Source organism: Mycobacterium noviomagense, assembly GCF_010731635.1.
Taxonomy (GTDB): domain Bacteria; phylum Actinomycetota; class Actinomycetes; order Mycobacteriales; family Mycobacteriaceae; genus Mycobacterium; species Mycobacterium noviomagense.
This window is the reverse complement of record NZ_AP022583.1, coordinates 1,650,112-1,707,782: the sequence shown is the minus strand read 5'-3', so window position 1 is coordinate 1,707,782 and position 57,671 is coordinate 1,650,112. Positions and strand designations below refer to the sequence as shown.

Annotated in this window: 20 protein-coding genes and 2 pseudogenes (2 of these 22 only partly in view); 7 read left to right on the top strand and 15 right to left on the bottom strand. The window is 66.4% G+C overall.

All coding sequences use genetic code 11. The features are described from left to right. Positions 1-506, top strand: the 3' portion of a protein-coding gene (locus G6N15_RS07910) for a GAP family protein (RefSeq protein WP_083089921.1). The gene continues 298 nt to the left of window position 1, outside the view; 506 of the gene's 804 nt are visible here — the last part of the coding sequence; the start codon falls outside the window, past its left edge; the stop codon is at positions 504-506. Positions 507-543: 37 nt separating this feature from the next. On the opposite strand, the gene G6N15_RS07905 is transcribed toward G6N15_RS07910, so the two are convergent. The 4 genes from G6N15_RS07905 to G6N15_RS07890 form a co-directional block, all read right to left on the bottom strand. Continuing rightward, a complete protein-coding gene (locus G6N15_RS07905) occupies positions 544-1,812 on the bottom strand; it encodes a glycosyltransferase (RefSeq protein ID WP_083089922.1) in 1,269 nt (422 codons plus the stop codon). A gap of 104 nt (positions 1,813-1,916) precedes the next feature. Further along, positions 1,917-3,104 (bottom strand): DegT/DnrJ/EryC1/StrS family aminotransferase, encoded by a 1,188-nt coding sequence (locus G6N15_RS07900; RefSeq protein ID WP_083089923.1) that lies wholly within the window; start codon positions 3,102-3,104, stop codon positions 1,917-1,919. Between the two features lie 465 nt (positions 3,105-3,569). After that, positions 3,570-4,511, bottom strand: a complete 942-nt coding sequence (locus G6N15_RS07895; RefSeq protein WP_083089924.1) for an FkbM family methyltransferase — start codon at positions 4,509-4,511, stop codon at positions 3,570-3,572. 235 nt (positions 4,512-4,746) lie between these two features. Next, entirely contained in the window at positions 4,747-6,015 is a 1,269-nt protein-coding gene (locus G6N15_RS07890) for a glycosyltransferase (protein WP_083089925.1), read from the bottom strand. Between the two features lie 271 nt (positions 6,016-6,286). Here G6N15_RS07890 and G6N15_RS07885 point away from each other — a divergent pair, with 271 nt between their 5' ends. After that, complete coding sequence (locus G6N15_RS07885) at positions 6,287-7,927, top strand: GMC oxidoreductase (RefSeq protein WP_232070373.1); 1,641 nt, start codon at positions 6,287-6,289, stop codon at positions 7,925-7,927. Positions 7,928-8,048: 121 nt separating this feature from the next. Next, the gene (locus G6N15_RS07880; RefSeq protein WP_163747988.1) at positions 8,049-9,299 is read left to right on the top strand and encodes a DUF222 domain-containing protein; all 1,251 of its coding nucleotides are present in this window, start codon (positions 8,049-8,051) and stop codon (positions 9,297-9,299) included. 241 nt (positions 9,300-9,540) lie between these two features. Here the strand turns inward: G6N15_RS07880 and G6N15_RS07875 are convergent, their stop codons facing one another. The 4 genes from G6N15_RS07875 to G6N15_RS23140 all read right to left on the bottom strand — a co-directional run bounded on the left by G6N15_RS07875 (position 9,541) and on the right by G6N15_RS23140 (position 13,915). Continuing rightward, entirely contained in the window at positions 9,541-10,539 is a 999-nt protein-coding gene (locus G6N15_RS07875) for a Gfo/Idh/MocA family protein (protein WP_083090123.1), read from the bottom strand. Positions 10,540-10,581: 42 nt separating this feature from the next. After that, positions 10,582-11,910 carry a condensation domain-containing protein gene (locus G6N15_RS07870; RefSeq protein ID WP_083090122.1) on the bottom strand — a complete coding sequence of 443 codons (1,329 nt, stop codon included), beginning with the start codon at positions 11,908-11,910 and terminating at the stop codon, positions 10,582-10,584. Positions 11,911-12,181: 271 nt separating this feature from the next. Beyond that, a complete protein-coding gene (locus tag G6N15_RS07865; protein WP_163747986.1) occupies positions 12,182-13,450 on the bottom strand; it encodes a glycosyltransferase in 1,269 nt (422 codons plus the stop codon). Positions 13,451-13,681: 231 nt separating this feature from the next. After that, on the bottom strand, positions 13,682-13,915 hold the full coding sequence (locus G6N15_RS23140; RefSeq protein WP_232070524.1) for a hypothetical protein: 234 nt from the start codon (positions 13,913-13,915) through the stop codon (positions 13,682-13,684). On the opposite strand from G6N15_RS23140, the gene G6N15_RS07860 reads away from it, so the two are divergent. Beyond that, a complete protein-coding gene (locus tag G6N15_RS07860) occupies positions 13,820-15,061 on the top strand; it encodes a wax ester/triacylglycerol synthase family O-acyltransferase (RefSeq protein ID WP_232070432.1) in 1,242 nt (413 codons plus the stop codon). The genes G6N15_RS23140 and G6N15_RS07860 overlap by 96 nt on opposite strands. 12 nt (positions 15,062-15,073) lie before the next feature. On the opposite strand, the gene G6N15_RS07855 is transcribed toward G6N15_RS07860, so the two are convergent. Together G6N15_RS07855 and G6N15_RS07850 are read right to left on the bottom strand one after the other, a co-directional pair. Next, entirely contained in the window at positions 15,074-19,045 is a 3,972-nt protein-coding gene (locus G6N15_RS07855) for a non-ribosomal peptide synthetase (protein ID WP_083089884.1), read from the bottom strand. A 2-nt stretch (positions 19,046-19,047) separates the two neighbouring features. Next, positions 19,048-19,236, bottom strand: a complete 189-nt coding sequence (locus G6N15_RS07850) for a hypothetical protein (RefSeq protein WP_139798037.1) — start codon at positions 19,234-19,236, stop codon at positions 19,048-19,050. Positions 19,237-19,461: 225 nt separating this feature from the next. On the opposite strand from G6N15_RS07850, the gene G6N15_RS07845 reads away from it, so the two are divergent. The 3 genes from G6N15_RS07845 to htpG all read left to right on the top strand — a co-directional run bounded on the left by G6N15_RS07845 (position 19,462) and on the right by htpG (position 23,292). Continuing rightward, a complete protein-coding gene (locus G6N15_RS07845) occupies positions 19,462-20,304 on the top strand; it encodes a class I SAM-dependent methyltransferase (protein WP_083089883.1) in 843 nt (280 codons plus the stop codon). Between the two features lie 141 nt (positions 20,305-20,445). Further along, positions 20,446-21,261: a GAP family protein gene (locus tag G6N15_RS07840; RefSeq protein ID WP_232070372.1), complete on the top strand. Its 816-nt coding sequence runs from the start codon at positions 20,446-20,448 to the stop codon at positions 21,259-21,261. Positions 21,262-21,366: 105 nt separating this feature from the next. After that, entirely contained in the window at positions 21,367-23,292 is a 1,926-nt protein-coding gene (gene htpG, locus G6N15_RS07835) for a molecular chaperone HtpG (protein WP_083089882.1), read from the top strand. A 56-nt stretch (positions 23,293-23,348) separates the two neighbouring features. On the opposite strand, the gene G6N15_RS07830 is transcribed toward htpG, so the two are convergent. From G6N15_RS07830 to G6N15_RS23750, 5 genes and pseudogenes are all read right to left on the bottom strand, one after another. Beyond that, on the bottom strand, positions 23,349-23,786 hold the full coding sequence (locus G6N15_RS07830; protein WP_083089881.1) for a type II toxin-antitoxin system VapC family toxin: 438 nt from the start codon (positions 23,784-23,786) through the stop codon (positions 23,349-23,351). A 7-nt stretch (positions 23,787-23,793) separates the two neighbouring features. After that, entirely contained in the window at positions 23,794-24,027 is a 234-nt protein-coding gene (locus G6N15_RS07825) for an antitoxin (protein WP_083089880.1), read from the bottom strand. A gap of 63 nt (positions 24,028-24,090) precedes the next feature. Then, positions 24,091-34,260 (bottom strand): non-ribosomal peptide synthetase, encoded by a 10,170-nt coding sequence (locus G6N15_RS23765; RefSeq protein ID WP_408632414.1) that lies wholly within the window; start codon positions 34,258-34,260, stop codon positions 24,091-24,093. A 47-nt stretch (positions 34,261-34,307) separates the two neighbouring features. Then, a pseudogene (locus G6N15_RS23760) lies at positions 34,308-35,594 on the bottom strand (condensation domain-containing protein); the annotation flags it as partial. Between the two features lie 147 nt (positions 35,595-35,741). Beyond that, positions 35,742-57,671 (bottom strand): annotated as a pseudogene (locus tag G6N15_RS23750) (non-ribosomal peptide synthase/polyketide synthase) (its annotated part continues 1,475 nt past the right edge of the window); the annotation flags it as partial.

Sequence of the window (57,671 nt, the reverse complement as noted above, 5' to 3'; positions counted from 1 at the left end):
TCGTGCGCTTCTTGGTGCGTCCGCGGGCGCAACTGCCGACATCGGGCGGCGATACGTCGACCATGGTGCTGGAATCGGATCAGCCGAGTGCAGTCGCGCGCCTGCTGGGCCGCGCACGGGATACGCAGACAGAGGGAGGATCTGCAATCCGGCGGCTGTTGCGCCGTGTCCACAAATCGTGGGAAAGCGGCTCACTGTGGCTCGCGTTTGTGATCGGCATAGGCTTTGGGCCACCGGCCCCCGAAGAGGTTCTCTACGTCCTGGCAATCGTCGTGGCCGCCGGGGTAGGGACTGGCACGCAGGTTAGCGCCGCAATCGTGTTTGTTGTCGGGATGCTTGCGGCTGTCGAAATCGCGCTCGCCAGCTATCTGGTCATACCGGCGAAAACCCAAGCGCTAGTGCAACGGCTGCACGACTGGGCGCGGACTCACCGTCGCAAGATCTTGGTAGCCATGTGCATAGTGGCTGGAGTCTCGCTGGTGGCAAACGGCATGGGCAGCGTCTGAATTCGTGGTAAGTCGTCTGTTTCCCAATGACTGCCAATCAGCCAACACGCCGGCGGCTGGCTAAACCTTCCACAAGATCAGCCGCCGCTGCGACGCTCTCGGCGGGTTTCGTCATCCGGCTGGCGATTTCGTGGGCCCGGGCATCGTATTGCGGGGCGAGGATGTTGCGGAGCTCGGCGGCCAGCGATTGCTGGGTAACGCTCGAAAAGCGCCGTGCGGCGCCCACCTTCAGCCGTTGGACCTGAGGTGCCAGGATCGCCTGAAGCAGGTCCATCCAGAGGATCAACTGGGGCACTCCCGCGCGAAGGGCCGCGGCCGTGGTGCCCGAGCCACCGTGGTGGACAACCGCGCGACAGGCGGGGAAGACGGCCGCGTAATTCATCGTGGTCACCACCTTGACATGCTCGAAGTGGGGGACATTGCTGAAATCGCTCCAACCGGAGCACACCAGGGCCCGCTCACCTAACTCTGTGCAGGCGGCGCTGATCATGGCAAGTGTGTCGGCGGGCGATTCGATCGGCATGCTGCCGAACCCGAAGAAAATCGGCGGTGTTCCCGCAGCGATCCACGACCCGACCTCCTCGTCGGCATCTGTTGGCAACTCCATCGTCAGTGCACCGACGAAGGGCCGCCTGTCATTGCATTTTGCCCATTCGCGCGCCAACCCGGGAAAGCACACCTCGTCGTAGGCTTGGATTTCCAGCGATCCTCGCTCGGTGACCCGTCGCCGCGTCGGGCCCGTCGCTTTCGGGAGGCGAAGTTCACGGCGCCGCGCGTCCTCCGGCTGCTTGGTCATCCGCCAAGACAACCACTCGTACAACGTCATTCCGGCGCGCCCCAGCGGCGCCGGCAGCATGGGAACGAAGTGGCCGTTGGGCCGTATCGGGAAGTAATGCAGCATGGCCAACGGCACGTCGTAGTACTCCGCGATGTTGGCAGCCGTCTGGTCGAACATCATGCTAGTGATCAGCAGGTCAGCCTCATCGGCTAGCGACATTAGGGTCGTGCTCATTTCTGCACAGCACCGGGTAATAAGCTCCCCGCCCTCGCGCCCCAACCTAATCAGGTCCGGGATTCGCCAGCAGTTACGGAAAAGACACGTCGAGAATTTGCGCTGGGCGCGCAGGAGGGCCTGCATCTCCACCCCACAGGCGACCGCCGCTAGTCCAGCCGACTCGACGAAGCCAATTAGGTCCGGCGGGACGGCCATGCGCACTTCGTGCCCACGGCGCAGAAGTTCACAACCGAGAGCGGCGCACGGCTCGATATCGCCACGAGTTCCATAACTTGCCAGCACAAATTTCATCGCGGAGAGCCCAGCCCTTCCTGTCTACGAACACGAGCAGAGTGGCTGGGGCCGCACCCTGGATCCGGCGATGTCGTTGCAGGCCATCAAAATCTACTTCTGGATCAGTTTGGGGCCAACGAGTTGCGTACATGGCGCGTGTGTCTCGGTCGCTGTGAGCCCGCTTGCTGTACGGCGGCAATGACGCGTGCGAGGTCGTCGGGGGCCATGTAGTCGTGGATGGGCAGCGAGACGATCCGCGAGCAGATGTCCTCTGTGACGGCGAGCTCGGATGACCTGACCAGTTCCGGATTTGCGACGAAGTACGGCTGCAGGTGTAGCGGTGGGTTGTAGTAGTCGTGGGCCCGGATCGCCTCTTGACGTAGGGCGGCCAGCACCGCGGCCTTATGACCAGCCGACTCGCAGCACACGCTCGCGAAGCAAAGCGATGACAGATCAGCGTTGGGCTGGAACCGCAATCCCACACCGCTAAGTTCGGTGCGGTAGCGGTCAAAGACGTCGCGGCGGCTCGCCAGGCGGCGATCGAGAGTGGCGAGCTGCCGCAGCCCGATGGCCGCGCTGATCTCAGGCATTTTCCCGTTCAGCCCTACCTGCGTGCACCCCGGCCCAGCGAAGCCAAAATTCTGTATCGCATGCGCCTGCGCGACGACCCGGGGTTGGCGAGAGGCGAGCGCGCCGCCCTCGCCGATCGCTAACAACTTCGTTGCGTGGAAGGAAAAGATCTCACAGCAGCCGCGCCCGCCGAGGTGCTCGCCGTCCGGGTACGTCGAGCCGAAGCCGCCCGCCGAGTCGAGCACAATAGGCAAGTCCCACTCGGCTGCGAGATCCTCCCACTGACCGATCTGCGGGTTGCCGACCCCGAACACGTTCGCAAGCAGAATGCCCGCGAGCCGGTCCCGGTAGGACTCTAGGACTGCGCGGGCAGAGAAAAGGCTCGGCTGCCACGTGTCGGCGTCAATGTCGATGAACCAGGGCCGGTACCCGGTCCATAGAGCAGCCTGCGCCACGGCAATGAATGTGAACGAAGGCATCAGCAAATAGCGATCCCGCGTTCCGAGGCCCACAGCGGAGTGGAGTGCGGTGATGAGCGCCAGGGTGCCGTTCGCGAAGGTGGCGACGTGCAGGTCACGCCCAAGGTACTCGCCCAAGGCCCCGGCGAACTGCCGCTCCTTCGGGCCGAAGTTCGTGTACCAGTTGGCATGGAGAATCTCGTCGAACTCCTCGGCGAGCTCGGCGGGCTTGAGAAAGCTCGGGCGGATAAAGGGAATTTCAGAAGGCATCGAGCCAACCATCGCGAACCTTCACCCCCTTCCAGAGAACGGCCACAACGACCGCTCGCCCACTACAAAGCCCGCTGCGAACTGCAGTGCACCAGTGATGTTGGGACCCACCCCGTCGGGCTAAGCGTGATCTCAGACCCCAGCTGCTTCGAGGTCCACATCGCTGAGATATTAAAACGGCCGCTGCTGGCCGAGCGCGATTATTCGCAAATTAGTATCGGAGACTTCGGCGGTAATTCGACGCTCGCTGAACCCATCATTGTACTGATGGTGAATAAGTTTCTTGTGATCAATTGCCGGCTCTCGCGTTCGGATGATTCATCGCAAAGAGTTCTCAATGTTCCAGCGGTGATATCTCGCGGCTCGAATCGTGCTTTCGGACCCATGAACCGCGTCAGCACGATCGTTGACTCATGGTCCGGGTCGCTTATGGCACCGCACTCGATGGTCGCAGCGCCGGCCGGAAGCGTCCCGCTCCTACGACAGCGCGAGCGGTTGGCGGCTCAGAAGTACGTACGCGGTGTGCTGGTTGTAGAAGTCGTCGTAGGCCGCCTCGGTGATAGCTGGTACCTTGCGCTCATAAAGCCAGCGGTAGTCGTTGTGCCGGTCGTAGACATGAAATCCCTGGTCTGCGAACGGTTTCAGCGTGTCGTGGATATGCGGCTCCTTGGCGAGCAAGGCGACGACGAGCCTGGGGTGGGGGAACGTATCGGGGATCTCGGGTGCCACGAGCGCCTCGGCGCCCTCGATGTGCAGCTTGATGAACGAGACCCGCGCCGTGTCGGCGCCGACCAGGGCGCCGAGCGTGTCGGCAGGCACGGTCACCGGAATCCAGGTGTGGCCCATGTAGAGGCGGTCGGCCTCGCCCTTGGTCGGGGGGCGCAGCCGGGCCCAGGCATCATTGCGCGGATGCACGTGTAACGTGATCTCGCCCTTGTGCTGGGCGCATGCCGCCATGACCACCTCGACGATGCCGGCGGCGTCGTTGAGCTCGAGGTTGGCGCGCAGCCGCCGCACGTTGTCCGGGACGGCCTCGATCGCGATGACCTTTCCCGACGGGCCCACCTGCTGCGCGAGCAGAAGAGAAAAGTATCCGCAGTTGGCGCCCGCGTCGACGCACACGTCACCGGGCTGCACGTGTCGGACAATGAACTGCGAAAGCGCCGGCTCCCACACCCCGCGATAGCGCAGAATCGAATTGAGCCAAGCGCCGCCCGGCCCGGCGACAAACTTTGTGCCGTACTCCGAAACCAGCGGAGTCTCATCAGAGTCGATGCCCAGCGCCGGCAGCAGCAGCCGGCATCCGCTCACGTAGAGGGCTTTAACAAGGTATGGGAGGCGATCACGCGCTACACAGGCGCGCATTGAGCGGACCACCAGGCCGCGCGAATCTTCCTTGACGGCGCCAAGACGGGTCATTCATGTTTCCCAAGATCGGTGCCACGGCAGCGCAAAGTGATTGCGTTGATCTCGACACCCTAACGGCCTAGCCGCAACGGTTTGGCCACATCGGTCTTTTTGTAGATTTCCGACCGTCGGTTCTGGCATGCCCGGACAACACGCTCACGATCACGACGGCGAGGCGTCCCACTGGGACGGGATGCCGCCTGAATGCTTGGCGCTCGGCATGAGAGCAACTCGCCGTGCAGGTCGATCACCCGACCCGCCGCAGAGATGCGAAGTCCTCCACCGTATCAGCGGCAGCCACGACGCTTTCGGCGGGTTTGCTCATGCGGGCGGCAATTTCACGGGCTCGGGTTTCATATTCGGGGCTCATGATGGTGCGAAGGTCGGCCACCAACGATTGCTGCGTAGTGTTCGAAAACAGCCGCGTAGTACCGACTTTCAATCGTTTGACACACGCTCCCCAGAGCTTCTGATCTCCCCAGGTCGGAAGAATCAACGTGGGGACTCCAGCGCGCAGTCCTGCAGCCGTGGTGCCCACGCCGCCGTGGTGCACAACCGCCCGGCAAGCGGGAAAGGCGGCCGCGTAATTCATCGTGGCTACCACCTTGACCTGCTCGCAATGCGGGGCATGGCTGAAATCGCTCCAGCCGGCGGACACCAACGCACGCTCCCCTAACTGCGCGCAGGCCGCGCTTATCATCGCGATGGTGTCGGCGGCAGATTCGACCGGCATGCTGCCAAATCCGAAGAAAATCGGCGGTGTTCCCGCGGCAATCCACGACGCGACCTCCTCGTCGGCATCGGTCGACAACTCCATCGTCAGCGCGCCGACAAAGGGCCGCAGCCCATTCCATTTCGCCCATTCGAGCCCGAGCCCCGGAAAGCAAACCTCGTCGTAGGCCTGAATTTCCAGCGATCCACGTTCGGTGAGCCGTCGCTGCGCGCGGCTCGTAGCCTTCGGCAGGCCCAGCTCGTAACGCTGTGCGTCCTCGATCTTTTTCGTGATCAGCCATTGCAGCCGTTCGCTAACGGTCATCAGGGAGCGGCTTAATGGCGACGGCAGATTCGGTAGCAGCTTGCCGTTCGCACGCATGGGGAACGTGTGCAGTGTGGCCAATGGAATGTCGTAGCACTCCGCGACGTTGGCAGCAGACTGCTCGGCGATCACTCCAGTGAGCAGCAGGTCGGCCCCGGCTGCAAGCGACGTCAGCGTCGCGTTGACCTCCTGCCAGCACTGGGTAAACAACTTCCAATCTTCGCGCCCCAATCTGATCAGATCACCGGTTCGCCAGGGGCTGCGGTATAAACGCGTCACAAAGGCGCGGTGCACTTCCTGCCACACCCGCGCATCCGCTCCGTAAGCGACCGCAGAAAGCTCAGCCGACTGGGCGAAGCCAACCATGTCGGGTGGGACGGCCACACGCACGTCGTGCCCGCGCCGCTGCAGCTCATGGCCCACAGCGATGCATGGCTCGACATCGCCGCGAGTCCCATAGCTTGCCAGCACAAACTTCATTCGCGGGTCCGAGCCTTTCGGTGGTCGTGCACGTGGGCGACGTCAGGCATCGGTGATTATTCCTGTTTCTGACACTCTCGGCTGGGCGTTCGCCCATGTATTCCGCTGATCTTTCTCCGTTGCCAACACTGCGCAGCCGCCGTGCGAAGACAGAAACGTCAGGGGAGACGTTGCGGAACATTTAGCGGCGGACCCTTCGGGTGACAGCGGGTGGTAGCTTCGTGGTTCGCCCAATCCGGGCAGATGCTGTACCACCGCTGAGGAGCTCGATTTGGCTGACGGCGAGCTGGATGCCCGCGAGGCCGAACGCGTTGTCTGGGACGTGATTGTCGTGGGCACGGGGATGGGTGGCGGCATGATGGGCTACTCGCTGGCCCGATCCGGCCGTCGGGTGCTGTTCGTCGAGAAAGGGCGATCGACACTGGCCGGGGTGCCGGGAACCATTCGCTCCCTGATGCCGGAAGTCGCCGAGCCGAGGGCCGCCCGTTCGGCAGAGGCGTACTACGACGCCTTGGCGCGGGCCGGGCGCTCGACCGACGAAATCGTTGACATCAGCAAGGGCTTTCCGCGGCGGTTCGTTCCGTTTATCGGCAGCGGAACGGGGGGCTCGTCGGCGCTCTACGGAATGGTCTGCGAGCGATTCTTCGTTCGCGACTTCACTCCCCGCGAAAACTTCTGCGATCCCGGCGATTCCACTGTGCCGGATGCCTGGCCGGTCACGTACGACCAGATGCGGCCCTGGTACGTCGCGGCCGAAAAGCTGCTGGGGGTCCGTGGTCAGCCCGATCCGCTTCGGCCTGAGGCGGCCGAGGTCGATCTGCTTCCGGCGCCGCCGTTTTCGGCAGACAACCAACCGCTGGTGGACTACTTGGCAGGTCGCGGATTGCATCCCTACCACCTGCCGATGGCCTGCGATTACACCGATGGCTGTGCTGTATGTCAAGGCTATCTCTGTCATCGGTCTTGCAAGAACGACGCCGCGCGCAATGGCGTGCTCCCCGCCGTTGCCGAGCACGGAGCGAGTCTGCTATCGCAATGTCGGGCGGTACGTCTAGATGCGGACCGCACCCACGTCCGGCAAGTGATCTGCGAGCACCATTCCGGCGTGCTGACGCTGAACGCGAAGGTGGTGGTGCTGGCCGCCGGTGCGTTGGTCACCCCGGTACTGTTGCTCAATTCCCGGTCCGGTGATTGGCCGCACGGGTTGGCCAACAGCTCAGACTTGGTGGGACGCAATCTGATGCGCCACCTCATCGACCTCGTCGAAATCTGGCCGCAACCCGACCACAAGATCACTGCCGAGAACAAAGAGATCGGCCTCAACGATTTCTATTTCTTCGAGGGCCAAAAATACGGCACCGTCCAGTCATTCGGTGCGATGGCACCAATGGAGATGTTGGTCAACCGCCCCGGCTTGCGGCCGAGGATGCTGCGGCTGATGAGCCCTGCTGCGCGTCGGATCTACGAGCGCTACTACACCGGTGGGCTGGTGCTGGCACTGATCATGGAAGACCTGCCGTATCTGGACAACCGTGTGCTGCCATCGGAGCGTCCAGGCTCGGATGGGCGCCAGCGGCTGCGAATTCAGTACCGCTTTCACGCCAGTGAGATCGAGCGCCGGGCAGTGTTTTTGCGGCAGTTGAAAGAGGTGTTGAAGCCTTTCCGTAAAATCGCCCTGCGGGCCGCTGACAACAACGAGGCTCTGGCCCACGTCTGCGGCACGTGCCGCTTCGGTCCCGATCCGAAAACCAGTGTGCTAGATGCGCATAACCGAGCACATGAAGTGGATAACCTCTATGTGGTGGACGCCTCGTTCTTCCCTTCGAGCGCCGGTTTGAATCCTGGCTTAACGGTCGCGGCCAACGCCTTGCGGGTCGCCGCCCACGTGAACCAAGTGCATTTTGCGACCTGACAACCGCAAAACCGGTCAAGCCCGCTTGCGGAGCGGGAGGCCGGTAGCGCGATACCTGCCGTGTTCTGGAGCCGGGATCGCGTAGCCCATTTTTGTCAGAGGTGGCTGCGATGATGTTGTCATGTCGTCGATCGCATCTGCTGACGCCGTGGCGGCCAGTCCTAAAGAGCGCCTTGAGGTGCTCTTTGAGGAGATGGCGGAACTGACGGGTCAGCGCAACGCGATTGATGGGCGCATCGTGGAGATCGTCGCCGAGATCGACCGCGACGAGTTGTGCGGAATGACCGGGGCGCGGTCGGTGCCGGCGTTGGTGGCCTGGAAGACCGGCTGCTCACCGGCCAACGCCCACACCATCACCACGATCGCGGGCCGGCTGGCGGAGTTCCCGCGCTGCGCAAAGGGGATGCGCGAGGGCCGGTTGTCGCTGGATCAGGTCGGGGTGATCGCGGAACGTGCCGGGCAGGGATCCGATGAGCATTATGCGCAGTTGGCCAGCGTGGCGACGGTGACTCAGTTGCGCACCGCGATCAAGCTGGAGCCGCGACCCGAACCCGACCGGCGCCCGGAGCCGGAGCGCTCGTTCAGCAAAACCAGTGACGAGCAGGGCAGTTGTTATCGGATCAGGCTGGGTCACCTGGACGCGGCGAAGTTCGATGCGGCGTTGGCGTCGCATCGTGATGCGCTGATCGCTGAATGGAAACGCGACCATGGCGATGGCGCGGGTGATGCAGATCAGCGGCCGCCGTTTCCGACCACGGTCGATGCGTTTATGCGTCTGGTCGATGCGGGATGGGATACCGAGGCGGCCCGGCGCCCCCACGGGCAGCACACCACCGTGGTGGTGCACCTCGACGTCGAGAAGCGCGTGGCCGGGCTGCATCTGGGTCCGCTACTGTCCGATGCCGAACGCCGCTACCTGACCTGTGATGCCACGTGTGAAGTCTGGTTCGAACGGCACGGCGAGGTTATTGGTGCCGGCCGGGCCACCCGGTTGATCAACCGGCGGCTGCGGCGCGCACTGGAGCATCGCGACCGCATGTGCGCGGTCCCCGGTTGTGGCGCCACCCGTGGTCTGCACGCCCATCACATCCGGCACTGGGAAGACGGCGGGCCCACCGAGCTGGCCAACATTGTGTTGCTCTGTCCTTACCACCATCGGTTGCACCATCGTGGCTTGATCACCATCACCGGCCCGGCCGACACGCTGCTCGTCACCGACCAGGACGAGCGGCCACTAAGCCCGGGCTCGCTGGCGCGCCCACCCACCCAACCCCTACCCGCGGTGCCGCCCTGTCCCGGACCGACCGGCGAGCGCGCCGACTGGTGGTGGTATGACCCCTTCCAACCCCAACCACCACCGACAAGCAACTAGCCTGCTTGGTCGAGGTCAAACACGTTGGTGCATCAAGGGATTCATTCATGCCACCCAGCTACCTACCGCGTCGCGGACACATCAGGGTTGACAACCAAACCCACACCGTCGTCGACCCGCGAGCTCAAGACCTCGACAACCACTAACCACCACCCGCGGTAACAGTGCGCACCAATTTGAGCCAAGTGGGGTGTCCAACGCGAATGCGGAGCGCGTTGTCAACTCCTCGAACGCATTACGTTCAACCCGGCTCGCGGAGGGGGAGGCCGGCAGCGCGATAGATCGCATCGATGACGGCCATGTTCTCGACCGCGTCTTCCGGCGCCGTCTTCACCGGCTCACCGCGCAACACCGCTGCGGCGAAAGCGTCAAGTTGATACGCATAGGAGGCCCTTCGCGGGAAGCGCTCTCTACGATTGCCGTGGCCTGATCGGATCGACAGCCGATGAAAAAACTGAGGTGTCGCCGGGTTGAGCACACGCAGCTCGCCGCGGTCGCCAATCACCTTGGCGCTCAACCGCAGCAGATCCGACGACCACATCGAGCAGCGGACCCGACCGGTGTGTCCGCCCGCAAAGCGCACCTCGGCGCTCATCGCCCGGTCCACCTCAGGATCACGCAGTTTAGCCTGTGCCGCAACGACTTCCGGCGTCGAACCACCGAACGTGCGCACCATGTGGACCGCATAGCACCCGGCATCCATTGTCGCGCCACCCCCAAGGGAGTAGTTGTAGCGGATGTCGGAGAACTTCGGGAGGGGAAAGCACAAGGCGGCCTCCACCCGTTCAAGCTTGCCCAGCTCTCCTGAAGCGATGATCTGCTCAATGCGCAATGTCAACGGATGGTAGCGGTAATGAAATGCCTCCATCACAACGAGATCTGATTTCCTAGCCAGGTCAGCGATCACGCGGGCCTCGGAGGCGTTGGCAGTAAACGGCTTTTCACACAAGACGTGCTTGCCCGCAGCAATCGCAGCCCGAGTCCACCGCCCGTGCAAGCTATTCGGCAGCGGGATGTACACAGCATCCAGGTTTGGATCGGCGATCAGCGCGTCGTAGCTGTCGTGCACCCGAGGAATCCCATGCTTTTCGGCAAAGGCTTGACCACGGGACGCATCTCGTGCGGCCACCGCGGACACCGTGACTTCGGTGCTGTCCCGCGCTGGCTTGACGAGGGCCAACGGTGCGATGCGCGCTGCCCCGAGGATGCCGATCCGCACCGGGGCCCCGCGTCCAGACACGGACGTGATGCTAGCAGCTGGCCGGATTCGGCATCGAATTGCTCAGAGAAATGCGCCGGGTAGCGAGAAGTCGTCCAAGGTGCTCGAAAGCTCTTGCCGTAGGTCGTCATCCGAGTTGGGACGGCCCGGCTGATACGCGGTGACCGAGACAAACACCTGTCGGTGCACTACTCCAGACAGCACCATCAGAAGGCCGCCGAACCGGTCCATCATCGTCGTGGTCACGCCAGGGTAGAGAAGCCGCCCGGCGACGCGGTCGGCGTCTGTGCCATCTGGTCGGGCGGCGGCCGGGTTGACCAGACCGAGAGTGGATGAGACGACGGTGGTCGCATTTCCGGCGGGCCTGAGGAGCCGCTTGGGCAAGAGGGGCAACAGCGGAAGGATGGCCATCATTGCCCGCTCTTCGTCGGGCTCCTGGCGGTGCTGAATCAGCGCTTGCTTGATGGCGGACCGGATCTCGCGCAAGTCCGTCGTGGCAGATTCAGGGTCGACTGTGATGCCTATATTGCCGGTGGCGTTGGCGCGAGTATCGCCGGGGGTGCGCTCGTCGACCGGGATTTGCACTGCGACTGAGCCGTCTGTCGTGACGCGTCCGAGTCTGTGGGCGAGGCGAGCTGCCAACCCCGCAAGCAGTGCGCTGCCGGTACCGCCGAGCGACTGTGCGCGTCCCTCCCACTCGTCGGCATCGACGAAAATCGTCGCCATTGGAAGCGTGATCGTTTCATCGGCGCCATCGCGCAACACAGGCGGCGTCGTGGGGCGCCGGGCGGCAGCTTCGGCACTATTGCGACGACGGCGGGCCGACCGTACCGCGGTGGCGACGGCGCGACCCATAGCTCGGGTATCGCGCGCGGTTTGTCGGGCGTCTTCACGCACGGCCTGCCACCGCCGGCGCGACCCGGCGGCAGGCCAGCTGATCGGGTCGTCGCGGCCAAGCGACGCATCCGCCAGCGCCTCGATAAGCCCCAGACCGTCGGTGAGGCAATGGGAAATGACCAAGCTAACCCCGCCGCCGCCGTCGCTGAAGGGGAGCGCGGCAAGGTGCCATCCGGGCCCATGCGCGGGATCCAACGGGGTGCGGGCCTGTTCGTTGAGCCAGGCGTCGAATTCCTCACGCGGCCGGGGCGACGCGACGAGCTCGATGTTGGGTGAGCCGTTGGGAGATATCCAGCGGTGTCGGCCGAACCGCAGTGGTGATGGTTCGATGCGGCGGGACAACCGTCCCCGCTGAAGATGGTCATGGAACTGCAGCAGACCATCGATATCGATCGGACGGTCGTACGCCCAGAAACATTGCAGCAGGATGGTTACTCCTGCCACTCGCCCGAGGTCGAACAAGAACTGATCGAGCGGATCGAGTACGGTGTCCATTTGCTCAACGTACTTCTTCCCACCTGCCTATAAGGCGGTTACCCCTCCAAGGGCGACGAAATCGCAGGACACCCGCAAGATTTCGGGTACAGCTCGAGGCCGCAGCCACCCCCGAAAATACGGTGCGTCGTTGCTTCTTCCACTGAACTCGTTTAACGGTCCAAAACCTAAGGAGGACAACGGGTTGCGTCACAAGCTCATGTCAGCACGAGGTTGCAAAAAATATCGACCCTGGCGAGTTTCATTCTCCACAACGGCCCGGTTTCGCCGGTCAGCTAACGCGTCGACGGCGGGCGAAATCTTCGAGAAGGTTGGCGGCGGTGGCCACGCTTTGGGCCGGTGGGGTCATTTGGGAGGCGATCTGGCGGGCTCGGGCGGCGTAGTCGGGGGTCAAAATGGTGCGCAGATCGGCGACGAGTGATTGCTCGGTGGTGGTGGAAAAGCGTCGGGCGGTGCCGACCTGCAGCCGTTTGACCCGAGTTCCCCACAGCGACTGATCCAGGTCGGTGGACAGGATCAGTTGGGGCACGCCGGCGCGCAGGCCCGCGGCGGTGGTGCCCGCCCCGCCGTGGTGTACCAGCGCGGCACACGACGGGAAGGCGGCGGCGAAGTTCATCGTGTCCACCACCTTGGCGTGCTCGAAACAGGGGGCCTGGCTGTAGTCGGTGCCGGCGGCGCACACCAAGGCGCGCCGGCCCAGCTCCGCGCACGCGGTGCTGATCATGGTCAGGGTGTCGGCGGCCGAGTCGACCGCGATGCTGCCGAACCCGAAGAACACCGGTGGTGTTCCCTCGCCGATCCAGGCGGCGACCTCCTCGTCGGCGTCGGTGGGCAACTGCAGCGTCAGCGCCCCGACGAAGGGCCGTTGGCCGTTGAATCTGGCCCATTCGGCCGCCAGCCCGGGAAAGCACACCTCGTCATAGGCCTGGATTTCCAACGATCCGCGTTCCGCGATCCGTCGCGGCGGTGGGACCGTCGTCTTCGGCAGGCCCAATTCACGGCGCTGCGCGTCGTCGAGTTTTTTCGCGATACGCCATTGCGCCCATTCATTCACCGTCATTGCGGAGCGGATCACCGGCGACGGCAGGAATGGAACGAGTTGACCGTTGGCCCGCACCGGGACGAAATGCAGGGTGGCCAGCGGAATGTCGTAGTACTCCGCAACGTTGACAGCGGCGTCGTCGAAAATGAGTCCGGTGAGAAGAAGGTCGGCACTCTCCGCCAGCGAAGCGAGATTCGTGATCACTTCCCTCCGCCACTGGGAGCCGAGCTCTCTTACTTCGCGGCCCAACCTGCGCAGCTCTTGGATCCTCCAGGGGCTGTGGCGGAAACACGTCAGGAGCTTGCGCTGCGCTTCCACGAATGACTGCAAAACTGGCCCATAGGCGGTTGCAGACAGCCCAGCCAACTCGGCGAAGCCAACCAGGTCGGGGGAGACGGCCACGCGCACGTCGTGTCCGCGGCGCAGGAGTTCACGGCCGACAGCGGCGCAAGGCTCGACATCGCCGCGAGTTCCATAGCATGCCAGCACAAATTTCATTGCGTGCCCTTGCCCATCGCTTCCTAGCCCCCAATGCTGGCGTCCGGCCCCCAGTGTCACATGTAGATAATGGTCGACATGATTGTGGGGCAGATATGTGGAAGCGGTGCGTTCGGGCAACGACCCGACGCGGTTTCATCGAATCAGACTCGAATTTCTGATTCGATGCGTCGCTTCGCCCCTGGCGTCGGAGCCTGATCAGTGCCTGTGCGGATACGTCCTGCGCGTTCATCATTCAAGAGCCGCGCATCCGACGGTGACGCGCGGCCGGACAACCGGCTCGCGTTGCTGGACCAGACCTTGTTTGATAGCCATCGCGCCGCCGGCCAGAAGGAAATCATGCAGGTCGTATGGGTTTATGAGCACGCTATCGATTTCGATGGGCTGCGTCGTTTTCACCACAATCTGGGTCATGGTTTGTTGGGACGGCGCATTGAGCGTTCGCCGCTGCCGTTCGGCAGGCATCGGTGGGTGTTAGACCGGGGGCCGTCCGACATCGATATCGCTGAGCACGCGCGCCCGCGGTCTGAACTCAGCGACTGGGCCGATGAACGCTCACAACTACCTGTTGACCCGGAATCGGGGCCAGGCTGGCATGTTGGCGTACTTCCACTGACAGACGGTTCGACCGCGGTCAGTCTAGTGGTTTCGCATTACGTGCTTGACGGCCTGGGACTTGTCGTCGCGCTGATCGATGCGGTCATGGGCAACACGCGTGAGCTTGGCTACCCGCCGCCGCGTTCACGCAGCCGGCTGCGCGCGGTGGTTGAGGATGTCCGCCAAACGGTCCAAGACGCACCGCAGGTTGCCCGAGCGGTCGGCGCGGCAGCAAAGCTGGCCAGGGAACAGGCTGGTCGGCGGCGCAACAGCGCCCGATTGCCCGCATCGAGCCCCGTCGCCGGCAGCGGCGACGACGGCGATGACGTGATCATCGTGCCAGGTATCACGATCTCTATTGACGTGGATGAGTGGGACGCCCGTGCCACCGCTCTTGGCGGAACCAGCAACACCTTGGTCGGCGGGTTGGCCGCGAAACTCGCGGAGCGCATGGGCCGTCGCCGTGCCGATGACGGCGCCGTTGTCTTGCAACTCCCGATAAGCGAACGCGCCGAGGGGGATACGCGCGCCGTCGCGGTGTCGTTTGCACGCGTCAGCGTCGACCCGACGAGGGTAACGACGGATCTGCGTGACGCCCGCACCGAGATCAACCAGGCGTTGACGAGTCTGCGGCAGAAGGGAAGCGAGCAGCAGCCCCTGTGGCTGACCCTGTTCATGCCGAAGCCGGTGTTGAAACGGCTGGCCGATGCGGCGCTCAGCGATCCCGAGCGCCCGGTGTTTTTCTCCAACCTCGGCGGCCTCGGCTCGGTGGTGTGCCGCCTCGACGGCACTGACGCCGAGTACGCATCGGCACGTGGGCCTAGGCAAGACGTAAGGCGACAGTGGATCGAGCGAATAGGCGGCCAATTGAACGTGCTGTCTATGCGCCTCGCCGGCAAGATCGTCATCACGGTCCTCGCCTACCAACCTGGCGGCGAGAACACGAAGCCGGCTTTACGTGAGCTTGCGGCGCACACACTTGCCGACTTCGGCCTGACCGGCAAGATTGAATAGCGGTCGCCGGGGTCAGTACCGCACGTCGAACGTTGTCCTTGCGTGGCGAATCGACTTGAGCATCCTCCGTGCAAGCTGCTCCACCGCGGGTTGATCGAGCAGGGCAAGGTGGTCTTCAGCAAAACGATCCACCGTTAACGTCCCTTTGTGAAATTCGTCCCAGCCCAATAACTTTGCCTCGGCATAGTCTGCAGAGACCTCGCTCACGAAGAGGTGCAGCGGCACCTCATGGCCCGCCTGCTGATAGCGGAATACGAGATTGACGGCACCGCCATAGTCAAAGTCGTCGCGGCTTCGCCACAGCGAACTCGGGCCGGCGCGCAGCACCTGCAGCGCGACTTCGGCGTATTTCGCCCAGCGCTCACGCGCGGGCTGTTGGCGTAACCGGCGACGCTGCCATCGCAACGTCAGCGTCTCCCGCAGCGGTGGTGCCACAGTGTCGACAATGCCCAGCCAGTTGACCTGCTGGCCGGTAGCGACGGCCTGACGAGCCACCTCATAGGCTATGAGGCCCCCCAGCGAATAACCGGCCAACGCAAGCGGACCTTCCGGCTGCCGCTTGCGGATCGTCGAAATGGCTTGGCTGGCATGCTGTTCGATGGTTACAGATCTATCGAAGCGTCCACCCGGCTGTTCGGGAATCAACGCGTGGATAGGCTGTGCACGCCCCCACTGCGCCGTGAAGTGTCTCAGACTCATGGCCGAGACGGCTTCGGAGGAGATGAAATGCAGCGGTGGCTCGAAGGTTAATGCTTCGTAAGCGCTGGGGTTTTCGGCACCGATTAACTCGGCGAGTTCTGCGACGGTCCTGCCGTTATCGAGGAAAGCCGTGAGGGGCAGTGCCACACCAAACACTCGCTGAACTTCGGAGATCAGGCGGGCGGCCAGCAGGGAATGACCGCCGATATCAAAGAAGTCCGAATGGACGTCGGCGACCGGCCTGCCCAGCAGATTGGCCCACAGCGCGGCGACGCGTTTTTCGGTGTCGTTACGCGGAGGCTCGGAATCGACGCGGGCTGTTGCCCACCGCGACGGTACGGGCAGCGCTGCTTTGTCGAGCTTGCCCCCTGCGGTGGTGGGGAACTCGCTCAGATGCACGAACACGCTGGGGACCATGTATTCAGGGAGGCGGCGACGCAGCCATTCGCGCGCCTCGGCGTCGCTTGGGTGGCCGGGCTCGCCCACGATATATGCGACCAACTGTTGTTCGCGGTTGAACGCCTCGCGAGCGACTAGCGCGCATGACCCCACGTCTGGGTGCTCACACAAGATGGACTCGATCTCGCCCGGCTCTATGCGAAAGCCGCGAATCTTGAGCTGCTCATCGTAGCGGCCCAAATGCTGGATTCGCCCATCGGGCAAGAACCTGCCACGATCACCTGTGCGGTAGAGCCGCCCGCCGCCATGGAACGGGTCGTCGCCGAATCGACGCGCATGCTCGTCAGGGCGATTGAAGTAGCCGCGGCCCACTCCCACACCGCCGATGGCGATCTCGCCGGGCACTCCGATCGGTTGGAGCCGCCCGCGGGAGTCGGTGATGTACGCGCGCACGTTCGGCAATGGTCTGCCTACGGTGACAGTGTCTCCCTGCGCCAGCCGCGCGACGTTTGTGACGACCGTGGTTTCGGTGGGGCCGTAGGCGTTCCAGACCGCTGCGCACCGTTGCAGCAGCGCCGCGGCCAGCCCGTCGCTGAGCGCTTCGCCGGCGCACACCACGGTGAGACGACGGCTGCCGGGCCAGCCGGCACCGAGCAGGGCTCCCCAGGTGGTCGGTGTCGCCATCATGTAGGTCGCATCGCTCTCGGCGATAAGCCGGCCAAGCGCAGAGGGATTCGTCGCCTGCGCCGCCGTGGCCAGCACTATGCGTGCGCCACACGCCAGGGCACAAAAGATGTCGCCCAGCGCCATGTCGAAGCTGATGGAAGCCACTGAGAGCACGGTGTCGGAGTCAGCCACACCGAACTCACGAAACATGGTGTGCATCAGGTTTGCGACGCCCCGATGCTCGATCATCACGCCCTTGGGCCGACCCGTGGAACCGGACGTGTAGATCATGTAGGCGACGTCGTCGTAAGACACTGCGCGGGAATCGGCATCCTGGCCATAGCTATGCGGCCCTAGATCGCCGAGCTTGATGGTGGTTGCCGTGACCGCGTCCGCGGTGGCGGGCAGTTGGTTGTCGGTGAGAACGATGTTCGCGCCGGCGTCGTTGATGCAGAAGGCGTTTCGGGTGGAGGGCTGACGAGGGTCCAGCGGGAGGACGGCGGCGCCGGATCGGAGGGCTGCCAGAATGGCCGCCACCAGGTCGGGCGTGCGGTCGAGGAGCACCGCCACCACCGTGTCGGGCCCTGCGCCCTCCTGCAGCAACCGTGCCGCAATGGCTGCCGCGCGGTCGTCCAGTTGTCGGTAGGTCAGTGTCGTGTCGCCGACCTGTACCGCCACCGCGTCGGGTGTCTGTTCGACCTGGGACCTGATGATCTGGTGCACGCATTGAGACGAAATACCTTGTTCGCTCGTACGATTCCAGCTGAGCTGACAGCGATGCTCATCTGGGCTGACCAGATCATGGTCGGACATCGGAATGCCAGGCGACGCGGCGACAGCGTCGAGCAGGCGACGCCAATGCAACGCCATCTCGCGCGCCGTCTCACGGTCGAACAAATCGGTGCTGAAGGCTAGTCCGCCGGCGATGTGTCCTTCAGGCCGCTCGTCCAGCTCGAAACTGATGTCGAACTTCGCCGAGCCCACGGCATCGCGAACATCGGCGTCCATCACGTGCAGTGACCATCCATCAGCCGCGGACGTGATCGCCGGCTCAAACAGCAACGCGGCTTGAAAAAGCGGATCGCTGCGCGGATCTCGTGGTACGCCCAGGCCGGCCACCAACGTATCGAACGGAACCACCTCGCTGAACGCTTCGGTGACCACGCGCCGAATTTGGTCCACCAAGGCGGTGAAGGTCTCTTCGCCCGACACATGACACCGCAGGACCACCGGGGTGACGCAGTGGCCGGCCACCGCCCGCAGGTCGTTACGTTCGCGCAGATCATGCATGCTGCCGAAGACGACGTCGGTGGAGTCGGCGTAAAGATGTAGCCACCACGCGTATGCAGCGGCCAACGCGTGGAACAGGGTGCCGCCGGCGGTCCGAGCCGCCTCACGCAGCCCTTCGACGGTGGTGTGTTCGATCGTCAGCGGGATCGTCCCGCCGGCAAAGCTCTGATGCGGTGGCCGGGGGTGATCGAGTGGCACCTGAATCGGCGTGCTGTCAGCAATCCGCTTGCGCCAGTTGGTGATTCGCCCAGCTACTTCAGGCGCGCGGACCCACTCGAGTTCCCACATCGTGTAGTCGGCGTACTGTGCCTGCGGGTCGGGCAACGACGACGGCGGGCCGCCGGCGTAGCTTCCGTACAGGGCTATCAGCTCTGGGAACAGCACGCGCTGCAACGTTGGCCCGTCGAAAACCAGCTGGTGTAGTCCTAGCTGGAGCCGGTGGTCAGCCTCGGTGATGCGAATCAGCCTCGGGCGAATCAGTGGCCCCTCGACAAGGTTGTACGGATGCAGCGCGTCGGCCGCTGCGATCTCGGCGGCCCGCTGAATAGCCTCTTCGCGCCCCAGGGTTGACAAATCGGTGAGCGGCAGGTCGAGATCCGCTGCGTCCCGGACAAATTGATGAGGCACGCCGTCAACGGTCCTGAACGTGGTGCGCCATGCTTCATGCCTCGCGACCACCTCGGTGAGCGCACGGCGTAGCGCTTCCACGTCGAGCGGGCCCGCCTTGCGGATCGTGATCAACTCGTTGTAGGCCGGTGAGTCCGGCGCCAGCTGGGTCAGATACCAGACCCGGGTTTGCGCAATCGACAGTGGCAGCAAGTCCGATTCTGGTCGCGCGGTGACCGAATGCGTCTCGGCCGTGGAGTGCCCACCGAGCGCTTGGACAGCCTTAGCAGCCGCCCCGTTCCGGCCCGATTCTGGCGATGCCACGGTTAACCCACTGCCTTAGGCCCAGCCCGAGCGATGGCGCGGGCGGCGTCGGCGATGCCGCCGCCGACCGTTTGCACCTTCGTGCCGGGCGCGTCGGCGTGCTCGCAGCTCATGTGCATGTGGCTGACTCCGTGACGAACTGCTTGCACGCCGTCGACTCGTCGCCACGCCAAAGCCGCCGCCGCAAACACATCACGAACGATAACCTCATGCCAGCCCGGACGCTATGACTCGCACGAACCGGCGCAAATATTGCGCATCAAGATCACCGATCTCTTATTACTACACTCGTGGGCAATCTCGAAGTTCTCGTCATCCGCGTAACCGGTTGCGCCTGTAGCTTCCTCCGTTAATCTGCTGGGAAGGCTTGGCTATCGGCCAAGACAAGACGGGCGCGCATCACGTGAGGCGGTTATATGCAGGCGACTAGCCTACCCAGACCAGCCAGGTGGCTTTTTCGCAGCATCGAGCTTGCTGCCCGTTTTGAGCCGATCCGTCGAGTGCTTTTTGACTACTACGATAAAAGGCTGATGCGTTTAGCTCCCGTCCACCCATTTGACAATCAATACGGAGTAAGAACGAGCGGAGCTCTGCCCGGATCCGTTCTTCGGCTCGGGTATTCTCTCAAAGACACCACGGCTTACGTCGGGTATCTCGGCGTGCAACCGAGTATCGTTCGCCGGGCGTTGAACATTCTCCCGCTCCACAATGACGCCACTTTCCTCGATCTGGGGTGCGGTAAAGGACGTGCTTTAGTAGTGGCCTCAGAATTTCCTTTTCGAGAAGTCGTAGGTGTGGAGATAACGCCAGAGCTGGCGAAAGTTGCTCAAGAGAATGCTCGTGTGATCGCTCAGAATTGGCCGCAGCGGCCGCCGATAACCGTTGTCAACGGGGATGCTCTCGATTACGAACTTCCCGGCGGCAAGCTTGTCATTTTTTTGTACAACCCTTTTGGCGAAGACCTGGTCACAAAGCTCTTGGCGCGCATTGAGTCCGCTCTACGAACGGGGCCTAGCAACATTTGGGTTGTCTACATCAACCCGGTGTGGGGCAACATATTCGACAGCTCTCCGACACTAAGCAGGATCTATGCCGAATCGATTCCGTACGATCCTGCGGAGATAGGGTTTGGTCCGGACTCTTCGGACCTGGTCGTCATATGGCAAGACGCAAAAAGCACGCCTGTGACTGATTCTGAAAGCGTCGACAGACAGATCGTGATGACGAACTTCGGCCTTCGCGCTGAACTCGCCGACTAGCTAGCCCCAGCAGGTCCTCTCCCGCTGGGCGACGGGTAGCCGACCTCATCCGTGCTCCGCCGTGCGCCAGCTGTCACGAAACAACCAGGGAAGCTTGAAAAGAAGCCAACCGACAACGACCAACCGGTAGGGTTTCCGACCGTGGGGAGCGCGCTGCTGATGTTCGGGTTAGGGCTCTTCACCGGGATCAATCCCATCCGTGTCGGGCTCACACTTCTGGTGATCTCCCGGCCGCGGCCCGTGCAAAACCTTCTGGTCTACGGGCTCGGCGGCCTGATGGTAAGTATTCCGTGCCTGGTGGTCCCGCTGCTGGTACTGCATGTCACACCACGGTTTAGAACTGTCGTGCATGATGTGGCCACTCCGGGAACGGGCGCGAGTTCCGTCGTCCGACATATTCAAGTCGGCTTGGGTGTGATCGTGCTGTCGGTTGCCGCAGTGACGGTCGTGCGGTCGCTGATGGGTCGGCGTCAGCGTACGCAGGTGCCGGCATCCGTGGGCGCCACGTCGACTCTGGTGCGCGACTCGGCCACGCCGCCCCCAATCGCGCGGTTGCTAACGCCCGCGCAGGACGAGCCGACCGAGGGCGGATCTGCCATCCGGCGACTGCTCGGCCGCGTCCGCAATGCGTGGGCGAACGGATCCCTGTGGGTCTCATGGGTGATCGGCTTTCTTTTCGGGGGGCCGGGAGCCGACGAGATGCTCTACGTCGTCGCTCTCATCGTCGCCACGGGAGCTGCGATCGGCACGCAGGTCAGCTCCGCCATCGCGTTTGTCGCCGGGGTGCTTGTCGTCGTCGAGATGGCGCTCGGCTGCTACCTGGCCCGGCCGGCGAAAACCCAAGCGCTAGTGGAACGGCTGCACGACTGGGCGCGCACACACCGCCGGAAGATCATGGTGACCATGTGCACAGTGGGCGGGGCCTGGCTCTTGGTCGTCGGACTGACCAGCGCCTGACCTGACGCTGTTCATCGCGTTGCTGCGGGCACTGGTGCGTGACGCGCTCGGTATGATCTTTCCTGAGTATCGGTAGTCGAACGCTATGTTGTCGAAGGGAATCGCATGACCGCCCATGCCGAGCAGTTGGAGTTTCAGGCCGAGGCGCGCCAACTGTTGGATTTGCTGGTCCACTCGGTGTACTCCAACAAGGACTCCTTTTTACGGGAGCTGATCTCGAACGCCTCCGATGCGCTGGACAAGCTGCGGCTGGAATCGCTGCGCAACAAGGAACTGGACGTCGACACCTCCGATCTGCACATCGAGATCGAGGTGGACAAAGAAGCCCGCATTCTGACCGTTCGCGACAACGGCATCGGTATGACGCGCGACGAGGTCGTGGACCTCATCGGAACGCTGGCCAAGTCGGGTACCGCCGAGCTGCGCCAGAGGCTGCGTGACGCCAAGAACGCCGCCGCCTCCGAGGAGCTGATCGGCCAGTTTGGTATCGGTTTCTACTCGACGTTCATGGTGGCCGACAAAGTCGAGTTGCTCACCCGCAAGGCCGGCGAAAGCGACGCCACCCGATGGGTCTCGAGCGGTGACGGCACCTACACCATCGAATCCGTCGACGACGCGCCGCAGGGAACGTCGGTGACGCTGCACCTGAAGCCGGAAGACGCCGAGGACGGGCTGCACGACTACACCGCGGAGTGGAAGATCAGGGAACTGGTCAAGAAGTACTCCGACTTCATCGCCTGGCCCATCCGAATGGAGGTCGAGCGGCGAGAACCGGCCGGCGAGGAGGGCGGCGAAGAGCAGGTCACCATCGAAAACCAGACCCTCAACTCGATGAAGGCGCTGTGGGCCAAGTCCAAAGACGAAGTCTCCGAGGACGAGTACAAGGAGTTCTACAAGCACATCGCTCATGCCTGGGACGACCCGCTCGAGGTCATCCCGATGAAGGCCGAGGGCACCTTCGAGTACCAGGCTCTGCTGTTCATTCCCTCGATCGCCCCGTTCGACCTGTTCAACCGGGACGCCAAGGTCGGGGTGCAGCTGTATGTCAAGCGGGTGTTCGTCATGGGTGACTGCGACCAGCTCATGCCGCACTACCTGCGCTTCGTCAAGGGCGTCGTCGACGCAGAAGACTTGTCGCTCAACGTTTCCCGCGAAATCCTGCAGCAGGATCGGCAGATCGCGGCGATCCGTCGACGGCTGACCAAAAAGGTGCTCTCGGCGATCAAAGACATGCAGTCCGGGCGGCCCGACGACTACCGCACGTTCTGGATTCAGTTCGGCAGGGTGCTCAAAGAGGGCCTGATGTCCGACTTCGAAAACCAGGACACCCTGTTGCGTCTGTGCTCGTTCGCCTCGACGCACAGCGACGAAGAGCCCACCACGTTGCCCGAGTACGTCGAGCGCATGAAGGAGGGTCAGGAGCAGATTTACTACGCCACCGGCGTTTCGCGGGAGCAGCTTCTGAAGTCACCGCATCTGGAGGCATTCAAGGCGAAAGGCTACGAGGTGCTGCTGCTCACCGACCCGGTCGACGAGATCTGGGTGGGGCAGGTCAGCGAGTTCGACGGCAAGCCGCTGCAGTCGGTGGCCAGGGGTGAGATCGACCTCGAGTCCGAGGACGAAAAGAGCGAAGCGGAACGCGAGCAGCAGGAGAAAGACTTCGCCGGCTTGCTGACATGGTTGACCGAGACGTTGAGTGCCCACGTCTCGCAAGTTCGGTTGTCAAAGCGGCTGACCGAGTCGCCGGCCTGCCTGATCACCCCGACCTTCGGCATCACCCCCGCGCTGGCGCGAATGTACCGGGCTTCCGGGCAGCCGGTCCCCGTCAGCAAGCGGATCATGGAAATCAACCCCAAGCACCCGCTCGTCACCGGCCTGCAGCAGGCCTACAACGATCGTGGCGCCGATCCGGCACTGGCCGAAACCGCCGAATTGCTCTACGGCACAGCAGTTCTCGCGGAAGGCGACGTACCCGAGGACCCGGCGAAGTTCGCCGGACTGGTGGCCGATCGCCTGGCTAAGACCATGTAGGAGACGGTACTGCAGCGTCAAATAACGCCGTCTGCCGATGGTCGTTCCTGCACTGGTCAGTGATCGGTCATTATCGGGTCCCACACGCGGGAGAAGCCAAAGTCACTGAAGTCGTTGATATTTCGAGTAGCGAACTCATCTACTCCATGGTGGCGTAGTGTCAGCGCCAGCCTGGCATCAAACAGGCGTCGGCGGGCAATTCCGGGCGTGGCCGCCAGCACCCACACTTCGTTCATCACAGGGGCATTCTCGATGAGCGCCCACCGCCGGTTACGACGGAACGTCTGACATATCTCCACCGCATCGGGGCCATCGAGCGGTCGCGTCACCACTGCTGGGTTCCGCAGCAATTGGTACAGCTCCATGAGTACCAGCTCACAGATTGCGACGTCAGTCCGACCGGCGTACTCGACGAGGAACGCCGCGGCGGCGGCATGTTCGGGGCAATCCTGATTTTGGGCATACAGCAGGAGATTGGTATCGATCGAGAGCACGGGCGAGTCACGCCTCGTTCGCGAGCTCGCGCCACGCCTCTTGGGTCACTCGAAACGAACCGAGCCGGCGCGGCGTGGGTGGCTGCCATGTGTCGGACGCCGCGTCGCGGGGCGGATAAATTTCCACCATGTGCTCAAGCCCCCGACGGACGACTTCGGCAAGGGTCATTTCGTGCTCGCGCGCGACGCGCTTGGCGTCGCGGTAAAGCTCATCGGGTAGCTGGACTTGGGTGCGGATCATACATCGAATTTACATGTGTATCGAAAACACATCAACGCGGGCGTGGTGGTTTGACCGCGCCGCTCAGGTCTCTAGTGTGACCTTGAGCTGCTCGCCGTAGGTACTAAGGCATCCGCTGCTCATCATGTCGTTGTGTGTGCAGTCGACCGAGTAGGCCGTGATGTCGCCGGCGACGTAAGGCCGCCACTTGTGGACGTGGGATGAACCGTTCTCGCTTTGCGCGGCAGAGAATATGACCACGTCGCCGTCGAACACGTCAGGAACGTGCTCGGAGAGATAGAACTGGTTGGCGTGCGCGCTTTGGACCATGTGCTCGAAGAGCTCTCGCGGCGGAAGAACCAGCTCCACCGCTTCGCGGTGTTGGTGGACGAGGTCCTCTGCCTGCTCATAGGTGAGCGGCTCCAACTGTTCGGGAATGGAGATACCGCTCATCTGCAAGAAGCGCTCAAGGATGTGGCTCTCGATTTGGTGTTTTTCTGAAGTTTCTTCTGCCGGTGAGCCATTGGCGGTGTGCACGGGGTCGAGCATGATCAGCCGTTGGACGACGTGGCCCCGGCGGCGAAGCTCGATGGCCAGCTCGTGCGCGACGACGCCGCCGAACGACCAGCCGAGAATCCGGTACGGCCCAGCCGGATACAGGGCCTGCAGGCGATCCGCATAGTTCTTCGCCATGTCGCGGATCGACCGCGGTTTCGCTTCGCCGTTATGCGAAATCTGGTTGATGCCGATGATCGGGCAATCCAGGTAATAGGCCAGGCCCCGATAGGGATAGCTGATCCCGGTACCTTCGTGAATGCAGCACAGCGGAACACCCGTGCCTTCCTTGAGCACCTCGACTGGCACCACTTCGGCTGCGCTGTCGTGCCTGGCCAACTGCTGGCTGAGGCCGCGCACCGACGGCGTCTGGAACACGGTGCGCACCGCGAGATGCGTATCTAGAGCCCTGTTGATCGCGGCGATCAGGCGCATCGCCGACAGCGAGTCCCCGCCGAGCTCGAAGAACGAGTCGTCGACCCCGACGCGCTCGATCCCGAGGACCTGGGCGTAGATCTCGGCCAGGATCCGCTCAGTGGGGGTGGCCGGGGCGCGGTAACGGTTGACATCCCGGTATTCCGGTGCGGGCAGAGCTCGTTTGTCGAGTTTGCCGTTGGGCGTCAGCGGCAGTGCCGTCAAGGCCACCACCGCGGCCGGAATCATGTACGGCGGCAACCGGTCGGCCAGCGCGGCGCGAACCTCGGCCGGGTCGGCGGTGCCGGTGACATAGCCGACGAGGCGCTTGTCGCCCGGGCGGTCTTCGCGAGCAAGCACCACCGCGTGCTCCACTCCGTCGAGCTCGGCCAGCGCCGCCTCGATATCGCCGAGTTCGATGCGGTAGCCGCGGATCTTGACCTGCTCGTCGACGCGTGCCACGTACTGCAGCTGCCCGTCGGCGCCCCACGACACCAAGTCGCCGGTGCGATACATCCGGGCGCCGGTGCCACCGAACGGGCACGCCACAAACCGCGACGCGGTCAATCCGGATCGCCGCCAATACCCAACGCCCACACCGGAACCGGCGACGTACAACTCACCGACCACTCCGGCCGGCACCGGCCGCAACCACTCGTCGAGCACGAACAACGCTGCACCCGACAGCGGCGAGCCGATCGGCGCACCCGCCCCGGCCGTCAACGGTGCGCTCATCGCCACCCACACCGTCGCCTCGGTGGGGCCGTAGGCGTTGATCATCACCCGCTCCGGCGCCCAGCGGTCCACCAGCTCGGCCGAGCACGCCTCCCCGCCCACCAGCAACGCCGTCGACTCCAACCCCTGCGGCGAAAGGACCGCCAACGCAGACGGTGTCTGGTTCAGGACATCGACCTGTTCGGCAACCAGCAAATCGTGGACGTCTTCCGGTGAGGTCCCCACCGACTCGGGCACCACCAGCAACCGACCGCCGTGCAACAGCGCGCCCCAGATCTCCCAGACCGAGAAGTCGAAGGCGAACGAGTGGAACTGGGTCCACACCTGTCTCGGTGGTAGGGGCGCGTCGAGCTTCCCCATGAGCTGGACGACGTTGCGGTGGGTGATCGCCACGCCCTTCGGGACACCCGTGGTGCCTGAGGTGTAGATCAGGTAGGCGATGTCGTCGGGGGCCGGTGCGGGCAGCGCCGCGGCGGGCTGGGTGTCCACGACGGCGTCGTTGACGTCGATGACCGGCAGCTCGGAGCTGTCCAGCCGGTCGGCCAGCTCGGCGGTGGTGACCGCGGCGACGGGCGTGGCGTCGGCCAGCATGAACTCCATGCGCGCCGACGGGTGCGCCGGGTCGATCGGCAGGTAGGCGGCCCCGGTCTTGAGGACGGCGAGAATCGCCACGATCGCCTCGGCGCAGCGGGGGAACAGCAGTGCGACGCACTTTCCAGGGCCTGCGCCGTGGCCGGCCAACAGGTGCGCCAACCGGTTGGAGGCCTCGTCGAGCTCGCCGTAGGTCCAGGAAACCCCCTCGCATGTCAGCGCGGCTGCATCGGGTGCCTGGGATACCTGCGTGGCGAACAACTCCGGAATCGACACCGATGTGCCGGCCGGACGGCTCAACACCGCCCGGTTGCCCCACTCGGCCAAGCGAGCCTGCTCGGCCGCATCGAGCAGATCCACCGAGGACAGCCGTCGGGCCGGGTCGGCGGTCAGGGCCGTCAACACCCGCTGCAACCGTTCGACTAGCGTTTCGATGCTGGCGGCGTCGAACACATCGGTGCGGAATTCCACCGCGCCGGAAATCCCTGCGGCCTCGCCGGTTTCGCTCCAACGTTCGCCCAGGAAAAACGCCAGATCCATGCGGGCGGTGTGGGTGTCCACCGGCAGCGGGGTGACCTGCGCATCACCCAATGCCATCCCGGCAGCGCCGGTTGCTTGCCCGGCGAAGTTCTGCCAGGCCAGCACCACCTGGATCAGCGGGGAGTACGCGAGGCTGCGGGTGGGATTGAGCCGCTCCACCAGCACCTCGAAGGGAACGTCCTGGTGCTCGTAGGCGGCGAGGCTGCGCGCGCGCACATGGTCCAGCAGCTCGGCCACGCTCGGATCCCCGGCCAGGTCCACTCGCAGCACCAAGGTGTTGACGAAGCAGCCCACCAGCTCGTTGAGGGCTGGGTCGCGCCGGCCGGCGACCGGGAACCCGACTGCGACGTCGCTGCTGGCGCTGATCTTGGAGAGCAGTACCGCCAGGGCGGCCTGAAGCACCATGAACGTGGTTGCGTTGTGTTCGCGGGCTACGTGCGCCATTTGCTGCTGTAGCTGCGCGGGCCAGTTGATCGGTACCTGGGCGCCGCGGTGGTCGGCGACCGCGGGATAGGGCCGATCGGTGGGCAGCTGCAGACGTTCCGGCATGCCGGACAGCGCGTCCTGCCAGTAATTCAGCTGGGCAGCGATGCGGCTGTCGGGGTCGTCGAGATCACCGAGTTGGGCGCGCTGCCATAGCGTGTAGTCGACATACTGCACGGGCAGCGGCGCCCACGCGGGGTGCTGTCCTTGGCAGCGGCTGCCGTAGGCGAGGGCCAGGTCGCGCACCAGCGGCGTGATCGACCAGCCGTCCGCGGCGATATGGTGCGCGGTGGCAACCAGCACGTGGTCGTCGTCGCCGACCTTGAAAAGCATTGCGCGCAGCGGGATTTCGATTGACAAGTCAAACGGGTGACGTCCGGCGCTCTGGATGGCCTCCTCCAGGCGGGAGGGCGGCCAGCTGGTCGCGTCGATGATCTGCCAGCCGAGCTCGACACGGTCGGCGGCCAGCACCAGCTGCCGGGGTATTCCCTCGACCGCCGGGAACAGGGTGCGCAGGCTTTCGTGGCGGGCGACCACATCGGCCAGCGCGTGGCCGAGCGCGTCGGCGTTGAGCGTGCCGCGCAGCCGCAACGCCACCGCCATGTTGTACATCGGTGACGGCCCCTGCAGCTGGTCGATAAACCACAACCGCTGCTGGGCGAACGACAACGGCACCACCGACGGGCGCTGCACTGGCGTCAACGGCGCCAGCCGACCCTCGTCGCGACCGACCTGGAGTGCGAGCTGGGCAACCGTGGGCGCTTCGAAGACGGCGCGCACCGAAAGGCTGCCATCCAAACTCGTGTTGATCGCGGCGATCAGACGCATCGCCAACAGCGAATCCCCACCCAGGTCAAAGAAGGAGTCGTCGACGCCGACCCGCGGCACGCCGAGCACCTGGGCGAAGATGCCGGCCAGGACTTCCTCGATCGCGTTGGCCGGGGCGCGATACCGATCGGTTTCGCTGTATTCCGGTGCCGGCAGGGCGCGTTTGTCGAGTTTGCCGTTGACGGTCAGCGGCAACGCGTCCACCGTCATCACCGCAGCCGGGACCATGTACTCGGGCAGCCGCTCGGCGAGCTGGGCGCGGATGTGTGCCGGGTCGGCGGTGCCGGTGACATAGCCGACCAGGCGTTTGTCGCCGGGGCGGTCTTCGCGGGCGATCACCACCGCCTGCTCCACGCCGTCGAGCTCGGCCAGCGCGGCGCGGACGTCACCGAGCTCGATGCGGTAGCCGCGGATCTTGACCTGCTCGTCGGCGCGGCCCAGATAGTGCAGCTGGCCGTCGGCGTCCCAGCGCATCAAGTCGCCGGTGCGATACATGCGTTTTCCGGGCGCTCCGTCGAACGGGCATGCGACGAACCGCGTCGCCGTCAGCCCGGCCCGGCGCCAATATCCGCAGCCCAGTCCGGTGCCGGCCACATACAGCTCGCCGACGACGCCGGCCGGCACCTGGCGCAGCCAGCCGTCGAGCACGAAGAAGCCGAGGTGGCTCAACGGCACACCGATCGGGCTGGTGTTTTGCTCGACGTCGCCGGCGACGATCTCCCGGAACGAGGCGTGCACCGTGGTCTCGGTGGTGCCGTAGAGGTTGAGCAGGCGCGGGGCTTCGGGGTGGTGGTCGAGCCACGGCCGAAGGCGCTGGGGCTCCAGCGCTTCACCGGCGAACACCACAGCGTCGAGCTGCAGCTGTTGGGCGACCTCGGGTGCGAGGGTGTCGGCGCTTTGCAGCGCGTAGAACGCCGAGGGGGTCTGGCTCAAGACGTTGACCTGTTCGGCGACCAGCAAGGCGTGGAAGTCCGCGGGTGAGCGCACCACCTCGTCGGGCACCACCACCAGCCGCCCGCCGTCCAACAGGGCGCCCCAGATCTCGCACACCGAGACGTCGAAGGCGTAGGAGTGCCACTGCGACCACACCGCCGCCGTGGGGAGATCGGCGCGCAGCGAGTCCAGCAGTTGGGTGACGTTGTAGTGGGTGATGGCGACGCCCTTCGGGACACCGGTGGTGCCGGAGGTGTAGATGAAGTAGGCGAGGTCATCGGCAGCGGGTGCAGGCAGTGCCGTGGCCGGATAGGTCGGTATGCGCGGGTCGGCGATGTCGATGACGTGCAGGTCGTGGCCGTCGAGTCGATGGGCCAGCTCCGCGGTGCTGACCGCGGCGATCGGCTTTGCGTCGCCGAGCATGAACTCAATGCGGGCGGCGGGCAGCGCGGGATCGATCGGCAGGTAAGCTGCGCCGGTCTTAAGCACTGCCAGGATGGCGACGATCGCCTCGGCGGAGCGGGGGAACAGCAGCGCCACCGACGCCCCGCGGCCTGCCCCGTGCGCGGTTAACAGGTGCGCCAACCGGTTAGCTGCCTCGTCGAGTTCCCGGTAGGTCAGCGAGCGCTCGCCGCAGGTGACCGCCACTGCGTCCGGAGTTTGGGCTGCCTGCGCGGCCAGCAGCGCCGGAATCGATTGCTTTGCGGCTGTGGGGTGGCTTAAGGCTGCGCGGTTGCTCCAGGTGTTTAGGCGGGCGTGTTCACCGGAGTCGAGGACATCGACCGAGGAGAGTCGGCGGTTCTCGTCGGCGGTCAGGGCGACCAGCACGCGCTTGAAGCGCTCGATCAGCGTTTCGATGCTGGCCGGGTCGAACACGTCGGTGCGGAATTCCACTGCGCCGTTGATGCCGGCGGGCTCACCGGTTTCGGTCCATTGTTCGCCGAGGGCGAACGTCAGGTCCATGCGCGCGACCTGGGTGTCTGCGGGCAGAGGAGTGAGCTGAAGATCGGCGAAGGGCAGCTCTTGCGGTTGGCCGCCGAAGTTCTGCCAGGCCAGCATCACCTGCACCAGCGGGTGGTGGGCGAGGCTGCGGGTCGGGTTGAGCCGCTCCACCAGCACTTCGAAGGGCACGTCCTGGTGTTCGTAGGCGGCCAGGCTGCGGGAGCGTACTTGGGTTAGGAGTTCGGCGACGCTGGGGTCGCCGGCCACGTCGACGCGCAGGACCAAGGTGTTGACGAAGAAGCCGACCAGCTCGTCGAGGGCGGGGTCGCGGCGCCCGGCGATGGGGAAGCCGACGGCGACGTCGGTGCTGGCGCTGAGCTTGGCCAGCAGTACCGCTAGAGCGGCTTGCATCACCATGAAGCTGGTGGCGTTGTGTTCGCGGGCCAGTCGGGCGATCTGCTGCTGCAGTTCGGCCGGCCACTCCAGCGCTATGCGGGCGCCGCGGTAGTCGGCGACCGGGGGATACGGCCGATCGGTGGGCAGGTCCAGCCGCTCGGGCATGCCGGCCAGGGTGTTCTGCCAGTAGGCCAGCTGCTCGTTGATGCGGCTGTCGGGGTCGTCGAGCTCGCCGAGCTGGGCGCGCTGCCACAGCGTGTAGTCGGCGTACTGCACCGGCAGCGGCGCCCACTCGGGGGCGTGTCCTTGGCGGCGGCTGGCGTAGGCCACACCCAGGTCGCGCACCAGCGGGGCGATCGACCATCCGTCGGCGGCGATGTGGTGCACGACGGCTGCCAGCACATGATCGTCGTCGCTGACTTTGAAAAGCCTTGCCCTTAGCGGGATCTCGGTTGCCAGGTCGAACGGCTGACGGGTCGTGGTCTCGATACCCTCTCGGAGCTGGTTTTGCGACCAGCCGGTGGCATCAACGACGTCCCACCCGAAGTCGGCGCTCTCAACGGGGATAACCAGCTGTTGGGGTGTTCCCTTGAGCGTCGGGAAGAGTGTGCGCAGGCTTTCGTGCCGGGCCACCACATCGGCGAGCGCTTGGCCGAGCGCGTCGGCGTCGAGCGTGCCGTGCAATTGCAGCGCCACCGCGATGTTGTAGATCGGCGACGGGCCTTGCAACTGATCGATGAACCACAGCCGCTGTTGGGCGAACGACAACGGCACCACGGCGGGTCGCTCGACCGGTGTCAACGGCTCGACGCGACCCGCGGCGCCACCGATACGGAGTGCGAGCTGGGCCACGGTGGGCGCCTCGAAGACAGTGCGCACCACCAGGTTGGTGTCCAAGGCGGTGTTGATGGCGGCGATCAGGCGCATCGCGGAAATGCTGTCGCCGCCGAGTTCGAAGAAGGAGTCGTCGACACCGACTCGGTCGATGCCGAGGAGTTGGGCGTAGATGCCGGCCAACAGTTCTTCGACCGCGTTAGTGGGGGCCCGGTAGCCGGCGGTGTCGGCGTACTCGGGGGCGGGCAGGGCGCGGGTGTCGAGTTTGCCGTTGACCGTCAACGGCAGCGCATCCAGGGCCACGATCGCCGCGGGCACCATGTAGCCCGGCAACCGCTCAGCCAGCTGTGCCCGCACCGCGGCGGGGTCCGCCGACCCGGTGATGTAGCCGACCAGGCGTTTGTGGCCGGGGCGGTCCTCGCGGGCGATCACCGCCGCCTGCCGGACCCCGTCCAAAGCGGCCAGGGTGGTCTGGATTTCGCCGAGTTCGATCCGATACCCGCGGATCTTGACCTGCTCATCGGCGCGGCCCAGATAGTCCAGCTGCCCATCGGCGCGCCAGCGCACCAAATCCCCGGTGCGATACATCCGCGTGCCGTCACCGCCGAACGGGCAGGCCACAAACCGGGATGCGGTCAGCCCGGCCCGGCGCACGTAGCCGTAGGTCACGCCGGCACCGGAGACATACAGCTCACCGACGACTCCGGCGGCGACGGGGCGTAGCCACCCGTCGAGCACAAACAACGCCGCACCCGGTGCCGGCGCCCCGATCGGCGGTGCCCCGGAGCCCGGCGTCAACGGCGCGCTGAGCAGCACCACCATCGTGGTCTCGGTGGGGCCGTAGGCGTTGATCATCACCCGCCCCGGCGCCCAGCGGTCCACCACCTCAGCCGGGCAGGCCTCACCGGCCACCACCAGCGCCGTGGACTCCAAACCCTCTGGCGAGAGCGCGCCCACCGCCGAGGGGGTTTGCGTCAACACGTCGACGTGTTCGGCAACCAGCACATCGTGAAGCTGTTCGGGTGAGCGGACCACGTCGTCGGGCACCACCACCACCTGGCCGCCACCGAGCAACGGGCCGAAGGTCTCCCACACCGAGGTGTCAAACCCGTACGTATGACATTGCGCCCACACCCCGTCAACCGGCAGATAGCCACCCAACACCGTCAGCAACTGGGTGACGTTGTGGTGGGCGACGGCCACGCCTTTGGGGATCCCGGTGGTACCGGAGGTGTAGATCAGGTAGGCGATGTCCTCGGGGGCGGGGCCTGGCAACGCTGTGCCCGGATACGTCGGGATGCGGGGATCGTCGATGTCGATGACCGGCAACTCGTGCCCATCGAGCCGCGGGCGCAGCTCGGTGGTGGTGATTGCGGCGATGGGGGCGGCGTCGGTGAGCAGGAAGTCGATGCGGGCGTCGGGCAGTGTGGGGTCGATGGCTAGGTAGGCCGCCCCGGTTTTGAGCACCGCCAGCATCGCCATGGTCGCCCCGGGCGAGCGCGGCAGCAGCAATGCCACCCGCTGCCCGCGGCCCACGCCGTGGTCGGCCAGCAGGTGGGCGAACCAGTTGGACACCTCGTCGAGTTCGCGGTAGGTGCACGCATGCTGCCCGCATGTCAGTGCCACCGCCTCGGGGGTGCGCGCCGCCTGGGCGGCGAACGCCTCCGGAATCGACACCGCCGTCGCGGGCCGGGTCAGTGCCGCCCGGTTACCGACCTCATCCAGTCGTGCATGCTCCGCTTCGTCGAGCAGATCAATCGAGGACAGCGGTCGGGTGGGGTCGGCGGTGATGGCCGCCAACACCCGCTTGAACCGCTCCATCAGCTGTTCGATGCTGGCGGCGTCGAAAACCTCGGTGTCGTACTCGATGCGAACGCCGATTTCACGCCCCGGCAAGGCCAACACCCCAAGCGGGTAGTGGTTGTATTCGCGGCTGGTGATGTCGGTGACCGCCAGCCCGTCGACGCCCGACAGGGCTGCGGCGTCGACCGGGTAGTTCTCGTAGGCGAAAACGGAGTCGAAGAGCCGGTCGTGGCCGGTGAGGCGGTGGATTTCGGGGAGCGGCAGGTGCTGGTGGTCGAGGGTGTGGTTGTGGGTGCCTTGCAGCTGGTCGAGTAGGTCGGCGGGGGTGGTGGTGGGGGTGATGCGGGCCCGCACCGGCACGGTGTTGATCAACAGCCCGACCATCGAGTCGGCGCCGGGCAGGTCGGCGGGCCGACCCGACACTGCCGTGCCGAAGGCGACATCGTGCTGACCGGTCAGCCACATCAGCAGTTGCGCCCACGCCGCCTGAAGCACGGTGTTGACGGTGACCTGGTGCCGGCGCGCCAGCTCGCTCACCGCCCGGGTGATGTGTTCGGGAACGTTGACTGCGGCAACACTTTTGGCTCCCAGACCCAATCTCTGCGCGGGTCCGACGAGGGTGGGGGTGTCGAAGTTGTGGAGGGCGTGTTGCCAGGCTTGGCGGGCGGCGTTGTGGTCGCGTTGGGTCAGCCAGGTGATGAATCGGCGGTAGGGGGTGGGGGCGGGTAGGTGCTGGCCGTAGTAGGCGGTGAACAGTTCGCGCAGCAGGATGGGCATGGACCAGCCGTCGAGCACGATGTGATGGTTGGTCAGTATCAGCCGGTGTTCATCGGGTGCGGTGCGGATGAGCGCGGCCCGGAATGCCGGCTGGTCGCTGAGGTGGTAGACCTCGGCGCGTTCGGCGGCACAGAGTTGGTTTATCTGTTCGTCGATGTCGACGCCGTCGAGTTGGAGGTATTGCCATGGTGTTTGGGGTTGGGCGGGGATGATTTGCACCGGCTCGTCGAACTGGTCGCTGAAGCGGGCCACCAGGTTGGGGTGGCGGGTGATGACGGTGTGCAGCGCGTCGCGCAGCCGGTGCGGGTCCAGTGGGCCGGTGATGGTGATGGCCAGTTGCACGGCGTAGATGTCGTCGCCGCTGGCGGGGGTGGTGCTGGTGTGAAACAGCAGGCCCTGCTGCAGCGGGGTCAGCGGCAACACATCAGCGACGGGTTGGTGCTGGCAGAGCTGGTCGAGTTGCTGCTGGCTCAGGTGGGCGGGGGCGATGTCAGACGGGTCAGCCCGCCGCCGCCGGCGCGCACGTGCGCGCAGATGCCGCGCAACGCCTCAAACCACAACTCGCTGAGCCGGGCGATCTGGGTGTCGTCGAGCACCGAGGGCGCCCAGCTCCAGCCGGCCTGCAGGGCCGGGCCGGACTCGGTGTCGACGGTGGCGGCGTTGAGTTCGACGGTGTGCGCCAACGCCATCGGGATGGCCGCGGCCGCGCCGATTTTTGACATGCCCTGGGCGCTGATGCGCCACAGCTGCTCGGAGGCCTGCTCGGGTGAGCTTGAGCCGCCGAGGCGGCCCAGGTAGTTGAACCCGATCGGCGGATCGGGGTCGTCGAGGTCGATGCCGGGGTTGAGGTAGCGCAGCAGCCCGTAGGACAGCGGGTCGGGCAGGGCGCGCAGTTGTTCTTTGGCGTCTTTGATCAGCGCCCCCAGCGCGGGCCCACCGGCGACCACCTGCGCCCAGTCCAGGCCGGCGACCCGCAACGCCACCGGGTATTTGGCGGTGAACCAGCCCACCGTGCGGGACAGATCCAGCTCCGCACCCAACTGCTCCTCGTGGCGGCCATGACCCTCCACGTCAACACCCACCGGGCCGGTGGGGTCCCCCACAAACTCGGTGATCGCGATGCCGAAGGCGATCAGCAGGATGTCGCCAATGCCGGTGTGAAACGCCGCGGGCACCTCACCGAGCAGCATCCGGGTGCTCTCCACATCCAGTTGCGCCGAGGAATGCCCGGCCGTCGCGTAGGTGTCGATCCCCGGGTCGGGCGCGGGCAGCACGGCCGGGGCGCCGGCCACCTGCCGCCACGTCTGGGCGGTGGCGGTGACCTCGGGGCGCTGGGCGTGCTCGTGCAGCAGGGCGGCCCAGCGGGCAAACGAGGTCCCCGGCGCCGCCAACGCGATCGGCTGGCCGGCCCGGTGCTGGGCCCAGGCCACGTTGAGGTCCTCGAGCAGGATCCGCCACGACACCCCATCCACGGCCAGGTGGTGAATCAGCACCACCAGCCGCCCGGTGTCAGCCACCCACAGCGCGCGCAGCATCACCCCGGCCGCCGGATCCAACCCCGAGCGGGCCGCCACCAACGCCTGCTCCGACAGCGCTTCCACGGTGTGCACCCGCTCGTGGGCGTCGACCGATCCGGGCTCGGGCACCACCAGCACCCACCCGCCTGCCGTGTCGTGGTGTTCGAGGCGCGCGCGCAGCATCGCGTGGCGATCCAGCAACGCCTGCACCAGCACCACCACATCGGTTTGGGTCACCCCGGGCGGGGCCTGCACCACCATGGTCTGGTTGAACTGCTCGATGGCGCCGTCAAAACCGGCCAGCCAGCGCATGATCGGGGTCGCCGGCACCCGGCCCAGGCCCTCATCGACCACGCCGGTTTCGGCGTCGGCCACCGCGGCCACCCGGGCCAGCCGGGCCACCGTCTGCTCGACGAACACATCACGGGGCCGACACACCACCCCCGCCGCCCGGGCCCGGGCCACCACCTGCATCGACAAAATGCTGTCCCCACCCAACTCGAAGAACGAGTCGTCCACCCCCACCCGCTCCAAGCCCAGCACCTCGGCGAAAATGTCGGCCAAAATCTGCTCCACCGCATCACCGGGGGCGCGATACCCCGCCGCGTCGGCGTACTCGGGGGCCGGCAGGGCGCGGGTGTCCAGCTTGCCGTTGACCGTCAACGGCAACGCCTCCAGGGCCACGATCGCCGCGGGCACCATATAGCCCGGCAACCGCTCGGCCAGCTGGGCGCGCGCTTGGGCCGGGTCGGCGGTACCGGTGATGTAGCCGACCAGGCGTTTGTCGCCGGGGCGGTCCTCACGGGCGATCACCACCGCCTGCTCCACACCGTCCACACTCGCGAGGGCGGCCTGGATCTCGCCGAGTTCGATCCGGTAGCCGCGGATCTTGACCTGCTCATCGGCACGGCCCAGATAATCCAACTGCCCATCGGCGCGCCAGCGCACCAAATCCCCGGTCCGATACATCCGCACCCCAGTGTCGGCGAACGGACACGCCACAAACCGCGCCGCGGTCAACCCCGCCCGGCCCACATACCCATACGCCACCCCGGCGCCGGCCACATACAACTCGCCCACCACCCCCGAGGGCACCGGACGCAACCAGCCATCCAGCACGAAAAACCCCAGATGCGCCAACGGCACCCCGATCGGGCTGGCCATCGCCTCCACATCGCCGGCGGTAATCGGCCGGTAGGAGGCGTGCACCGTGGTCTCGGTGATGCCATACATGTTGATCAACCGCGGCGCATCCGGGTGGTTGCCCAGCCACGGGCGCAGCCGCTGCGGCTCCAACGCCTCCCCACCAAACACCACCGCCTCAAGCGCCAGCCGTTGGCCGAGCTCGGGGGCCAGCGCGTCGGCGGACTGCAGCGCATAAAACGCCGACGGGGTCTGGCTCAACACACTGACCCGCTCGGCCACCAGCAGCGCGTGCAACTCCTCCGGGGCGCGCACCACCGCGTCGGGCACCACCACCAGCCGCCCCCCACCCAGCAGCGCACCAAAGATCTCCCACACCGAAAAATCGAACGCCAACGAATGACACTGCGACCACACCCCGGCGGGCTCGATATCGGCGGCCAACGTCTCCAACAACCGCGTCACGTTGCCATGCGGCACCGCAACGCCTTTGGGCACACCGGTGGTGCCCGAGGTGTAGATCAGGTAGGCGATGTCGTCGGGGGCCGGCGCCGCCAGCCCGGTGGCGGGCTGCGCGCCGATCGCCGGATCATCAATGTCGATCACCAGCAAGTTGTGGCCGTCCAGGCGCGAACGCAGGTCCGCCGTCGTGATCGCCGCGATCGGGGCGGCATCATCAAGCAGAAACTCGATCCGCGCCGCCGGGTGCGCCGGATCCAACGGCACATACGCCGCCCCCGCCTTGAGCACCCCCAAAATCGCCACAACCGCCTCGCCCGAACGCGGCACCAACACCGCCACCCGCTGCCCCGCACCCACGCCGTGGTCCACCAGCAGATGCGCCAACCGGTTGGAGGCCTCGTCAAGCTCGCGATAGGTCCACGAATGCTGCCCGCACGTCAGCGCGACCGTCTCCGAAGCATGGGCCACCTTGTCGGCGAACACTTCCGGAATCGATACGGCGGTGGCCGCGGTCCGGGTCAACACCGGCCGGTTTCCCCAGCGATCGAGGCGGGCGCGTTCGGCTTCGTCGAGCAGATCAATCGAGGACAGCGGTCGGGTTGGGTCGGCGGTGATGGCCGCCAGCACCCGTTTGAAGCGCTCCATCAGCTGTTCGATGCTGGCGGCGTCGAAAACCTCGGTGTCGTACTCGATGCGAACGCCTAGTTCCCGGCCGGGTTGGGCCACCAGCGAAAGCGGGTAGTGGTTGTGTTCGCGGATGCTGAAGTCGGCGATACCCAACGTGTCGATGCTCGATATTGCTGCGGCATCGACCGGGTAGTTCTGGTACACGAACAGCGTGTCGAAGAGCCGGTCATGGCCGGTGAGGCGGTGGATTTCGGGTAGGGCCAGGTGCTGGTGCTCGAGTGTGTGGTTGTGGGTGCCTTGCAGCTGGTCGAGTAGGTCGGCGGGCGTGGTGGTGGGGGTGATGCGGGTCCGCACGGGCACCGTGTTGATTAACAGCCCCATGATTGAGTCGGCACCCACCAGGTCGGCGGGCCGACCCGAGATCACGGCTCCGAAGGCGACATCGTGCTGACCGGTCAGCCACATCAGCAGTTGCGCCCACGCCGCCTGAAGGACGGTGTTGACCGTAACGTGCTGCGAGTGTGCGAGTTCGTTGACGGCGTTAGTGGCGGCCTCGGGCAGCCGGAACGATTCCATGCTTCGCCGCCCGAGCTCTAGGCGATCCGCGGGTCCGACGAGGGTGGGGGTGTCGAAGTTGTGGAGGGCGTGTTGCCAGGCTTGGCGGGCGGCGTTGTGGTCGCGTTGGGTCAGCCAGGTGATGAATCGGCGGTAGGGGGGGGGCGGGTAGGTGCTGGCCGTAGTAGGCGGTGAACAGTTCGCGCAGCAGGATGGGCATGGACCAGCCGTCGAGCACGATGTGATGGTTGGTCAGTATCAGCCGGTGTTCATCGGGTGCGGTGCGGATGAGCGCGGCCCGGAATGCCGGCTGGTCGCTGAGGTGGTAGACCTCGGCGCGTTCGGCGGCACAGAGTTGGTTTATCTGTTCGTCGATGTCGACGCCGTCGAGTTGGAGGTATTGCCAGGGTGTTTGGGGTTGGGCGGGGATGATTTGCACCGGCTCGTCGAACTGGTCGCTGAAGCGGGCCACCAGGTTGGGGTGGCGGGTGATGACGGTGTGCAGCGCGTCGCGCAGCCGGTGCGGGTCCAGTGGGCCGGTGATGGTGATGGCCAGTTGCACGGCGTAGATGTCGTCGCCGCTGGCGGGGGTGGTGCTGGTGTGAAACAGCAGGCCCTGCTGCAGCGGGGTCAGCGGCAACACATCAGCGACGGGTTGGTGCTGGCAGAGCTGGTCGAGTTGCTGCTGGCTCAGGTGGGCGGGGGCGATGTCAGACGGGGTCAGCCCGCCGCCGCCGGCGCGCACGTGCGCGCAGATGCCGCGCAACGCCTCAAACCACAACTCGCTGAGCCGGGCGATCTGGGTGTCGTCGAGCACCGAGGGCGCCCAGCTCCAGCCGGCCTGCAGGGCCGGGCCGGACTCGGTGTCGACGGTGGCGGCGTTGAGTTCGACGGTGTGCGCCAACGCCATCGGGATGGCCGCGGCCGCGCCGATTTTTGACATGCCCTGGGCGCTGATGCGCCACAGCTGCTCGGAGGCCTGCTCGGGTGAGCTTGAGCCGCCGAGGCGGCCCAGGTAGTTGAACCCGATCGGCGGATCTGGGTCGTCGAGGTCGATGTCGGGGTTGAGGTAGCGCAGCAGCCCGTAGCTCAGCGGCTCGGGCAGGGCGCGCAGTTGTTCTTTGGCGTCTTTGATCAGCGCCCCCAACCCGGGCCCACCGGCGACCACCTGCGCCCAGTCCAGGCCAGCGACCCGCAACGCCACCGGGTATTTGGCGGTGAACCAGCCCACCGTGCGGGACAGATCCAGCTCCGCACCCAACTGCTCCTCGTGGCGGCCATGACCCTCCACATCAACACCCACCGGGCCGGTGGGGTCCCCCACAAACTCGGTGATCGCGATGCCGAAGGCGATCACCAGGATGTCGCCAATGCCGGTGTGAAACGCCGCGGGCACCTCACCGAGCAGCATCCGGGTGCTCTCCACATCCAGTTGCGCCGAGGAATGCCCGGCCGTCGCGTAGGTGTCGATCCCCGGGTCGGGCGCGGGCAGCACGGCCGGGGCGCCGGCCACCTGCCGCCACGTCTGGGCGGTGGCGGTGACCTCGGGGCGCTGGGCGTGCTCGTGCAGCAGGGCGGCCCAGCGGGCAAACGAGGTCCCCGGCGCCGCCAACGCGATCGGCTGGCCGGCCCGGTGCTGGGCCCAGGCCACGTTGAGGTCCTCGAGCAGGATCCGCCACGACACCCCATCCACGGCCAAATGGTGAATCAGCACCACCAGCCGCCCGGTGTCAGCCACCCACAGCGCGCGCAGCATCACCCCGGCCGCCGGATCCAACCCCGAGCGGGCCGCCACCAACGCCTCATCCGACAGCGCTTCCACGGTGTGCACCCGCTCGGCGGCGTCGACCGATCCGGGCTCGGGCACCACCAGCACCCACCCGCCTGCCGTGTCGTGGTGTTCGAGGCGCGCGCGCAGCATCGCGTGGCGATCCAGCAACGCCTGCACCAGCACCACCACATCGGTTTGGGTCACCCCGGGCGGGGCCTGCACCACCATGGTCTGGTTGAACTGCTCGATGGCGCCGTCAAAACCGGCCAGCCAGCGCATGATCGGGGTCGCCGGCACCCGGCCCACACCCTCATCGACCGGGCCATCCGAGGCGGCGTCGGCCACCGCGGCCACCCGGGCCAGCCGGGCCACCGTCTGCTCGACGAACACATCGCGGGGCCGACACAACACTCCGGCGGCCCGGGCCCGGGCCACCACCTGCATCGACAAAATGCTGTCCCCACCCAACTCGAAGAACGAGTCGTCCACCCCCACCCGCTCCAAGCCCAGCACCTCGGCGAAAATGTCGGCCAAAATCTGCTCCACCGCATCACCGGGGGCGCGATACCCCGCCGCGTCGGCGTACTCGGGGGCCGGCAACGCCCGGGTGTCCAGCTTGCCGTTGACCGTCAACGGCAACGCCTCCAGGGCCACGATCGCCGCGGGCACCATATAGCCCGGCAACCGCTCGGCCAGCTGGGCGCGCGCGTGGGTGGGGTCGGCGGTACCGGTGATGTAGCCGACCAGGCGTTTGTCGCCGGGGCGGTCCTCACGGGCGCTCACCACCGCCTGCTCCACACCGTCCAAACTCGCGAGGGCGGCCTGGATTTCGCCGAGTTCGATGCGATACCCGCGGATCTTGACCTGCTCATCGGCACGGCCCAGATAATCCAGCTGCCCATCGGCGCGCCAGCGCACCAAATCCCCGGTGCGATACATCCGCATCCCGGGCGCCCCGGCCCCGCCGAACGGGCACGCCACAAACCGCGCCGCGGTCAGCCCCGCCCGGCCCACATACCCATACGCCACCCCGGCGCCGGCCACATACAACTCGCCCACCACCCCCGCGGGCACCGGGCGCAGCCAGCCATCCAGCACAGACAGCGCCGCCCCCGCGACTGGCAAGCCGATTGGCGGCATCCCCGAACCGGGCGTCAACGGTGCACTTCTGGAAGTACATATTGTGGCCTCGGTCGGCCCGTAGGCGTTGAGCATGACGCGCCCCGGCGCCCAGCGGTCCACCACCTCAGCCGGGCAGGCCTCACCGGCCACCAGCAATGCCACGGACTCCAACCCTTGTGGCGAGAGCATCCCCACGGCCGAGGGGGTCTGGGTCAATACACTGACCCGCTCGTCGACCAGCACCTGGTGCAGCTCGTCGGGGGAGCGCACCACCTCATCAGGCACCACCACCACCCGACCGCCCTGGAGCAAGGCGCCGAAGATTTCTTCGACCGAGGCGTCGAAGACAAAGGAATGACATTGCGCCCAGACCCGTGCCGGTCCCGCCGGAAGAGGCGTATCCCGAGCCGTGAGTAGTTGGGTGACGTTGTGGTGGGCGACGGCCACGCCTTTGGGGACCCCGGTGGTGCCGGAGGTGTAGATCAGGTAGGCGATGTCGTCGGGGGCGGGACCGGGGAGGGCGGTGGTGGGGTGGGTGGTGATGGCGGGGTCGGTGATGTCGATGACGGTTAGTTGGTGGCCGTCGAGGCGGGGGCGTAGGTGGGGGGTGGTGATGGCGGCGCTGGGGGCGGCGTCGGTGAGCAGGAACCCGATGCGGGCGTCGGGCAGGGTGGGGTCGATGGGCAGGTAGGCCGCCCCGGTCTTCAAGACGGCCAGGATCGCCGCGATGGCCTCGGCCGAGCGCGGTAGGAGCAGGGCCACACACTGCCCGCGGCCCACCCCGCGGGCGATGAGCAGGTGTGCGAGCTGGTTGGAGGCCTCATCGAGGTCGCGGTAGCTGATGGCCCGGCCCGCGCAGCTGATCGCCACCGCCTGCGGGGCGTGGGCCACCTGTTCGGCGAACGCGGCCGGGATCGATACCGCCGCGGTGGCGGGCCGGGTCAGCGCGGTGTGGTTGCCCCAGCCGGCTAGGCGGGTGTGTTCGGTGTCGTCGAGCACATCGATCGACGACAACGGCTGGGTGGGGTCGGCGGTGATGGCGGCCAGCACCCGCTGCAAGCGCTCGATGAGCGCGTGGATGCTGGCCGGGTCGAACACGTCGGTGCGAAACTCGACCTGCCCGCCGATGCCGGCCGGCTGCCCGGCCTGGTCCCAGCGCTCGGCCAGGGAAAACGCCACATCCATGCGGGCGGTGCGGGTGTCCACCGGCACCACGCTGGCCTGCACCTCACCCAACGCCAACTCATCGGGGCCGGTGAGGTTTTGCCAGGCCAGCATGACCTGCACCAGCGGGTGATGGGTCAGGCTGCGGGTCGGGTTGAGCCGCTCCACCAACACCTCAAAGGGCACATCCTGGTGCTCGAAGGCCGCCAAACTGCGTGCCCGCACCTGGGCCAGCACCTGCGCCACACTCGGGTCACCGGCCAACTGCACGCGCAGCACCAAGGTGTTGACGAAAAACCCGACCAGCTCATCGAGCGCCGGATCAGCGCGCCCGGCCACCGGGAAGCCGACCGCGATGTCGCGGCTGGCGCTGATCTTGGCCAACAACACCGCCAAGGCTGCCTGGATCACCATGAAACTGGTGGCGTTGTGCTGCCGGGCCACCCGGGTGATCTGCTGCTGCAACTGCGCCGGCCACTCCAGCGCGATACGCGCGCCGCGCTGATCGGCCACCGGCGGGTAGGGCCGATCGGTGGGCAACTCCACCCGCTCCGGCAACCCGGCCAGGGTGTGCTGCCAATAGCCCAGCTGGGCGTTGATGCGGCTATCGGGGTCGTCGAACTCACCGAGCTGGACGCGCTGCCACAACGTGTAATCGGCGTACTGCACCGGCAGCGGCGCCCAGGCCGGCGGGCGTCCGTCGCAGCGGGCGGTGTAGGCCAGGCCCAGATCACGCACCAGCGGGGTGATCGACCAGCCGTCCGCGGCGATGTGGTGCACCACCGCCACCAGCACATGCTCACCGTCACCGACCCGCAACAGCCGTGCCCGCAACGGGATCTGTCCGGCCAAATCGAAACTGTGCCGCACCGCGGCCTCGATCGCCTCACCCACCCGCTGTTGTGTCCAGCCGGTGGCGTCGATCACCTCCCAGCCGAACTCGGCCCGCTCGGGGGCCACGATCACCTGCTGGGGAACCCCGTCGGTCGCGGCGAAGATGGTGCGCAGGCTTTCATGGCGGGCCACCACATCGGCCAGCGCCGCCCCCAACGCCTCGGCGTCCAGCGGGCCGCGCAGCCGCAGCGCCACCGCCATGTTGTAGACCGGCGAGGGCCCCTGCAACTGATCCAGGAACCACAGCCGCTGCTGGGCGAACGACAACGGCACCACCGCCGGGCGCAGCATCGGCGTCAACGGGGCCAGCCGGCCCGCACCGCCGGCCCCGATGCGCGGGGCCAGCTGGGCCACCGTGGGCGCTTCGAACACCGTGCGCACCGCCACGGTGGTGGCCAAGCCGGTGTTGATCGCGGCCACCAGCCGCATCGCCGACAGCGAATCGCCACCCAAATCGAAAAACGAGTCCTCGACCCCCACCCGCTCCACACCCAACACTTGGGCGTAGATGCCGGCCAGCAACTCCTCAACCGCATTAGTGGGGGCCCGATACCCGGCGGCGTCGGCGTACTCCGGTGCCGGCAGGGCGCGTTTGTCGAGTTTGCCGTTGACCGTCAACGGCAACGCGTCCAGCGCCACCACCGCCGCCGGCACCATATAGCCCGGCAACCGCTCGGCCAGCTGAGCCCGGATCGCGGCCGGGTCGGCGGACCCGGTGACGTAGCCGACCAGGCGTTTGTCGCCGGGGCGGTCCTCGCGGGCGATCACCGCCGCCTGACCCACCCCCGCCACCTCGGCCAGGGCGGCCTGGATCTCCCCCAACTCGATGCGATACCCGCGGATCTTGACCTGCTCATCGGCGCGGCCCAAATAATCAAGCTGCCCATCAGCACGCCAGCGCACCAAATCCCCGGTGCGATACATCCGCGCACCGGGCCCGCCGAACGGGCAGGCCACAAACCGCGACGCCGTCAACGCACCCCGGCGCCAATACCCCACCCCCACCGCATCACCGGCGGCGTACAACTCACCGACCACCCCCACCGGCACCGGACGCAACCAGCCATCCAGCACAAACAACGCCGCCCCCGGCACCGGCGACCCAATCGGCACCCCACCACCCGGGGTCAACGGCGCGCTCAACGTCACCCACATCGTCGCCTCAGTCGGGCCATAGGCGTTGATCACCACCCGCCCCGGCGCCCAGCGCTCCACCAACTCCGCCGGGCAGGCCTCACCACCCACCATCAACGCCACTGATTCCAAACCGTCGGGCGAAAGCATTCCCGCCGCCGAGGGGGTTTGGTTTAAGACATTGACCTGTTCGGCGATCAGCAAGGCGTGCAAGTCATCCGGCGAACCGCCCACTTCGTCGGGCACCACCACCAGCCGCCCACCATGCAGCAGCGCCCCGAAAATCTCCCACCCCGAAATGTCGAAGCTATACGAATGCCACTGCGACCAAACCTGATCCGCCGGTAGCGGCGCGTCCAGTGAGTCGATGAGTTGCGTGACGTTGTGGTGAGTGATCGCCACACCCTTGGGCACACCGGTGGTGCCCGAGGTATAGATCAGGTACGCGATGTCCTCAGGCGCAGGCGCCGCCAACGCAGTGGCCGGATGGGTGTCGACTAGGGGGTCGCTGACATCGATGACAGCGAGGTCGTGCCCGCTGAGCCGGTCGGCCAGCGCGGCCGTGGTCAGTACGGCGATCGGGGCGGCGTCGGTGAGCATGAACCCGATCCGGGCGTCCGGGTGTGCCGGGTCGATCGGCAGGTAGGCCGCGCCCGTTTTCAAAACCGCCAGGATCGACACGATCGCCTCAGCCGAGCGTGAAAACAGCAGTGCTACATACGCCCCCGGCCCGGCACCATGGTCAACCAACACGTGCGCCAACCGATAAGACGCCTCATCCAGCTCACGGTAGGTCCACGACCGCTGCCCACACCTCAACGCCACCGCCTCCGGGGCCTGTGCCACCTGCGCGGCAAACACCTCCGGAATCGACGCCGCCGTCGTCAACCGGCTCAACGCGGCCCGGTTACCGACCTCATCAAGGTGGGCGTGCTCAACGACCTCGAGCACATCGACCGACGACAACCGCCGAGCCGGGTCGGCGGTAATCGCCGCCACCACCCGCTGCCAGCGCTGGATCAGTATTTCGATGCTGGCGGCGTCGAACACGTCGGTGCGAAACTCCACCTCCCCGCCAATCCCGGCTGGCTCTCCGTGCTCTCCCCAGCGCTCCCCGAGGAAGAACGAGAGGTCCATGCGCGCGGTGTGGGTGTCCACCGGCAGCACGCTGGCCTGCACCTCACCCAAGGTCTGCTTGCCGGTGGCATTGTCCTGCCAGTTCTGCCAGGCCAGCATCACCTGCACCAGCGGGTGATGGGCCAACGACCGGGTCGGCTGCAGCCGATCGACCAACACTTCGAAGGGCACATCTTGGTGCTCGTAGGCGGCCAGCGCGCGTGTCCGCACCTGGCCCAGCAGTTCGGCGACACTCGGATCGCCGGCCAGCTCGACCCGCAACACCAAAGTGTTGATGAAACAACCCACCAGTTCGTCCAGAGCCGGGTCGGGGCGCCCGGCGACCGGGAAGCCGACCGCCACCTCGCGGCTTGCGCTGATCTTGACCAGCAGCACCGCGAGTGCGGCCTGCAGCACCATGAAGCTGGTGGCGTTGTGCTCACGAGCCACCCGGGCGATCTGCTGCTGCAGCTCCGCCGGCCAGTCCAGCGCTACGCGGGCGCCGCGGTACTCGGCAACCGGGGGATAGGGCCGATCGGTCGGCAACTCCAGCCGTTCGGGCAGCCCGGCTAGGGTGTGCTGCCAGTAGGCCAGCTGCGCGTTGATGCGACTATCCGGGTCGTCGAAATCGCCGAGCTGGCTGCGCTGCCACAGCGTGTAATCGGCGTACTGCACCGGCAGCGGCGCCCACTGCGGCGCACCGCCTTCACACCTGCTGGCATACGCCAGGCCCAGGTCGCGCACCAGCGGCGTGATCGACCAGCCATCGGCGGCGATGTGGTGCACCGCGGCAACCAGCACATGCTCGTCATCGCCAACTCGGAAAAGCCTTGCCCGCAGCGGGATCTCGGCAGCAAGGTCGAACGAGTGACGCACCGCGGTGTCGATGCCCTGCTGCAACCGGTCCGAAGACCAGCCGGTGGCATCAACCACATCCCAGCCGAACTCGGCTTGCTCGGCCGGTATGATCACCTGTTGAGGTATGCCGTCGACCGCTGCGAACAGGGTGCGCAGGCTTTCATGACGTGCCACCACATCGGCCAGCGCCTGCCCCAGCGCGGCGGCGTCAAGGCGCCCGCGCAGCCGCAACGCGACGGCGATGTTGTAGATCGGGGAGGGCCCCTGGAACTGGTCCAGGAACCACAGCCGCTGCTGGGCGAACGACAACGGCACCACCGCCGGCCGCTCCACCGGGGTCAACGGGGCCAGCCGGCCCGCGCCCGCTCCGATGCGGGGCGCCAGCCGGGCCACCGTGGGGGCTTCGAACACCGTGCGCACCGCCAGGTTGGTGTCCAAGCCGGTGTTGATCGCGGCCACCAGCCGCATCGCCGACAGCGAATCGCCACCCAGGTCGAAGAACGAGTCATCGACGCCGACCCGCTCCACGCCCAGCACTTGGGCGAAAATACCGGCCAGCAACTCCTCGACCGGGTTACTCGGGGCGCGGTAGTGATCGGCGTCGCTGTATTCCGGTGCCGGCAGGGCGCGTTTGTCGAGTTTGCCGTTGACCGTCAACGGCAACGCATCCACAACCACGACCGCGGCGGGCACCATGTAAGCCGGTAACCGCTGCGCCAGTGTTTCGCGGATAGTTGTCGGATCGGCGGATCCGGTGACATAACCGACCAGGCGTTTGTCGCCGGGGCGGTCCTCACGGGCGATCACCGCCGCCTGCCGAACTCCATCCAGCGCGGCCAACGCGGCTTGAATCTCACCCAATTCGATGCGATAGCCGCGAACTTTGACCTGCTCATCGGCGCGGCCCAGATAGTCCAGCTGTCCATCAGCGCGCCAGCGCACCAAATCCCCGGTGCGATACATGCGTGTTCCTGGCACTTCCGCGTCGGCGAATGGGCAGGCCACAAACCGTGCCGCGGTCAACGGAGCCCGGCGCCAATAGCCCACGCCTACTGCATCGCCGGCGGCGTACAACTCACCGACCACACCCACGGGTACCGGACGCAACCAGCCATCGAGCACAAACAACGCCGCCCCGGGCACCGGCGAACCGATCGGCACCCCCGACCCCGGTGTGAGGGGGTCGCTCAACGTCACCCACATCGTGGCCTCGGTGGGGCCGTAGGCGTTGATCATCACCCGCCCCGGCGCCCAACGGTCCACCACCTCCGCCGGGCAGGCCTCACCGCCCACCACCAACGCCGTTGACTCCAACCCATCCGGGCACAGCATCCCCACCGCCGACGGGGTTTGGTTCAAGACGCTGACATGTTCACGAATCAGCAATGCGTGCAAGTCATCCGGTGACGCGGTGACCTCTTCGGGCACCACAACCAGCCGCCCACCATGCAGCAGCGCCCCGAAGATCTCCCATCCCGAAATGTCGAAGCTGTAGGTGTGGCACTGCGACCACACCTGCCCCGGACCTGCTAAACCGCGATCCATCGAGCCCAGCAGTTGAACGACGTTGTGGTGGGTAATCGCCACCCCTTTGGGGACACCGGTGGTGCCGGAGGTGTAGATCAGGTAGGCAACGTCCCCAGGCGCGGGGTTAGGCAACGCGGTGGCGGACTGGCTGTTCACACCGGGGTCGTCGGCGTCGATGACGAGTAGCTCATGGCCGTCGAGGCGGTCGGCCAGTGCGGCGGTGGTCAGCACCACAATCGGCGCGGCGTCGGCGAGCATGAACTCGATGCGCGCCGCCGGGTGTGCCGGGTCGATCGGCAGATACGCCGCCCCGGCCTTCAACACCGCCAGGATCGACACGATCGCCTCGGCCGAGCGCGAAAACAGCAGCGCCACGCACTCACCCGGGCCCGCACCCCGGTCAACCAACAAGTGCGCCAACCGGTTCGACGCCTCGTCCAGCTCACGGTAGGTCCACGAACGCTGACCACATGTCAGCGCCACCGCATCCGGCGCGCGTGCGACTTGGGCGGCGAACAACATAGGAATCGACGCCTGTGTGGTGACCGGCCGGCTTAATGCCGCCCGGTTACCGACCGCATCGAGATGGGCATGCTCGGCCGCGTCGAGGAGATCGATCGACGACAAGCGTTGATTGGAGTCGGCGGTAATGGCGGCGACCACCCGCTTGAAGCGTTCGATCAAGGCGCCGATGCTGGCCGCGTCGAAGACGTCGGTGCGGTACTCCACCACCCCGGAAATCCCGGCTGGCTCCCCGTTCTCACCCCAGCGCTCCCCGAGGAAGAACGTCAGATCCATGCGGGCGCTGCGGGTGTCCACCGGCAACAGGCTGGCCTCCACATCACCCAACCCCAACCCGGTGCTGGGATCGCCGCTTTCCCAGTTCTGCCAGGCCAACACCACCTGAACGAGCGGCGAATGGGCCAGGCTCCGGGTCGGGTTGAGCCGCTCCACCAGCAACTCAAACGGCACATCTTGGTGCTCGTAGGCGGTCAGGGCGCGACCGCGCACCTGGCCCAACAGCTCGGCCACAGTCGGATCACCGGCCAGCTCGACCCGCAACACCAAAGTGTTGACGAAGAACCCGACCAGCTCATACAGCGCCGGGTCGCGGCGCCCGGCGACCGGAAACCCGACCGCCACATCGCTGCTGCCGCTGATCTTGGAAAGCAACAGCGCCAGCGCGGCCTGCATCACCATGAAGCTCGTGGCGTTGTGCTCACGGGCGAACCGAGTGATCTGCTGCTGCAGCTCGGCCGGCCAATCCAGCGCCACATTGGCGCCGCGGTAATCGGCCACCGGCGGGTAGGGCCGATCGGTGGGCAGGCCCAGCCGTTCGGGCATCCCGCCCAGCGCCTGCTGCCAGTAGGCCAGCTGAGCGCCGATGCGGCTATCCGGGTCATCGACGTCACCGAGCTGCTCGCGCTGCCACAGTGTGTAGTCGGCGTACTGCACCGGCAGTGGCGCCCACTCCGGGGCGTGTCCTTCGCAGCGGGCGGCGTAGGCCCGGCCGAGGTCGCGCACCAGCGGGGTGATCGACCAGCCGTCCGCGGCGATGTGGTGCACGGCGGCCACGAGCACATGCTCCTCATCGCCGATGCGGAAAAGCCTGTCCCGCAACGGAATTTCACCGGCCAGGTCGAAACTATGACGCACCGCGGTGCCGATGGCCTCCTGCAACCGTGCCGCCGGCCAACCCGTTGCGTCGACGACATCCCAGCCGAACTCAACGTTCTCAGCAGGCACAATCACCTGCTGGGGTGTTCCGTCCACCGCGGGGAAGATCGTGCGCAGGCTTTCGTGGCGTGCCACCACATCGGCGAGCGCTTGCCCCAGCGCGCCGGCGTCGAGTTGGCCGCGCAGGTGTAGCGCCACCGCCATGTTGTAGATCGGTGAAGGCCCCTGGAACTGGTCCAGGAACCACAGTCGCTGTTGGGCGAACGACAACGGCACCACCGCTGGCCGCTTGACCGGTCGTAACGGCGCAAGCCGCCCAACACCCCCGACCCCGATCCGGGGCGCCAGCTGGGCCACGGTGGGCGCCTCGAAGACGGTACGCACCACCAGGTTGGTGTCCAAGGCGGTGTTGATGGCGGCGATCAGGCGCATCGCGGAAATGCTGTCGCCGCCGAGTTCGAAGAAGGAGTCGTCGACACCGACTCGGTCGATGCCGAGGAGTTGGGCGTAGATGCCGGCCAGCAGTTCTTCGACCGCGTTAGTGGGGGCCCGGTAGCCGGCGGTGTCGGCGTATTCGGGGGCGGGCAGGGCGCGGGTGTCGAGCTTGCCGTTGACCGTCAACGGCAGCGCATCCAGGGCCACGATCGCCGCGGGCACCATGTAGCCCGGCAACCGCTCACCGAGCCGGGCCCGCACCGCGGCCGGATCCGCCGACCCCGTCACATAACCGACCAGGCGTTTGTCGCCGGGGCGGTCCTCACGGGCGATCACCACCGCCTGCTCCACACCGTCCACACTGGCGAGGGCGGCCTGGATTTCGCCGAGTTCGATCCGGTAGCCGCGGATCTTGACCTGCTCATCGGCACGGCCCAGATAATCCAACTGCCCATCGGCGCGCCAGCGCACCAAATCCCCGGTGCGATACATCCGTGTCCCGTCACCGCCGAACGGGCAGGCCACAAACCGGGATGCGGTCAGCCCGGCCCGGCGCACATAGCCGTAGGCCACACCCGCGCCGGCCGCATACAACTCGCCCACCACCCCGGCGGCGACGGGGCGCAGCCAGCCATCCAGCACAGACAGCGCCGCACCCGGTGCCGGCGCCCCGATCGGCGGTGCCCCCGAACCAGGCGTCAACGGCGCGCTGAGCAGCACCACCATCGTGGTCTCGGTGGGGCCGTAGGCGTTGATCATCACCCGCCCCAGCGCCCAGCGGTCCACCACCTCAGCCGGGCAGGCCTCACCGGCCACCACCAGCGCCGTGGACTCCAAACCCTCTGGCGAGAGCGCCCCCACGGCAGAGGGGGTCTGGGTCAACACATTGACCCGCTCGTCGACCAGCACCTGGTGCAGCTCGTCGGGGGAGCGCACCACCTCATCAGGCACCACCACCACCCGACCGCCGTGCAGCAGCGGGCCGAAGGTCTCCCACACCGAGGTGTCAAACCCGTAGGTATGACACTGCGTCCACACGCCAGTCACTGGCAGATAGCCGCCCAACACCGTGAGTAGTTGGGTGACGTTGTGGTGGGCGACGGCCACGCCTTTGGGGATCCCGGTGGTGCCGGAGGTGTAGATCAGGTAGGCGATGTCGTCGGGGGCGGGACCGGGTGGTGCGGTGGTGGGGTGGGTGGTGATGGCGGGGTCGGTGATGTCGATGACGGTTAGTTGGTGGCCGTCGAGGCGGGGGCGTAGGTGGGGGGTGGTGATGGCGGCGCTGGGGGCGGCGTCGGTGAGCAGGAACCCGATGCGGGCGTCGGGCAGGGTGGGGTCGATGGGCAGGTAGGCCGCCCCGGTCTTCAAGACGGCCAGGATCGCCGCGATCGCCTCGGCCGAGCGCGGCACCAGCAGGGCCACACACTGCCCGCGGCGCACCCCGCGGGCGATGAGCAGGTGTGCGAGTTGGTTGGAGGCCTCATCGAGGTCGCGGTAGCTGATGGTCCGGCCCGCGCAGCTGATCGCCACCGCCTGCGGGGCGTGGGCCACCTGTTCGGCGAACGCGGCCGGGATCGATGCCGCCGCAGCGGTGGTGGGCTGGGTCAGCGCGGTGTGGTTGCCCCAGCCGGCTAGGCGGGTGTGTTCGGTGTCGTCGAGCACATCGATCGATGACAACGGCTGGGTGGGGTCGGCGGTGATGGCGGCCAGCACCCGCTGCAAGCGCTCGATGAGCGCGTGGATGCTGGCCGGGTCGAACACGTCGGTGCGAAACTCGACCTGCCCGCCGATGCCGGCCGGCTGCCCGGCCTGGTCCCAGCGCTCGGCCAGGGAAAACGCCAGGTCCATGCGGGCGGTGCGGGTGTCCACCGGCACCACGCTGGCCTGCACCTGACCCAACGCCAATTCGTCGGGGCCGGTGAGGTTTTGCCAGGCCAGCATGACCTGCACCAGCGGGTGATGGGTCAGGCTGCGGGTCGGGTTGAGCCGCTCCACCAACACCTCAAAGGGCACATCCTGGTGCTCGAAGGCCGCCAAACTGCGTGCCCGCACCTGGGCCAGCACCTGCGCCACACTCGGGTCACCGGCCAGCTGCACGCGCAGCACCAAGGTGTTGACGAAAAACCCGACCAGCTCATCAAGCGCCGGATCAGCGCGCCCGGCCACCGCGAACCCGACCGCGATGTCGCGGCCGGCGCTGATCTTGGCCAACAACACCGCCAAGGCGGCCTGGATCACCATGAAACTGGTGGCGTTGTGCTGCCGGGCCACCCGGGTGATCTGCTGCTGCAACTGCGCCGGCCACTCCAGCGCGATACGCGCGCCGCGCTGATCGGCCACCGGCGGATAGGGCCGATCGGTGGGCAACTCCAGGCGCTCGGGCAACCCGGCCAGCACCTGCTGCCAATAGTCGAGCTGGGCGTTGATGCGGCTATCGGGGTCGTCGAACTCACCGAGCTGGACGCGCTGCCACAACGTGTAATCGGCGTACTGCACCGGCAGCGGCGCCCAGGCCGGCGGGCGTCCGTCGCAGCGGGCGGTGTAGGCCAGGCCCAGATCACGCACCAGCGGGGTGATCGACCAGCCGTCCGCGGCGATGTGATGCACCACCGCCACCAGCACATGCTCACCGTCACCGACCCGCAACAGCCGTGCCCGCAACGGGATCTGTCCGGCCAAATCGAAACTGTGGCGCACCGCGGCCTCGATCGCCTCACCCACCCGCTGTTGTGTCCAGCCGGTGGCGTCGATCACCTCCCAGCCGAACTCGGCCCGCTCAGCGGGCACAATCACCTGCTGGGGAACCCCGTCGGTCGCGGCGAAGATGGTGCGCAGGCTTTCATGGCGGGCCACCACATCGGCCAGCGCCGCCCCCAACGCCTCGGCGTCCAGCGGGCCGCGCAGCCGCAGCGCCACCGCCATGTTGTAGACCGGCGAGGGCCCCTGCAACTGATCCAGGAACCACAGCCGCTGCTGGGCGAACGACAACGGCACCACCGCCGGGCGCGGCATCGGCGTCAACGGGGCCAGCCGGCCCGCACCGCCGGCCCCGATGCGCGGGGCCAGCTGGGCCACCGTGGGCGCTTCGAACACCGTGCGCACCGCCACGGTGGTGGCCAAGCCGGTGTTGATCGCGGCCACCAGCCGCATCGCCGACAGCGAATCGCCACCCAAATCGAAAAACGAGTCGTCGACGCCGACCCGCTCCACACCCAACACTTGGGCGTAGATGCCGGCCAGCAACTCCTCAACCGCATTAGTGGGGGCCCGATACCCGGCGGCGTCGGCGTACTCCGGTGCCGGCAGGGCGCGTTTGTCGAGTTTGCCGTTGACCGTCAACGGCAACGCGTCCAGCGCCACCACCGCCGCCGGCACCATATAGCCCGGCAACCGCTCGGCCAGCGCCGCGCGAATGGCGGCCGGGTCGGCGGACCCGGTGACGTAGCCGACCAGGCGTTTGTCGCCGGGGCGGTCCTCGCGGGCGATCACCGCCGCCTGACCCACCCCCGCCACCTCGGCCAGGGCGGCCTGGATCTCGCCCAACTCGATGCGATACCCGCGGATCTTGACCTGCTCATCGGCGCGGCCCAAATAATCAAGCTGCCCATCAGCACGCCAGCGCACCAAATCCCCGGTGCGATACATCCGCGCACCGGGCCCGCCGAACGGGCAGGCCACAAACCGCGACGCCGTCAACGCACCCCGGCGCCAATACCCCACCCCCACCGCATCACCGGCGGCGTACAACTCACCGACCACCCCCACCGGCACCGGACGCAACCAGCCATCCAGCACAAACAACGCCGCCCCCGGCACCGGCGACCCAATCGGCACCCCACCACCCGGGGTCAACGGCGCGCTCAACGTCACCCACATCGTCGCCTCAGTCGGGCCGTATTCGTTGATCACCACCCGCCCCGGCGCCCAGCGCTCCACCAACTCCGCCGGGCAGGCCTCACCACCCACCATCAACGTGGTCGATTCCAGACCCTCCGGGGACAGCATCCCGGCTGCTGAGGGGGTCAAACACGCAATGCTGACCTGTTCGGCGATCAGCAAGGCGTGCAAGTCATCCGGCGAACCGCCCACTTCGTCGGGCACCACCACCAGCCGCCCACCATGCAGCAGCGCCCCGAAAATCTCCCACCCCGAAATGTCGAAGCTATACGAATGCCACTGCGACCAAACATGATCCGGTCCCGCCAAACCACGGTCCAGCGAGCCCAGCAGCTGCGTGACGTTGTGGTGAGTGATCGCCACACCCTTGGGCACACCGGTGGTGCCCGAGGTATAGATCAGGTACGCGATGTCCTCAGGCGCAGGCGCCGCCAACGCAGTGGCCGGATGGGTGTCGACTAGGGGGTCGCTGACATCGATGACAGCGAGGTCGTGCCCGCTGAGCCGGTCGGCCAGCGCGGCCGTGGTCAGTACGGCGATCGGGGCGGCGTCGGTGAGCATGAACCCGATCCGGGCGTCCGGGTGTGCCGGGTCGATCGGCAGGTAGGCCGCGCCCGTTTTCAAAACCGCCAGGATCGACACGATCGCCTCAGCCGAGCGTGAAAACAGCAGTGCTACATACGCCCCCGGCCCGGCACCATGGTCAACCAACACGTGCGCCAACCGATAAGACGCCTCATCCAGCTCACGGTAGGTCCACGACCGCTGCCCACACCTCAACGCCACCGCCTCCGGGGCCTGTGCCACCTGCGCGGCAAACACCTCCGGAATCGACGCCGCCGTCGTCAACCGGCTCAACGCGGCCCGGTTACCGACCTCATCAAGGTGGGCGTGCTCAACGACCTCGAGCACATCGACCGACGACAACCGCCGAGCCGGGTCGGCGGTAATCGCCGCCACCACCCGCTGCCAGCGCTGGATCAGTATTTCGATGCTGGCGGCGTCGAACACGTCGGTGCGAAACTCCACCTCCCCGCCAATCCCGGCTGGCTCTCCGTGCTCTCCCCAGCGCTCCCCGAGGAAGAACGAGAGGTCCATGCGCGCGGTGTGGGTGTCCACCGGCAGCACGCTGGCCTGCACCTCACCCAAGGTCTGCTTGCCGGTGGCATTGTCCTGCCAGTTCTGCCAGGCCAGCATCACCTGCACCAGCGGGTGATGGGCCAACGACCGGGTCGGCTGCAGCCGATCGACCAACACTTCGAAGGGCACATCTTGGTGCTCGTAGGCGGCCAGCGCGTGTCCGCACCTGGCCCAGCAGTTCGGCGACACTCGGATCGCCGGCCAGCTCGACCCGCAACACCAAAGTGTTGATGAAACAACCCACCAGTTCGTCCAGAGCCGGGTCGGGGCGCCCGGCGACCGGGAAGCCGACCGCCACCTCGCGGCTTGCGCTGATCTTGACCAGCAGCACCGCGAGTGCGGCCTGCAGCACCATGAAGCTGGTGGCGTTGTGCTCACGAGCCACCCGGGCGATCTGCTGCTGCAGCTCCGCCGGCCAGTCCAGCGCTACGCGGGCGCCGCGGTACTCGGCAACCGGGGGATAGGGCCGATCGGTCGGCAACTCCAGCCGTTCGGGCAGCCCGGCTAGGGTGTGCTGCCAGTAGGCCAGCTGCGCGTTGATGCGACTATCCGGGTCGTCGAAATCGCCGAGCTGGCTGCGCTGCCACAGCGTGTAATCGGCGTACTGCACCGGCAGCGGCGCCCACTGCGGCGCACCGCCTTCACACCTGCTGGCATACGCCAGGCCCAGGTCGCGCACCAGCGGCGTGATCGACCAGCCATCGGCGGCGATGTGGTGCACCGCGGCAACCAGCACATGCTCGTCATCGCCAACTCGGAAAAGCCTTGCCCGCAGCGGGATCTCGGCAGCAAGGTCGAACGAGTGACGCACCGCGGTGTCGATGCCCTGCTGCAACCGGTCCGAAGACCAACCGCTGGCATCAACCACATCCCAGCCGAACTCAGCTTGCTCGGCCGGTATGATCACCTGTTGAGGTATGCCGTCGACCGCTGCGAACAGGGTGCGCAGGCTTTCATGACGTGCCACCACATCGGCCAGCGCCTGCCCCAGCGCGTCGGCATCAAGATGCCCGCGCAGCTGCAGCGCCACCGCCATGGTGTGGATTGGGGAGGGTCCTTGCAACTGATCGATAAACCACAGCCGCTGCTGGGCGAACGACAACGGCACCACCGCCGGCCGCTCCACCGGCGTCAACGGGGCCAGCCGGCCCGCGCCCGCTCCGATGCGGGGCGCCAGCCGGGCCACCGTAGGGGCTTCGAACACCGTGCGCACCGCCAGGTTGGTGTCCAAGCCGGTGTTGATCGCGGCCACCAGCCGCATCGCCGACAGCGAATCCCCGCCCAGGTCGAAGAACGAGTCATCGACGCCGACCCGCTCCACGCCCAGCACTTGGGCGAAAATACCGGCCAGCAACTCCTCGACCGGGTTACTCGGGGCGCGGTAGTGATCGGCGTCGCTGTATTCCGGTGCCGGCAGGGCGCGTTTGTCGAGTTTGCCGTTGACCGTCAACGGCAACGCATCCACAACCACGACCGCGGCGGGCACCATGTAAGCCGGCAGCCGCTCGCTCAGCTGGGCCCGGATCGCGGCGGGGTCGGCGCTGCCAGTCACATAACCGACCAGGCGTTTGTCGCCGGGGCGGTCCTCACGGGCGATCACCGCCGCCTGCCGAACCCCGTCCAGCGCGGCCAACGCGGCCTGGATCTCACCCAATTCGATGCGATAGCCGCGAACTTTGACCTGCTCATCGGCGCGGCCCAAATAATCCAGCTGCCCATCAGCACGCCAACGCACCAAATCCCCGGTGCGATACATGCGTGTTCCTGGCACTTCCGCGTCGGCGAATGGGCAGGCCACAAACCGCGACGCCGTCAACGGAGCCCGGCGCCAATACCCAACGCCCACACCGCGGCCGGCTATGTACAACTCACCGACCACACCTGCCGGCACCGGGCGCAGCCAGCCATCGAGCACAAACAACGCCGCCCCGGGCACCGGCGAACCGATCGGCGCCCCGCCCCCCGGCGTCAACGGCGCACTCATCGCGGCATAGACCGTCGCCTCGGTGGGGCCGTAGGCGTTGATCATCACCCGCCCCGGTGCCCAACGGTCCACCACCTCAGCCGGGCAGGCCTCACCGGCCACCATCAACGCCGTCGACTCCAACCCGTCCCCGGAGAGCACACCCACCGCCGACGGGGTTTGGTTTACGACGTTGACATGTTCACGAATCAGCAAGGCGCGCAAGTCTTCTGGTGAGTGGACGACCTCGTCAGGCACCACCACCAGCCGTCCGCCATGCAGGAGCGCACCGAAGATCTCCCACACAGACACGTCGAAGACCAGGGAATGCCACTGCGACCACACACCGGCACTTGGCAAGCCGGCAGGCACTGACTCCAGCAATTGGGTGACGTTGCGGTGGGCGACGGCCACGCCTTTAGGGACACCCGTCGTGCCGGAGGTGTAGATCAGGTAAGCAATGTCGTCGGGCGCCGGCGCCGGCAAAGCTGTTTTAGGGTGGGCGTCGACGGCGGGGTCGTTGACATCGATGACCGCCATGTCGTGCGTCCCAAGTCGGTCGGCCAGCGCGGCGGTGGTCAGCACCGCAATCGGCGCCGCGTCGGCGAGCATGAACTCGATGCGCGCAGCCGGGTGTGCCGGGTCGATCGGCAGATACGCCGCCCCGGTCTTCAACACCGCCATGATCGACACGATCGCCTCGGCCGAGCGCGAAAACAGCAGCGCCACGCACTCACCCGGCCCCGCACCCCGGTCAATCAACAAGTGCGCCAACCGGTTCGACGCCTCATCCAGCTCACCGTAGGTCCACGAAGCCTCACCACACGTCAGC

Bases quoted from the DNA above. Each gene is read 5' to 3' on its own strand.
- G6N15_RS07890 (WP_083089925.1), bottom strand. From the start codon at position 6,015: ATGAAGTTTGTGCTGGCAAGCTATGGGACTCGCGGCGATGTCGAGCCA.
- G6N15_RS07880 (WP_163747988.1), top strand. From the start codon at position 8,049: ATGTCGTCGATCGCATCTGCTGACGCCGTGGCGGCCAGTCCTAAAGAG.
- G6N15_RS07865 (WP_163747986.1), bottom strand. From the start codon at position 13,450: ATGAAATTTGTGCTGGCATGCTATGGAACTCGCGGCGATGTCGAGCCT.
- G6N15_RS07870 (WP_083090122.1), bottom strand. From the start codon at position 11,910: ATGGACACCGTACTCGATCCGCTCGATCAGTTCTTGTTCGACCTCGGG.
- G6N15_RS07905 (WP_083089922.1), bottom strand. From the start codon at position 1,812: ATGAAATTTGTGCTGGCAAGTTATGGAACTCGTGGCGATATCGAGCCG.
- G6N15_RS07900 (WP_083089923.1), bottom strand. From the start codon at position 3,104: ATGGTTGGCTCGATGCCTTCTGAAATTCCCTTTATCCGCCCGAGCTTT.
- G6N15_RS07845 (WP_083089883.1), top strand. From the start codon at position 19,462: ATGCAGGCGACTAGCCTACCCAGACCAGCCAGGTGGCTTTTTCGCAGC.
- G6N15_RS23140 (WP_232070524.1), bottom strand. From the start codon at position 13,915: ATGCCTGCCGAACGGCAGCGGCGAACGCTCAATGCGCCGTCCCAACAA.
- G6N15_RS07825 (WP_083089880.1), bottom strand. From the start codon at position 24,027: ATGATCCGCACCCAAGTCCAGCTACCCGATGAGCTTTACCGCGACGCC.
- htpG (WP_083089882.1), top strand. From the start codon at position 21,367: ATGACCGCCCATGCCGAGCAGTTGGAGTTTCAGGCCGAGGCGCGCCAA.
- G6N15_RS07895 (WP_083089924.1), bottom strand. From the start codon at position 4,511: ATGACCCGTCTTGGCGCCGTCAAGGAAGATTCGCGCGGCCTGGTGGTC.